This window comes from Pseudomonas sp. E141 (assembly GCF_052659885.1).
Genome location: NZ_CP084024.1, coordinates 2,057,430 through 2,114,652, shown reverse-complemented (window position 1 = coordinate 2,114,652; position 57,223 = coordinate 2,057,430). Strand labels below are relative to the sequence as shown.

Here is a 57,223-nt window from a genome sequence, read left to right as displayed (position 1 = left end):
GAGGATCATCTCGTGAATGCCGGCGTGACGAGCGGCAGCAATGATTTTGTCGGCATCCTGCTCGCCGAAGCGGGCGATGTTGTCGGCAACGCTGCCATCGAACAGCTCGATGTCCTGGGGCAAGTAACCCAGGTACGGGCCCAGGGCATCATGGGACCACTGGCTGATCTCGGCGTCATCCAGGCGCACCGAACCGCCGATGGCCGGCCATACCCCGACCAGCGCCCTGGCCAGCGTCGACTTGCCACTGGCGCTGGGACCGACTACGGCAAGCACTTCGCCCTTGGCCAGGCTGAAATTGATCCCGCGCACAATCGGTTGCGAGGCGCCGGGCGGGCCGACATACAGTTGCTCCAGGCGCACCGCGCCGGTGGGCGGCGGCAAGGGCATGCGCAGGCGCTCGCGGGGGTGCTGGGTAAGTAGCTGGCTCAGACGCTGATAGCTCTGGCGTCCGGCGTTGAATTGTTTCCAGGAGCCGATGGCAATTTCCACCGGTGCCAGGGCGCGGCCCAGCAGCAGCGACATGGCGATCATCATGCCCGCCGACATCTGCCCCTCGAGCACCAGCAACGCCCCCAGGCCCAGAGCCAGCGACTGTCCCGATATGCGCACGAAACGGGTTGCAGAAGTGATACGGGCACCACGATCACTGGCGTGGGCCTGCGCGGCAATGATGCGTTGTTGCAGCAGGCTCCAGCGCTGGCGCAACGGCCCGAGCATGCCCAGCGCCTGAATGACCTCGGCATTGTGGAGCGTGCTGTTGACGTAGACAGACGACTGCACCCCCAGGCGATTGGCTTCCCCCAACCGGGCGCGAGTCGCCAGCTCACCCCACAACGCCAGGCCGATCAGCACCAGGGCGAGCACCAGGGTCAGCACCCCGAACCAAGGGTGAAAAATAAACGCCACCAGCAGGAAGATCGGCAACCACGGCGCGTCCAGCAAAGCGATCAGACCCTGGCCGGTGATCAACTGGCGCAACGTCGCCAAATCAGTGAGCACCTGGGCCGGGTTGGCGTTGTGCTCGCGCAGGCTGCGGGCGAAGGCGGCGTCGAAAATTCGCTCACCCAAGGCGTCGTCCAGCCCCGCACTCATGCGAATCATCACCTCGCCGCGAACCCACTCGATCAGGGCACTGAACAGAAACAGCGCCAGGGCGATCAAGGTCAGCATGAACAGGGTGGTTTCGTTGCGGCTGGTCAGGACCCGGTCGTACACCTGCATCATGTACAGCGATGGCACCAGCACCAACAGATTGATCACGCCGCTGAACAGCGCCAGCGACCAGAACACCCGGCGGTAACTTAATAAGGCAGCATCAATGTCATGACGCGGATCGAGTAGAAAGCGCATAGAGAAGCAACCCGCAAAGGAATAGTCGGTTCCGGCGCAATCCATCGCGAGTTATTTGCCCGAAGGCGTCAAAAAAAAGTGCGTCATGTCGCTGACGTGCAGCTATCTGGGTCGATCCTCGCCGCTACAGACGCCAAGTACTGACAACGTAACCACGGGTTAGTGCCAGCGTGGGGGCCGGTGTTTTCACCTCAATACGGGCAAGATGGGGCATTCAAGACAGACGGCGTGTGATCTTGAACCGGCACCGAAGGGGGGGATGCGCTGGCGCAGGTCAATGACCTTGCGCGGTACCCAAAGACTCGGCCATCCGAACGAGGTCGGCGAAAGACTTGGCTTGCATTTTTTTCATGGCATGGGCGCGGTGGATTTTCACGGTGATTTCGCTGAGGTTCATCTGCCCGGCAATCTGCTTGTTCATCAGGCCCTTGGCGGCCAGGGCCATCACCTCTTTTTCGCGGGTGGTCAACGTTGCATAGCGACTGTGCAGGTCCGCAAACTGCTGTTCGATCTCGCGCCGCCGAACGTCGGCCTCAAGCGCGGCAGTTACAGCGTCCAGCAGATCCTGTTCGCGAAAGGGTTTGGCCAGGAAATCCACGGCGCCGGCCTTCATGGCCTTGACCGACATTTCGATGTCACCGTGACCGGTAATGAAAATGATGGGGATACTGGCGTTGGAGGCGGCCAACTGGCTCTGGAAATCCAGGCCACTGCTGCCTTGGAGCCGGACATCCAGCACCAGGCAACTGGGGCCCGCTGTCCTGGGTTGACGCAGAAACTCCGTCGTGGAGGCGAACGTCTCGACACGGATGCCGACGGAGCGCAAAAGATTACTTAACGCCTCACGCATGGAGGCATCGTCATCCACCACAAACACAACAGAACCCTGGCTGCCCGGCTCATCTGACGAGGGATTGCCATTCATGCACGATCCTCTTGGGAGGGGACGAAAAAAGTGTAGCACAGCGTTTTTGCTTGCAGAGTTCGCCCCGGCGGGTGCGCTCGGAGAGCAATAAACTATGCAATAAAGTGTGGTTTCAATGCATCAATCAACGCCAATACATCTCGGGGTCGACGCAAGTAAGCACTGACTTGGGCGCTGTAACTTTCTCCACTGATGCACCAACTGCAAAAGTGTTCGCAGTTATTGGAGAACACCCGATAGCGGTTTTCACCGAGTCTTGAACGCGCCCGATCAACGATCTCACGGCTGGAATAGTTGCATTGCTCTTGAAACCGCCAGACCGGCTTGCCCAGAGCGAAGTGTTCCAGATCAGTCACTTCGATAGGACCCGATCTAAACGAGCTGCTGAAACCCGAGTAATGAGCCACCTCTCCGCCGCCCAGATAAATTCCATGGTGGATATAGAATCGGCGCGGACTGATCAAATGCGCACCGACGGGTATGCTGTCTGCGGACCTCTCGATATCGACCAGCTTCAACGGGACATCTACCATGCGCCCAGGCAGATTGCTGCCGTAACGGGCTGCGGAACACAGATGACGTTCAGGCAGCGGCACACTCAAGCGGTAGAAAACGCTCGTCGTTAACAGTGCCATGCCAATCAGTACTAACGAGCGTAGCGAGGACAACTTATCAACGGTGTTGAGCGTTAAATGATTCATGTTGAATACTCCGCAACCCTTGACCGGTACTCTATCGCGGGGCTGGCGGCGCTTCATTTGTACATGCGATTGGTTTAAGTGACCTCTTTATATACGGTCTTTAAACCTAAGTATGAATAACCTGTTAGGCAGGCCGTTGTCAGCCCAATGTTGGCGCTGACAAAGCTGGGTATGGCCTTCATTGCTGAGCGATGGGCAGCGTGAATTGCACAGTGGCGCCCCGAGGCTGGTTTGCGTGCGCCCGCAGGCAACCGCCGTGGGCCTCGATGATCGAACGACAGATTGACAATCCCAACCCCAGACCGGTGGGCTTGGTGGTATAGAACGAAGTGAAAACCAGATCGGTACTCTGCGAGGCGAAACCTGGCCCTGAATCGCTCACACTCACGACCACGTTTCCACCATCGCCCGGCGCCGCGCGGATCAGCAACTGCCGTTCACCTTCGCCGACAGCACTCATCGCCTCCAACGCATTCATGATCAGGTTGAGCAACACCTGCTGCAGCTCGACACGGTCGCCTTCGATAAAAGGCATACCGTCCATCAATTGCGTCTGTATTGAAGCACCGCTCTTGATGATCTGACTGCGGGTAAATTCGATCATCTCGCTGATCGCAGCGTTAATATCCACCAACCCCTTCTGCGGCGGCGCCTTGCGGATATGCCCGCGAATGCGGCCAAGCACATCCGCCGCTCGATTGGCATCGACGATCAGGCGACCAAGGACCTGCCGGACCTCCTCGATCTCCGGTGGTTGGGCGTTCAACCAGCGCAGCGCGGCATCAGCGTTGAGAATGGCCGCAGCGATCGGCTGATTGACTTCGTGGGCGATCGAGGCAACCAACTGCCCCATAGTCGCGACGCGGTTCGCGTGGGCCAGTTCGGTTTGCACCTCGCGATAGCGACGCTCGCTCTCACGGATTTTTTCCTCCGCCAGCTTGCGCTCGGTCAGGTCCAGCACGAAGGCGACCCCTTCCCTGCTGCTGGCTTCGAACGTCACCAGCCCGACGATGACCGGCACGCGGCTGCCATCCTTCCTGAAATATTCCTTCTCATAGGGACTGGCTTGCCCGGTCAGCAGCGCCTGGGCCAACGAGCGCTCGCTGAGTTCGAGAAACTCCGGTACGGTCAGGTCTCTCCAGCGCAGACGGCCCGAGGTGAGGTCCTCTCGCGCATAGCCCACCATGCGCAGGAACGCATCATTGGCCTCAATGATGTCGCCCTCGGCATTCCAGAACAGAATCCCGATGATATTGGCGTCCACCAGGCGCCGGATCTTCGCTTCGCGTTCGGCGACCTCGCGGTAAAGCCGGGCATTTTCCAACGAGATTGCCGCCCGGGAAGCCACCAGTTTCAACACGGCGATCCGGGTCGGGCTGAACACGCGGGCGGCAAGGTTGTTTTCCAGGTAGAGCGCGCCGACGAGCTTGGCCTGATTCATCAAGGGCAGACAGAGAATAGAACGAGCTTGTTGCTGACGGATGTAAGGATCTTCGGCAAACGTCCCGGCAACCAGCGCATCATCAAGAAAAACGGTCTCTTGGGTGCGCAGGACGTGATAAAGGATCGACTCTGGCAACAGCGTCGCGCTCACCGCAACGTCGTGCAATTGTGTGGTGTCGCCGCCGGTGGTGACCTGCGCCGCTACCCGGTACTCACCGCCATCCGGGAGAATCAGCAGCCCACGCTCGGCACCAGCCTGTTCAATCGCCGTGAACATGATCCTGTCGATCAGCTTCTCCAGGACGATTTCTCCCGACACGGCTTGGGAAACCTTGAGAACCGTGGCCAGATCAAGGTGGTCGACGAGAGTCGTCATCGTCGTCGGCCCAAGCGCAGGTTCTTCAGTGCTCAACGACGGGTACTTGCTCTCCAGATGTCGCACCTTGCCCTCGGCCCCCCAGCGCAGGTAACCGTAACGGGCGTCCTGCAGATAGACGCGAGCGATCTTGGCAAAGCCGCGCGCCGCGTAGAAGCGCGACGCCAGTTCATTGGCCAGCGCCTCGATATGCACGAAACCGCTCTGCTGCGCGGCGTCGATGGCCTGCTCGTAGAGTAGCTCGGCGTCGATCACGCGCCCTTCGACCCGGGCAATTTCGGCGCCGACCAGCGCGGCGCGACTCGCGAAGTTCTCCGGGCACTGCTGCGCCCAGGTCTGGAGCTGGCGGTGATCGGCGGCCATCGCGACCAGATACTGCCTCTGCTCATCCATTGGGGCGCTGTCACAGCAGGCGGCCCGCGCCAGGGCGCCATAGAAATGATATTCGGCTTCCTCGAAGAACGCCTGGCAAACCCAGAGCAAACGCTGCGCTTTGGTGGCCGCCTCAAGGGCCGATACAGGATCGTCGGCCAGATAGCGGGCCTGCAGTTTTCGGACCCAGTACAGACACTCAGCCAATACCAGATCCGGGTTGCTGGACAAGTGGGCTTCGGTGTCGATTTCGTTTGACGGGCCGCCATCCAGGCGGCCGAAGCCGCGGGTCAACCCTCGCAGCATCCGGATCAACGCCAGTTGCGTGAGGATGAAATCGGTCACCAGCCCGAAGCGCACCTTCCTGGCATAGGCCAGGCCGCGTTCGGCCTCGTCCTGTACACCGGCCAGCGGCTCACCGGCGAAGAGCAGATCAGCGGTGAGGTTGTTGCCCGCGTAGGCGCCATAGGGCAGATCACCGATCCGGTTCGCCGCCACAAACGAGCGGCGCAACAGGTCTCGGCACTGCTCCACAGGCTTCATCCAGCGCACGGCAAAGCAGGAAAAGCACAAGTACGTGCTGGCCTCGAATCGCGTCAGACCGCGCTTTTCGACGAGTTCGCAGCCCAGCTGACCAAACCGCAAACCCACTTGGTAATCACCGAAACGTCTACCAGCGACCCTGAACAAATTGGCATAGAGCACACAGGACGCATCGCAGTTGCCATGCTCAAGACTCAGGTTGACCGCCTTGCAGATCAACAGGTCCGCCAGGTTCGCTTCGCTCTGCAAGGCTGGCGCGAAGAGCTTGCCCAGCGCGTCGAGGGTCGCCAGGGCGGTCGCGTCTTCCATCAGAGGCAAATCGATAAGCTCCTCAATGGTCCGTTCTCCCAGCAAAGTCCCGATTCGATCATACTCGTGGCGCACGTCATCGTCGCTCGGATGGGCCGACCATACGATCCCCACATGTCGCAGGTAGTCGAGACAGACAGCGACCGCACCGTCACTGCGATCCAGAAGCAGGTAGACGTCCATTAGCAGACAAGCGACGCTGGCGCGTTCGATCACCGTCACAGCACGCTTGGCCAGCGCACTCAGGCGCTCGTCCGCGACACTCAGTTGCCCGGAGAGAAACTCGCACTCGGCCCTGTTGAGTTCCAGGGCGAAGATCAACTCATGGCGAGCCCCCCAGGCATCGTCGCCCAGCATCTGCGCCCCGGCGGTGAGGTAGTTGAGCGCTGAAGCAAAGGCTGTCGACGCCTTGGCCCGTTGACCGGCCATCAGGTTGAACGCCGCCAGTTGCTCTCGCTCGTCCTGGTCAGTGAGCAACGCAGCGCCGCGATTAAGCTGGCCGACGATCTCGAAAATCGCTTCCTCGCGCTCCTGAGCGGACGTTTGCGCCACCAGCAGCCGACCGATACGCAAGTGAGCAGCGGCGCGCAAGTCGGCGGGGATCAGTGTGTAAGCGGCCTCGTGAATACGATCGTGAACAAACCCATAACCACCGTCGCGCCGCTCGACCAGTTCCTGGCGAGTCGCCTCCCAAAAAAGCGCGCGGACCTGAGCCTTGGGCACGCCCAGAGCGGTGGACAGCGCCTTGAACCCGGCGACGCTGCCCAGGCAGGCAAGCTGCTGCAACGCATCTTGCGTTTCGCTCGGCAAGCGAACCAGTTTGCCAACCATCAAGTCCACAATGTTGTCCGTGTAGCCCTTGGCATGAATACGATCGGGGTCCCACCACCACTGCCGAGTTTCATGATCGAAAGTCAGCAGTTGCTCATCGGCCAATGCTTGCAGAAACTGGATCACAAAGAACGGGTTGCCGGCGGTTTTATCCAGAACCAACTGCGCCAAGGGCTCGATGCGTTCAGGTTCGTCATGAAGCGCATCGCCGATCAGTTGCTCGACATGAACTTTGCCCAGCGGCGCCAGCGAGATCTCACCGATCTTGCCACCTGCGCGGCGAATGGCCTCGAGTTTGGCAGTCAACGGATGCGAGGCGTCCACCTCGTTGCTGCGGTATGCCCCTACCAGCATCAAATGCCGCACGTCCGAACTGGTCAACAGATCCGCCAGCAGATCGAGCGTGGCAGCGTCGAGCCATTGCAGATCGTCGAGAAACAGCGCCAGCGGATGCTCCTGGCAGGCAAATACACCAATAAAATGCCGGAACACCAGAAGAAAACGGCGTTGCTCCTGTTGAGGATCAAGCGGCGGCACCGGCGGTGGCTCACCGATGATCAGCTTGAGCTCGGGAATGAGATCGGTCATCAGCCGCGCATTGGCAGCCAGCGCTTGCAGCAAAGCGTCACGCCAGCTCGCCAGTTCCGTGTCGTTCTTGCCCAACAGCGTGCGCACCAGGCTCTGAAAAGCCTGCACCAGCGTTGAATAGGGAACGTCACGCCGATACTGATCGAACTTGCCACTGGCAAAAAGCCCTCGTGGCGGCACCAGCACCTTGTGCAGCTCATTGACCACCGAGGACTTGCCAATACCGGAGTAACCCGTGACCAGCACCAGCTCCGGTGCACTGCTTTCAACGACCCGGGAGAACGCCGCAACCAGGGTAGCGACCTCACGCTCACGCCCGTAGAGCTTTTCCGGAATCAGCAGCCGCTCGGATGCCCCCTGCTCGCCCAGGACGAAGACATTGATCTGGCACAACTGCTGCCAGTCTGCCAGGCACCGTCGCAGATCATGCTCGACACTGGCGGCCGTCTGGTAACGTTCCTCGGCGGTCTTGGCGAGCAGCTTCATGACGATCCGAGAAAGCATTTGGGGAACAGAGGCGACCCGTTCGCGGGGTGACAAGGGCTTTTTGGCGATATGGCAGTGTACCCACTCCATCGGATCGGCTGCCGTGAACGGCAACGAGGCGGTCAACATCTGGTACAGCGTGACGCCGAAAGAATAGAGATCACAGCGCGAATCGATCGAGCGATTCATCCTGCCGGTCTGCTCCGGTGCCATATAGGCGAGCGTACCGGCCAGGGTCTCGGGCGCCTGCCGCTCCCGCGGCAGCCGCGAGGCAAGACCAAAGCCGGTAAGCCGGGCTTGCCCGTCGGTGCAGTTCACCAGGATATGGCTGGGCTTGATGTCCTTATGGACGAGGCCGCACTGGTGGAGCTTGCCCAGCGCCGAGGCGATGCTCACGGCGAGGGGTAAAAAGATTGCCGTGTCCATGGGGACGTTGAGCAACTGCACAAGCGGTTCGCCCCCTGGATCCTCGAGCACCAACTGCATTCGGGTGCCGTCGCGCACCATTTCCAGAGGCCGCACCGACCAGCTACTGTTCAGTTCATCCTTGAGACTAAACTCATGAGCCAGACGGTCAATACAGCCGGGAGGCGGTTGTTCGGCGGCAGGCCGCGCTATCAGGACGTTGCGATCGCCCTCTACGCCCAGTCGTGATTCGCGACAGAAAATTCGCTCGCCATCGTCCCATAATACTTGCATGTGGTTATCCATCGGCACGGATCAATCAGTTGTGTTATAGGCCGCACGCTGCCGTTGGGCTGTCGTCCTGTGTCATATCGCAAGTGCCGATGTCGTCGCGTGGGGCGGCTTCCGTGGCTTGGCTGGAGGACCGTTGATGAGGCTGTACCGGGATCCAGAACGGGTCGTGTTGTCAAAGCCTAGATTAGCGCCTCATCAAAGCCCTTCAAGTGATTTCATTGAGCGACAGCGGATTAATCGGCAATGCGCGCAGACCGGCGGTGGCGAATCTGCACCCGGCGATGGGCGCCAGTCTACGCAGGCAACCAGCCGAGGTCAGTTGTACCCGGGTACAGTGCAAGTATCCCCTGGGTTACGCGCCGCCGACCGTGAGTGAACGAATCAGGCCAACGTCGAGCCTTTAGTCTTAACACGCTATACGTAGGTATACTTTTGCGCCCTTCGAGACCGCGTATCGTGTAATGACGACAGGCGCTGTCACGAGCGACCCACTATGCACGACACCCCAAAACGCAATACCGCGACGATAGCCGTCGTGGATGATGACGAATCCGTTCGGACAGCTCTGGAAGGCTTGTTGCGCTCCAGCGGCTATCAAGTCCAAACCTATCGCAACGCCCTGGCGTTCCTCGACGCCAACACCCTCGCAGAGACGCACTGCCTGATTTCCGATATCCAGATGCCGGGAATGAGCGGTGTGCAGTTGCACGAAAAACTGAACGCGATGGGTTTTCAGATCCCCACCATATTCATTACCGCTTACCCGCACCTGGGTGCCGACACACCGGGACTGGTTGCCTGCCTGCCCAAACCCTGTGAAGCCGGCCGATTGTTAGGCTGCATCGAAACTGCTGTGCTGCAACGGCACTGATCCCAGTAAGCCCCTCGCCTCACCATACCTTCGTATATCTCCCCGCCACTGAGGTATGGCTTTGCTGAACCCATGTAGAAGTGCGCCTGCACGCCCGCGTCAATAACATGAATTCACAGCGAGCATGTCGCTGCCGAAGATTTATCGACGCCATGGCGCACGCTCGCCGGGCAACGCTGCAACCTTTCAGGAACAGGCAATGTCGGCTTTCAGAGAGTCACCCCCACGCATCCTGAAGTTCACGAGCGCAATCGCAACGCTTGGCGTGTTGTCCCTGGCCGGTTGTACGGCAGGCCCCGACTTCATGAAACCGGAAAGCGGGCTGAGGGCCGTAGAGCTGGCACCGCGGCCAGAACACGCGATTGTCGCCCCCATGTCCGATGCGGCAGTGCCCTCCCAATGGTGGTTGCTGTTCAACGACACGTTACTCGCCCAACTGCAATCGCGTGCCCAAGCGGGCAATCTTGATTTACAGATAGCCGGCGAACGCATTGAACAAAGCCGAGCGCAACTGGGCATCGCCTCTTCGCGCCTGTTACCCAGCGTGGATGCCAACGCCAGCTACGCCCGTGAGAGGCTCAGCGAACATGGCAAGTTCGCCGCGCTGGGTGCGCCTGTGGGCCCCGGCAATTTCTGGCAACTAGGCTTCGATGCCAGTTGGGAAATCGACCTTTGGGGCCGAGCGCAACGCGGGCGCGAGGGCGCTGCGGCGACCCTGCAAGCCACCATCCATGATCGCGAAGCCGCACAGGTAGCCTTGTCCGCCGAAGTGGCCAGAACTTATTTGCAATTGCGCGGAACCCAGGCGCAACTGGACATCGCCCAGCAAAACCTGACGATTGCCGAGCGCACGCTGGGGCTTGCCGAAAGCCGTGAGCGCAATGGTGTTGCCACGCGCTTCGAAACCTCGTCCGCTCGCGCGCAATTGGCGACAATCAAGGCCACGGTTCCCGAACTGACCCAACACCGCAATGCACAGATGAACGCACTGGCGTTGCTGCTGGGAGAGCAGCCCCGCGCACTGGATGTACAACTGCGTCAAGCCATGCCCTTGCCGTCGCTTCCAACCCACGTTCCGGTTGGCGTCTCTTCCGAATTGGCTCACCGACGCCCCGACATCCAGCGCGCCGAAGCGCAGCTGCATGCCGCTACCGCAGCCATCGGTGTCGCCAAGGCTGACTTTTACCCGCGTATCGGGCTCAAAGGTCGAATCGGCGTGGAAGCCTTCGAAAGCGGTGATCTCTCCAGTTGGGACTCCCGTGTTTTTTCCATCGGCCCGACGGTCTACTTGCCGATCTTCCAGGGCGGACGATTGACGCAACGCCTGGCCTTGAACGAATCACGGCAAAGAACGGCGGCGATCACCTATCGGCATACCGTATTGCGAGCCTGGCACGAGGTGGACAATGCCCTGGATGCCTGGGCTGCCCAACAGCGCCAGCACGAGGATTTGCTGGTTTCCTATGAACAGAACCGGCAGGCATTACGTGCCGCCGAACGAGGCTATGAACAAGGTGCAGCCGACTATCTGAGCGTGCTGACCGCGCAACTCAACCTGCTTGCCAGTCAGACCCGCCTCAATGCCAGCGCAACCGACGCCACGCTCACCGTGGTCAATCTCTACAAGTCGCTGGGGGGTGGTTGGGAGGCGGCGAGACTGCAGAGCACGCCGCAAGCGAGCATCGATGAGTCGCCCGCGTCTTCATCGGATGACCCGCTGGTCCGTGTCTCGCCTCGCTCAGCTCGCTCAAGGGCCGCCCCATGAACAGCGCCACATTGTTGCCAGCAACCGTCACGGCCAGCATAGCCCCCCAGGCCACGCCTTCAAAACGTCCGCTGGTGGGTCTGCTGGGGATTTTCATCGCCGCGATGATGGCTGGGTTGAATATCCGGGTCGGCGCATTGGCGTTGGCTGACATCAGGGGGGCCATGGGCCTGGGCTTCGACGACGGCTCGTGGTTAACCACGGCGTACAGTGCCGGGGAGTTGATTGCCATGCCCTTTTCAGCCTGGTTCGCCATTACCCTTTCAGTACGACGCCTGGAACTGTGGATGCTCGGCATCTGTGCACTGCTGGCGGCAATCCTGCCCTTGATCCATAACCTGGACCTGCTGCTGGCCTTGCGTTTTGTGCAAGGCATTGCCAGCGGCACGACGATTCCGTTGCTGATGATGGCGGCCCTGAAATTCCTGCCACCGCCCATCCGCCTATATGGTTTGGCGCTGTATGCGATGACCGCGACCTTCGCGCCCAATCTGTCCATCTGGTTGACCGGACACTGGACCGATGGTCTGAATGATTGGCGGTGGGTGTATTGGCAAATCATTCCCCTGGCGCTCATCGCGGGATGCCTGATCGCCTGGGGCCTGCCGAAGGAATCCATCCAGCAGCACCGTTTTCCACAGGCCAACTGGTTCGGCATGGCTTGCGGTGTACCGGCGCTCGGCCTGATTGCCATCGCCCTGGATCAAGGTGTACGGCTGGACTGGTTTCATTCGCCGTTGATCATCTCATCGCTAGTGGCTGGCCTGGCCCTGTTGGCTATCTACCTGGTGAGCGAGTGGTATCACCCTTCACCGTTCATCAAGTTGCAAATCCTGGGACGCCGCAACCTGGGACTGGGCTGCACGCTGTTCGTTTCCCTGCTGGTAGTGTTGATGTCCAGTTCACTGTTACCGGCAAGCTATCTCACCCCGCTTCAGCAGTATCGACCGTTGCAGATGGCGTCCATCGGCCTGATCGTCGCGCTGCCACAACTGATCCTTGGGCAGTTGGTGGCGCTGCTGCTGTACCAGAAGTGGGTTGATGCCCGCGTGGTATTCGCGTTGGGGCTGCTGCTGATCGCGCTGGCGTGTCTGTGCGGCGCGCAGTTGACCAGCGAATGGAATCGCGACCAGTTCGTCCTGGCGCAAACACTGCAAGCCCTTGGGCAACCGATGGCGGTGGTGTCGATGCTGTTCCTGATCACCAGCGTGGTACAGCCCTCCGAAGGACCTTATGTGTCCGGCACCATCAATACGCTACGCGCCTTCGGCTCGCTGATCGGCGCGGCGGCGGTCACCCAACTGATCACCGTGCGCAGTCGTTTCCATGGGGAAATGTTGCTGGACCAAACCGCCCTGGTCAGCAACATCTCTGCGGTTGCGCCTGAGCCGGCACAGCTGATGGGCATCATCAGCCAGCAGGCGCTGGTGCTGTCGATCGCCGACGCCTATCGCGTACTGGGTTTGCTCGCGCTGTTGCTGATTCCTCTCGTGCTGCGGCTGACCTGCATCCCCCCGCCTGTCACGCAAGTAGCCCCGTCACCTTCCTCCTCACACGGGTAACCCACCATGGCCTTACCAAAGAAAGCCCAGATCATCAGTGCCGTGTTGCTCGTCGGGGCAATCGGCGGCGTGCTGTATTTCAATCGTCCCGAATCCAGTGCATCGATCCAGTCCACGGACGATGCGTACGTCCACGCGGACTTCACCACGGTCGCGCCACAGGTATCGGGCACGGTTGAGACGGTGCTGGTCGAAGACAATCAGCCGGTCAACAAAGGCGACCTGCTGGCAACCCTCGATGACCGTGATTTCGTTGCCGCCGTGAACGCCGCCAAAGCCCAGCTCGCCAGCGCCCGTGCCGGAGTCGCCAGCTTGCAAGCACACCTGATCCAACAGGACACCGTCATACGCCAGGCACAGGCAGCGGTCGCCGCGGACAAGGCTGCGCTCAAGTTGGCCAAGGTCAATCATGCCCGTTATCGCAACCTGGCCACCGACGGCTCGGGAACCGTGCAAGCGCAGCAACAGGCCGAAGCGCAATTGAGCGTGCAACTGGCCAGTCGGGATAAAAGCCAGGCGGGTCTTCGGGCGGCTCGCCAGCAGGTAGACGTTCTCAAGGCCGACCTGGAAAAAGCCAAGGCAACCCTCGCCCACGCGCAGGCTGCGCTGGACCTCGCGAGACTGAAGCTGTCCTATACCCGAATCACCGCACCGATCAGCGGCACGATCGGGCAAAAATCGGTGCGCATCGGGGCTTTCGTCAACGCGGGAAAACCTTTGCTGGCAATCGTTCCGCTGGAGGCCGTGTACATCAGCGCGAACTTTCGCGAGACACAACTGGCCCGCGTCAAGACAGGTCAAACCGTGGAAATCGAGGTGGATGCGTTACCGGGCGAGGCGCTGCAAGGCACCGTACAAAGCCTGGGACCGGCCAGCGGCGTCAGCTACTCGACCGTGGCACCGCACAATGCCACGGGCAACTTCACCAAGATCGTCCAACGCTTGCCGGTGCGCATCCGCATCGATCCCGACCAGAGCGCTGCGGCAAAACTGCGGGTAGGCATGTCGGTCACACCGAGTATTCGTATCGGTGAATGATAGCTGGGACTGCCGGGTGCGAAGCGGCCGGAATTTTTGCTCGGATGACTTGCGGCAGAGGGATCTGATCCGGATGGGGTATGCACGGCCAGAATCGCCTCCCCCCTCAGTGGCTAGTCGTAAAACGGCTCAACCAAAGTCCGACTGCCAAGAAAAAAGCTGTCCGCCACCAGACGCAACGGCTGCAGGTCCAGGTCGCTGGCCTGGTCAGCAATCAACTGCTGGAAATGCCGATACACCGCCGCGTATTCACCTTCCTGGGAAACGGTCTGGCGAACGCCGTCGATGCTCAGCACTGCCCCACCGTTGTCCAGGCGCAGGAGGCCTTCGGTGCAGCGAATCTCGATGCTCCAGAGTTCGTCGTGACCGTGGTCGAAATCGAACTCCGCACGGACATCCAGGTGTTGCGCGTCGGACATCTTGATGCTGGCGGCAATCGGCGATTGGCAGTTACTCGGCACGCGCAGTTCTGCGGACTCAACGAACAGCGGCAGCGCCAGCAGATGGGTCACGATTGAAAACGCGTTGATGCCGGGATCGAATACACCCAGGCCTCCAGGCTGCCAGATCCAGGCCTGGCCGGGGTGCCACTTGCGTACGTCTTCCTTCCAGTCGATCTTGACGCTTTGCAGGGTGCGGCTGGCGAGCCAGTCACGGGCCGCCTCGATGCCGGGCGCGTAGCGTGAATGCCAGGCGAACAGACCACTGAGACCTTGCTCGCGTACCTGATCCACCAACGCCATCGCTTCACCCAGCGTGGCGCAGGGCGGCTTTTCTACCAGCACGTGTTTGCCCGCGGCCAACGCTTGTTGCACCAATGCGAATCGACCTTGTGGCGGTGTGCAAAACGCAATCGCATCGACCTGCGGGCCGTTTTCAAGCAGCTCGCCCAGGGACCGGAAATTCTCCACACCGGCGCAGGGCTGCCCTTGGGTGGCGACAGACACCAACTGGAACGCAGGGTTGGCGAGGATAGCGGGAACGTGTTGATCCTGGGCAATCTTGCCGTAGCCCACCAGACCGAGACGAATCGGTTGCATCGATGACTCCTGATTATTTTTGTACTTTTGATGGGCCAGCAAACTAGCGGTAAATCGCGTGGCCGACAATGGCTCGCCACACATGCGCTTGATTGTCGTGAGCGCTACAGCACACGCTTCACGCCTGCCGCGGTTCGCAGGGCGCGCTCATGACGTTGGCAATCCTGCCCAAGAACGGCTCCAGGCGTTCACCTGGCGCGTCGTGCTCCACCACCAGGGCGGTAACTTCTTCACACGACGCCACCTGATAGTGGGCAATGCTGGAGAGTTTTTCATTGGTCACGGCCACCACCACCTGACCGCTCGCCGCGACGACCGCGCGCTTGAACTCCGCGTCATCCAGGCCGAACGCTGTGATGCCATTGTCCGGGTCGATGGCGCAAGCGCCGAGAAAACACAGGTCAACATTGAACTGCCGCAGTTGCTGCACAGCCGCCAGCCCGATCACTCCGCCCGACGCCGTGTTCACGCGTCCGCCCAACAGGATCACCTCGGCGCAAGGCAGCTTCATCAGTTGCACGGCAATCAACGGCGAATTGGTGCTCAGCGTCAACTTAAGGCGTGGATCGATGGCGCCGGCAATCGCCAGGTTGGTCGAGCCGGCATCGATGAACACATGCTGGCCCGCCCTCAGCAACGAGGCCGCCGCCAGGCCGAGACTGTCCTTGCGCTCGACGTTCTGCCGTACTCGAACGGCCATCGGCCGTTCCACGGCCGGCAACAGGATCGCGCCGCCATAGACGCGCTTGCATAACCCCGCCGCCGCCAATACGCCAAGATCGCGCCGTATCGAGTGCTCGGAGACATTGAATTCGCTGGCCAGATCGGCCGCAATCACCCGACCATACAGGGCCAGACGCTCGCTGATCCGTTGCTGGCGTTCACCGGGGAACACTTCGTGAGTTGAAGTCATGGCATCTATAACCTTCATAAACGAGCACTAATTATCACCAACGAGCAAATATGCCGATTGCAGAGCCTCTCGTCAAACCTCAACGCCGGGGCAGCGGACCCAAGTGAATCTGCCCCCTCTTCCCCACAGGCAAAAAAACCCCGCCACCGAATGCGGTGCGGGGTAAAAAAATGGTTGGTTGCGGCCAACCAAAGGAGCACGGTGAAAAACCTGTATGGGCCGGCCTCAGATGCAGTCCTGTGCGGCACGTTCAAAACTCGAAGGCAGGAAGCTGGAAGCCAACAGACGCCGCTCGTAGATGAATACCTTGCCACCGTTCCCGGCCTTGTAGGCTTCCAGCACGTTGTCCGCCGACACCTTGCTTGGCACCACGATCCGGTAGCTGCGTTGGGACTGGGAGACGGTCGGGCTCATCGCGTGGTCCTGCAATTTCGGCACGACACAGTCGGCGTACTGGGCCGGCGTCTTGCTGGTCTGCAAGGTCAGGGTCGGGTCGTTCGGCGCGCTGGCACAACCGGCGAGCAACAAGGAGGCAAACGCCATGGAAGACGCAAATAAAAGGCGCATTGGTCTGGTCCTGAAAATAAAAGGTTGGTTCATCAGGCAACGGATCTGCGTTACGGGTTGCCGCCACTGCCAAGTGCATCTGGTGTGTGGCGGTCAGATGAGTGAAACCTCATCGCCCAACTGCTTGAGTTACCTGTTCGATGGGGGGGATTTTCCAGGCATTGCCGACAAAACAGAACTTGTGTTTCGTAATGATCACTATTGCTTCCAGCAATAGTTGCGGGCGGTGAAGACCGGTTCAGTGGCCTGTGCCGCCCCCCTGCTGATATTCGCGGGGCGTACAGCCAAACTCTCGACGAAACACCGTGTGCAGGTACTGCGCCGATTTGAAGCCGCAGTTCTGGGCGATGTCGGCAATCGCCGAGTCGGTGTTTTCCAAGCCCTGGGCGGCGGCGGCCAGTTTGAAGCGCAGGATCTCGTCGTGCACGCTGCAGCCCCGCGCCTTGCGAAAGTGCGCTTCCAGGGAGGAACGCGACACGCCCACATAGGCCGCCACTTGAGCGGTCTTGATGCCCTGGCAGGCATATTGGCGAATGAACAGCAGCGCTTGCATGACGTAAGGGTTGCCTAACGGTTGGTGCAGACTCGAGGCCTGGACGTTGATCGCATCCGGGGGTATCAGCACCTGCGTACCCGTGGACGGCATGCCGTGCAGCATCTGATGGAGCAGGCGCGCGGCGGTCCGACCCATGGTTTCGGTGCCCTGGATCACCGAACTCAGCGGCACCCGCGTCAGGGTGCGGGTCAGGGGGTCGTTGTCGATGCCGATCAGTGCCACCTGCTCCGGCACGGCGATTCCGGCGGTCAGGCAGGCCTGCAGCAGTTGCCGGGCACGGGCGTCACTGACGGCGATGATACCAATGGGTTTGGGCAGGCTTTGCAGCCAGGCGATCTGTTGTTCGACGGCGCTGTCCCAGAGCGGCGCGCTGGTGCCCATGCCGCGATAGACCTCGGCGTGCAGACCATCGCGTTGCAGCAGCCGGCGAAAGGCGTTTTCCCGTTCCTGGGCCCAGCGATTGGCTTGTGCTTGCGGCAGGCTGAAGCAGGCAAAGCGCGTCAACCCGGCCTCGATCAGGTGCTCGTACGCCAGCTTCATCAAGGCCTCATTGTCGGTGGCGACATAGGGAATGCCCTTCGGATAAGCGCGCTCATCCTGGTAAGAGCCGCCCACCGCCACCACCGGCAAGCCGATCCCGGTCAGCGCTTCGCCGATCAGCGGGTCATCGAAGTCGGCAATGATCCCGTCGCCCTGCCAGCGTTCGATGCCTTTCAACCGACAGAGAAAATCTTCCTCAAGGAACAGGTCCCAGGACGCGCGGGTGCTGCTCAGGTAGTTGCCGATGCCGCTGATGATGCCTCGGTCGTAGATCTTGCTGCCGTTGAACAACAACGCAATGCGGTGAACGGGCGGGACGGTTTTCATGGTTTTTACCCTGGGCCGATGACCACAGACTAGGCGGGTGACCGTCGGATCTCAATACTCAAAATCGCACTGTGCCTTGGTGATTTTCATAATCAGCGGCCACCGGGCCGGCGTTAGTATCGATACACCGCCAAGAACAATAAGGAAATCGCCCATGTCGTACTTTCCCGCCATCGACAAGGTTCGCTACGAAGGCCCCGCCAGCGACTCGCCTCTTGCTTTTCGCCACTACGACGCCGACAAACTCGTGCTCGGCAAGCCCATGCGCGAGCACCTGCGCATGGCGGTGTGCTACTGGCATACCTTTGTCTGGCCGGGATCCGATGTGTTCGGCGCCGGCACCTTCCAACGCCCGTGGCAGCATGCCGGCGACCCGATGGAACTGGCCATCGGCAAGGCCGAAGCGGCCTTCGAGTTCTTCTCCAAACTGGGCATCGACTACTACTGCTTTCATGACACCGATGTCGCCCCGGAAGGCCACTCGCTGAAGGAGTATCGCAACCACTTCGCGCAGATGGTCGACCACCTGGAGCGTCACCAGGAACAAACCGGGATCAAGCTGCTGTGGGGCACCGCCAACTGCTTCAGCAACCCGCGCTTTGCCGCAGGCGCCGCCAGCAACCCGGACCCGCAAGTGTTCGCCTGCGCCGCCGCCCAAGTGTTCAGCGCGATGAACGCCACCCTGCGTCTCAAGGGGGCCAACTACGTGTTGTGGGGCGGTCGTGAAGGTTACGAGACCCTGCTCAATACCGATCTGAAACGTGAGCGCGAGCAACTGGGCCGCTTCATGGGCATGGTGGTCGAGCACAAGCACAAGATCGGTTTCAAGGGCGATCTGCTGATCGAACCCAAGCCGCAGGAACCGACCAAGCACCAATACGATTACGACAGCGCCACGGTGTTCGGCTTCCTGCAACAGTTCGGCCTGGAAAAGGAGATCAAGGTCAACATCGAGGCCAACCACGCGACCCTGGCCGGGCACAGTTTCCATCATGAGATCGCCACAGCCGTCTCCCTGGGGATCTTCGGCAGCATCGACGCCAACCGTGGCGATCCGCAGAACGGCTGGGACACTGACCAGTTCCCCAACAGCGTCGAAGAGATGACCCTGGCCACCTATGAAATCCTCAAGGCCGGCGGGTTCAGCAATGGCGGCTTCAACTTCGACTCCAAGGTCCGTCGTCAGAGCCTGGACGAGATTGACCTGTTCCACGGCCACGTCGCGGCCATGGACGTCCTCGCCCAGGCCCTGGAACGTGCAGCGGCGATGGTGCAGAACGACCGCCTCCAGCAGTTCAAGGACCAACGCTACGCCGGCTGGCAGCAACCGTTCGGTCAGGCGGTGCTGGCGGGTGAGTTCAGCCTCGCTTCACTGGCCGAACACGCCTTCGACAACGAGCTCAATCCACAGGCTGTGAGTGGTCGGCAAGAGATGCTCGAAAACGTGGTCAACCGGTTCATCTACCCCTGACACCAGGCCCCGTTCGCTGCGCAGAGGTTGTTACATTCTCGCGACAAATCTCTGCTCGCGGCACGCCGGGAGTCTCTACAGTTCTACCCGCATCACGTTCATCGTCAGGCAGTGTCTTTCGAACAACAATAAAAGGACGCACCACCATGAAAAAACTGAAACTCACGCTGCTCGCCGGCGCCCTCGCCCTGCTCTCGCTTCCGGTCATGGCCGACGCCACCAACCCGAAAATCGGTTTCTCCATCGATGATCTGCGCCTGGAACGCTGGTCGCGGGACCGTGACTATTTCGTCGCGGCGGCGGAAAAAATGGACGCCAAAGTCTTCGTCCAGTCGGCCGATGCCAACGAGCAGAAACAGATTTCCCAGATCGAAAACCTCATCTCCCGTGGCGTCGATGTGATCGTCATCGTGCCGTTCAACGCCACCGTGTTGACCAATGCCGTGGCCGAAGCAAAGAAAGCCGGGATCAAGGTGGTGTCCTATGACCGACTGATCCTCAATGCCGACATCGACGCCTACATTTCCTTCGATAACGAAAAAGTCGGCGAGATGCAGGCCAGCGGCGTGTTGAAAGCCGCGCCCAAGGGCAACTACTTCTTGCTCGGCGGCGCGCCCACGGACAACAACGCCAAGGTCCTGCGCGAAGGCCAGATGAAAGTGCTGCAACCGGCCATCGACAAGGGCGATATCAAGATTGTCGGGCAACAGTGGGTCAAGGAATGGAACCCCACCGAAGCCTTGAGCATCGTTGAAAACGCCCTGACCCGGAACGACAACAAGATCGATGGCATCGTCGCCTCCAACGACGCCACCGCAGGTGGTGCCATCCAGGCACTGGCCGCGCAGAAAATGGCCGGCAAGGTGCCGATCTCGGGCCAGGACGCCGACCTGGCAGCGGTCAAGCGAGTGATCGACGGCACCCAGACCATGACCGTCTACAAGCCGCTGAAACTGATCGCCACCGAAGCGGCCAAGCTCTCGGTGCAACTGGCGCGTAACGAGAAACCCACCTACACCTCGCAATACGACAATGGCAGCAAGAAAGTCGACACCATCCTGCTCACCCCGACCCCGTTGACCAAGGACAACATCGACCTGCTGGAAAAAGATGGGTTCTATACCAAGGCGCAGATCGCTGGGCAGTGATCCTGGGACAACCCTGGGTTGGATGAGACCTGTGGGAGCGAGCCTGCTCGCGATAGCGGTGTTCAGTTTGCATCGATGTTGTATGTGCTGCCGCCATCGCGAGCAGGCTCGCTCCCACAGGGGCTTTGCTTGGCTAGCTGCATCTGAGATGCCTGGCCCCAGGGCTGTCACCACCTCTGCCTATGTGTGAGCCCTTTTCATATGAGCCCTCGCCATGTCCGACTACCTGCTGCAAATGAACGGCATCGTCAAAAGCTTCGGCGGTGTCAAAGCCCTCAATGGCATCGACATCAAGGTCAGGCCGGGTGAATGCGTCGGCCTGTGCGGTGAGAACGGCGCCGGTAAATCCACGCTGATGAAAGTCCTGTCGGCGGTCTACCCGTACGGCACCTGGGACGGTGAAATTGTCTGGGACGGACAGCCGCTCAAGGCGCAGTCCATCAGCGAAACCGAAGCCGCCGGGATCGTCATCATTCATCAGGAACTGACCCTGGTCCCCGACCTGTCGGTGGCCGAAAACATCTTCATGGGCCATGAGCTGACGCTGCCCGGCGGACGCATGAACTACCCGGCAATGATCCACCGTGCCGAAGCCCTGATGCGTGAACTCAAGGTGCCGGACATGAACGTCTCGCTGCCGGTTTCACAATACGGCGGGGGTTACCAGCAGTTGGTGGAAATCGCCAAGGCGCTGAACAAACAGGCGCGCCTGCTGATTCTCGATGAACCCTCCTCGGCCCTGACCCGCTCGGAAATCGAGGTGCTGCTGGACATCATCCGCGAACTCAAGGCCAAGGGCGTCGCCTGCGTGTACATCTCCCACAAGCTCGATGAAGTGGCCGCCGTGTGCGACACCATTTCGGTGATCCGCGACGGCAAACACATCGCCACCACCGCCATGACCGACATGGACATCCCGAAGATCATCACCCAGATGGTCGGACGAGAAATGAGCAACCTCTACCCCACCGAACCCCATGACATCGGCGAGGTGATTTTCGAGGCGCGCCATATCACCTGCTACGACGTCGACAACCCCAAACGCAAACGGGTCGACGACATTTCGTTCGTCCTCAAGCGCGGGGAAATCCTCGGCATCGCCGGGCTGGTCGGCGCCGGTCGCACGGAACTGGTGTCGGCGCTGTTCGGCGCCTACCCCGGCCGCCATGAAGGCGAAGTCTGGCTCGACGGCCAACCGATCGACACGCGCACGCCCCTCAAGTCAATCCGCGCAGGCCTGTGCATGGTGCCTGAAGACCGCAAGCGCCAAGGCATCATTCCCGACCTGGGGGTGGGCCAGAACATCACCCTGGCGGTGCTGGACAACTACTCGAAAATGACCCGCATCGACACCGAAGCGGAGTTGGGCAGCATCGACCGGGAAATCTCGCGCATGCACCTCAAGACCGCGAGCCCGTTCCTGCCGATCACCAGCCTCTCCGGCGGCAACCAGCAAAAAGCCGTGCTAGCCAAAATGCTGCTGACCCAACCGCGCGTGCTGATTCTCGATGAGCCGACCCGGGGCGTGGATGTCGGCGCCAAGTACGAGATCTACAAGCTGATGGGCGCGCTGGCCGCCGAAGGCGTGTCGATCATCATGGTGTCCTCGGAGCTGGCCGAAGTGCTGGGGGTGTCCGACCGCGTGCTGGTGATCGGCGAAGGCCAATTGCGCGGTGATTTCATCAACCACGAACTCACCCAGGAACAGGTGCTCGCCGCCGCCCTCAGCCACCCCGAAGACCATAACAATAATGATCGGAAGTCCGCGTAGATGAATCAGGTCAAGCAACTCTTCAGCCGCTACAAAATGCTCGCGCTGGTGATCGCCGTGGCGGTGATCTGGCTGTTTTTCAGTTGGCAGACCGAGGGCGGGTTCCTGACCCCGCGCAACCTCTCCAACCTGCTGCGGCAGATGTCCATCACCGGGATTCTGGCCTGCGGCATGGTGCTGGTGATCATCAGCGGCGAGATCGATCTGTCGGTGGGTTCACTGCTTGGATTGCTCGGTGGCCTGGCGGCGATTCTCGACGTGATCTATCACATCCCGCTGCTGGCGAACCTGAGCCTGGTCGCCTTGTGCGGCCTGATGATTGGCCTGGGTAACGGCTACATGACCGCCTACCTGCGCATCCCGTCGTTCATTGTCGGCCTGGGCGGCATGCTCGCCTTTCGCGGCATTCTGCTGGGGATTACCGACGGCACCACCATCGCCCCGGTGTCACCGGAGCTGGTCTACATCGGCCAGGGTTATTTGCCGCACTCCGTCGGCACGGGCCTGGGCGTGCTGCTGTTTGCCTTGACCCTGTTTCTGACCTGGAAACAGCGGCGCAATCGCGCCCTGCATGGCCTGGCGGCCCACTCCCTGGTGCGTGACGTATTGCGCGTGGTGCTGATCGGCGCGGTACTGACCGGGTTCGTCTATACCCTCAACAGCTACGACGGTATTCCGGTTCCCGTATTGCTTCTGCTGATTCTGCTCGGCGTGTTCAGCTACGTCACCAGCCAGACCGTGTTTGGGCGACGGGTCTACTCGGTGGGCAGCAACATGGAAGCCACACGCCTGTCCGGCATCAACGTGCAGGCGGTGAAGCTGTGGATCTTCGGCATCATGGGCGTGATGTGCGCCCTGGCGGGCGTGGTCAACACCGCGCGCCTGGCCGCGGGCTCACCCTCGGCCGGCAGCATGGGTGAACTCGACGCCATCGCCGCCTGCTTCATCGGCGGCACCTCCATGCGCGGCGGCTCCGGCACCGTCTACGGCGCCCTGCTCGGCGCGCTGGTGATCACCAGCCTGGACAACGGCATGTCCATGCTCGACGTCGACAGTTACTGGCAGATGATCGTCAAGGGCAGCATTCTGGTGCTGGCGGTGTGGGTGGATGTGAGTACACGCACGGGGCGGCGTTGACCTGTATGCGTCACTTGCTGGCGGAAGCCATCAGCACGCCAAAGCCCAGGAAAGTGACGCCCGACAGCTTGCCGACAAGCCTGGCGCCCTTGTTTGTGGAGAGCCAGCCTCTTGCGGCCTGGGCCATCAGGGCATACCCGCAATGCACCACTACAACCAGTAAACTGTAAGACGACACCAGCAAGAAGAACTGACTGTAGTAGTCACCCGCCGGCTTGATGAATTGGGGAAATACAGCCAGGAAAAAGAAACCCGCCTTGGGGTTGAGCAACTGGATTGACAACGCTTCGATAAAACGCCGCCAAGGACGTGGCGACGTGGCGTTGAGTTCGGGAATAAAACGCTGGGTACGCCACATCTTGATGCCCAGGTACAACAAGTACAGCGCGCCGATGTATTTGAGCACCGTGAAGGCTGTCGCCGAGGCAGTCAGGATCAACCCCAGGCTACTGGCGCAAATGCCCGCCACGATAAAAGCGCCGGAGGCGATCCCGACGATACCCGGCAGCGAACCGCTCCAGCCATGGCGCAAGGCATTGGAAATCGTCAACACCACGCCCGGACCTGGGCTGAGCACGGTCAGGGTCGCCAGAATCAGAAAAACCCCGTAACTGGCCATTAATCACTCCACGTTGAAAGGCGCATTGAACCGGCCTGCAGATTGGCGTGGCGATGCGACGCTGACAAACGCTTTAATTGCACCGCTGATGTGACTAAATTAGACGCATGATTGCCGACCTCCCCCCGTTGAATGCCGTCCGTGCCTTCGCCGCTGCCGCTCGCCACCAGAGTTTCAGTCGCGCAGCCGAAGAACTGCACGTCAGTCACAGTGCCGTCAGCCGGCACATCAAGCTGCTTGAAGAACGCCTGGGCGTGCTGCTGTTCGAGCGTCGAACCCGGCAGTCTGTGCTCACGCCGGCGGGCCAGAGCTTTTACGAACAGGTCAACGTGGCACTGACACAGATTGCCAACGCCGCCACAACCCTGAGCCGCAGTGCTGCCCTGCGCAAGGTCACCATTAACGTGCGTCCATCCTTTGCGGTGCGCTGGCTGATTCCGCGGTTGCCTGAGTTCATGGCGCTCCATCCGGACATCAAGCCCCAAGTGCTCACCCGCACGCAGCCGCCGGATCAATCGGGAGAAACGTTTGATGTGGTCATCCGCCGCGGACATTCCGGCTGGCCGGCCACCGTCCAACCCCAGGTATTGCTGGAGGATGACCTGCTGCTGGTCGCCGCTCCGTCGCTGCTGCAAGGCGTGTCGCTGAACAACGTCCACGATCTGGCCCGGCACACGCTGTTGTCAGGAAGAACCCGCAGCAGCGACTGGCAGACGTGGGCAAAGCACGTCGGCATCAAACGATTTGGCAACCCGCCAACCCTGCAGTTCGATCACATGCATCTGGTGCTGCAAGCCGCCGTCGATGGCCTGGGCGTGGCCTTGTGTCCGGCGTCGCTGCTGGGTAAAGACTTGTTGACCGGGCGCCTGGCCTGTCCACTGCCATCCTTGCGCCTGCCGTTGACCCGCTACTATTACGGCGTCTCCCCGCAGGCCATGGCCGAAACGCAGATTTTCGTCGATTGGATGCTCTCTCATATCCGGCAGGATGCGACGGCTCTGACGCCAGAAACGGATACCTGCCCTTGATGCTGCCGGACCGATTTTCGGCCGAAGGGCTCAGCCCCAAGGAGACCCAGTGATTGATTCAACGGACGAACTGGCGATACGCCAAATCTCAGCGCTCCCCCAGGAAATCCAGGTGCTCGAAGCCCAGGCAATAACAGAAGGCTTCAGGTTTCTTACGCGCTTGGTTGAAGAATGGAAGAACGGTTACAACCGATTCAATCAACCCGGTGAAGGCCTTTTTGGCGCCTTCCGTAATGGGCAACTGATCGGCATCGGCGGTCTTTCTTATGATCCTTACGCCGGAGCGGAAATCGGCCGGCTGCGCAGGGTATACATCATGCCCGCCGCCAGAGGCCAGCACGCAGGGAAGGCACTGGTACAGCACCTTCTGGCCTATGCGGCGCTGAATTTCCAAGTCGTGCGCCTGTCCACGGATACACCGCAGGGTGCCGAATTTTACCTGCGCTGCGGATTCCAGCAGGTCGAGGATGATACGGCGACCCATGTCATGTCATTTGTAGATGCCAGGTAACGCGCACCTTCTGGTGCTGGCGGTAAGGGTGAATGTGAGTACGCGGACTGGGCGGCGTTGACCGGGCACGGACCAAAGGCGATGCAGACTCGACCATCCATAGGCTTGATGCCATATTGATCCGATTCTAATCGGGAGCGTCCGAACCATGTCTGCCATGTCTTCAATCTGGTTGTTTATCATCCCTTCCGCCATCGCCGCTGCGATTCCTGGCCCGGCGCAGGGTGCGCTTATTGGTCAGGTCGTCTCGCGTGGGGGCAGGAGTTGCCTGCCGTTCGTGGCCGGCATGGTGGGCGGCAATGCCTTGTGGCTGTTGTTGGCGACCACTGGCCTGTCGGCGCTGGCGCTGAGATACGAGCACGTTTTTATCGCCGTGAAATGGGCCGGCGTGGCTTATCTGCTATTCATCGCCTGGAAATTGTGGTCGGCGAGTGGCCATGCTATCGAAGCCCCAGCCGAACGCTCAGCCAGTCGCGGGTTACTTGCCGGTGCGCTGCTGACTCTCAGCAATCCGAAGGCGGTTATCTTCTTTGGCGCGGTGCTGCCCCATGCTTTCGACCTGGCGTCGCTTACTCTAGGGCAAGCATTGATGATTACCGCCCTGGGCATCGCGATCGACCTGATCATTCAGTTGGGCTATGTGTTCACTGGCATCAGGATCAAGGGCGCCATTCAATCGCCCAGCGCCATGCGGCGTTTGAATCGAACATCGGCGGGCCTGATCACCGGTTGTGCCAGTTGGATGGCGGTTTCCAGATAACGGCCAGATATGTGTCGCGAGGGAATGTAGAGTGCTTTCTGGGAACGCTGTGTCGGCGACCTGGCCTTCCGAAAATCTCGTAGGAATTTACCTCTGTGGCGAGGGGATTTAGCGAAACGTCGCACCGCCCCGCTGGGCTGCGAAGCGGCCCCAAACCAGCCACCTTATTTCGCCAGGTATACCGCAGGCACCGGTTTTGCGACTGCTGCGCAGCCGAGCGGGAGCAAGCTCCCTCGCCACAGGGGGGAGCGTGCGTCCTACAGGTCGGTTGTGGGTGCCGGGATCGACTTCTATAGTTTGGCTCGTCGCTGGCTTTGGCCGGTGATGGGGTTTCGCAGCCCGAGTGAACAATCTAGATACCGTCAAATGAAATTCAGGCAAACTTGCCCGCTTTCATTTTATGGCGGTTGCGCGCGGGAGACTTTCGGGTCTGCCGAGTTTTGGATTGGTTCCTCGGTCTGCGAACCCTCGCGCAACTGCCACCCATTTGATTCGCAGCAAAAAGGTGGCGATTCTTTCTATCAAATGAGTGCAACCTTATGACAACGAATCAACCATCCAGCCGCTTCACCCCTTTCACCCAAACCGCCACCACCCACCCCGTCCTGCTGATCGACACCCACGCTCCACTGCCCGAACTCCATGCCTGCGCCAGCGAACGCCTGCACGCCACGCTCGATTACCTGACACTGGTGGCCTGCTCCAGCCTGCGCGATTCAGCGACGAGCGACATCAACACCCTCACCAACGTCGCCCGGATTCTGGTACAGGACGTGGCGGATGTGTTTGGCGTGATCGAACAGCGCGGGCTCGAAGGCTAAACGAACAGTTGTGGCGACGGGACCTTGCTTGCGCAAGGTGTTTCCTGTCTTATCGAAGATCGGCTCGGATTGGGCCGTTCCTACTTCAACAAGGAGTGACTGCATGGAAGTCCACACTCAGCTACAACCCTGCGATTGCGCGAATATGGAAGACATCCGCCGCGAGATCGATGCCCTTGACCAGGCCGTTATCAAACTGCTGGGCCAACGCTTTCAGTACGTACTGGCAGCGTCGAAGTTCAAGACCTCAGCCACGGCGGTGCGTGCGCCGGAGCGCTTCCAGGCCATGCTGGCGACCCGGCGTCAATGGGCCGAGGCCGAGGGCCTTAGCCCGGATGCGATCGAGAAAATGTACAGCGACCTGGTGAATCACTTCATCGCCCAGGAGATGGAACACTGGACGGCTCTTCGATCCGGGACCTGATCGACACGACAAGCGCCCTGCGCTCAGGCCCAGGCAACCGTCAACAGGCCGGCGCCAAGCACGACACATAACGGTGAATAGACCCAGGTGTCGAGCTTGGCGAACGTCGAGCCCTTGACCTCTTTGAAGAAACCCACCAGGTTCGATTCGCCAATGGCGCGGGCGAACATCAGCAAGGCGATCGCGCTGATCAGCCATTGCAACGCTCGATGGGTGACGGGCGGTGCCAGCAAACCGACCCGCAGGCACACCAGAACTGCAATCAGCAGCAACGCGAGGGCCACCAGCAGCGTCAGCCATCCCGATGGGTTGAACGCCGGACGCAGCGACTCTCCTTGCCTCACCGGAACCTGAGGCACGACCGCCAGGGCCGCCCATCGCCCGCCCAGGGCCCAATACAAATGAATCAAGCTGATGGTCGCAAATACTGCGACCAGCGACCGAGCCACTAAAAGCGTCATTCGCCAGCCTCCTTGAAAGGTTGAACAATCATCCTAGCTCGAATTCGGCATTTCGCCGCACGGGCGCAGACTGCCGGTTTTCGGCGAATGACGCATTGCTCAAGATCAAGAGTTCAACCTGGCGCGCTACAGACCGGCGGCGACTTTGTCGGCAACCTCCTTGGGCACCCAGGCCTGCCAGACCTGTGGATGGGCCTTGAGGAACGCCTCGGCGGCTTCACGCGGCGGTGTGTGCTTTTCGCTCATGTCGGCCAGGGCCTTGTTCAACGGCTCGATCGGCAGGTCGACTTTACTGAAGAACTCGGCAATGTCCGGGTGTTGCTTCTGAAACGGCGCGGATACGCCAATCGACAGCTTCGAGGCCAGGGAGCGGGTTGGCTTGGGGTTGGGGTTGTCGGCATCGGTCAGGGTTTTCCAGGCCTCGGCATCGAACGCAGGCTCTTGCAACTGCACCAACTTGAAACGTCCCAGCAGCGGTGTAGGCGACCAGTAGTAAAACAGGATCGGCTTGCCCCGGCGGATCGACGAGCTGATCTCCGCATCCAGCGCCGCCCCCGAACCACTTCGGAAATTCACATAGCTGTCGGACAACCCATAGGCCTTGAGCTTCTGCTTGTTGACCACTTCGGAGGTCCAGCCGATGGGGCTGTTGAGGAAGCGACCCTTGCTGGGGCTTTCCGGGTCTTTGAAGACATGCTTGTAGCGCGCCAGGTCTTCGACGCTGCGCAAATCCGGCGCCAGAGGCTTGATGCCCCGGGCCGGGTCGCCCTTGATCACATACTCCGGGACCCACCAGCCTTCGGTCGCACCCTTGACGGTATCGCCCAAGGCGATCACCTTGCCTTCGGCCTCGGCCTTGACCCACACCGGGCTGCGACCGGCCCATTCTTCCCCGATCACCTGGATGTCGTTGTTGGCCAGCGCCGTTTCCAGGGTAATGGTGGTGCCCGGCAATGTGTCGGTCGGCAGCCCATAACCCTTTTCGACGATGACCCGCAGGATATCGGTGATCAGACTGCCGCTTTCCCAATTCAGGTCGGCAAAATGGATCGGCGCCTGCGCGGCCGATGCCGGAAGTGACGAAACCAACACCGCACAGGTGGCCCAGGCAGCCAGCCACTGTCTAACTCGTTTCATGCGTTGCACCTCGTACCAGACACAGCGATAGCTCAACGGTCCTGCGTAACCGGACGCAAGCCTCTGATTAGTTCAGTCAACTCACTGTAGCCGAGGTTCCACGCAGACCTTGCGAAAACCGTTAGCAGGGCGCAAAACCCGAACGCTGTGTCAGCCCGCCTATCACATCCATCGGGCAGACGAGGTGCACATCACTCGCTGGCCTTGAAGGTGACGAGTTCACCTTTGCGCCACTTGGCGGCTTTGGCGGTCACGGCCTTGAGGGTCTTGGTCAGGCCCTCGTGCAACTGCTCGTTGGCGGCGAAAACAGTCAGCACGCTGTGCCCTTCCTTGAACAGGATCGCGTGGCCACCGGGGGTGGCCACGAAGGCGTAATCCCCAAGGCCATAGACCGTCAGCTTGATATCGCGAAAGCGGATTTCAAACTTGCCACCTTCACGGCTGGGCAATACCGCTGCACGAAAATGATCACCGACTTTGAGTTCAAGCCTGGGTTTGTCATCGACCACCAGGGCCGATTCAGTATCGATTTCGGCAACATAAATACCTTCGGCGGTTTGCTCGGTGATGTAGACGAAGCGCGACTGGAACTGCTTGACCAGCTTTGCCCGCAGATCACCAAGTACGAATAACGCATGCATGTCGAGATTACTTACTGCCAAGGAAACATCCCCATCTTTGTAAACGGCCCGCCCTCTGAAAAGGACGGACCACGAGAACCCGTGCCGACTGTGTGTGTCGCAGTGGACCTGTAACTGAAAATTCGAAGTGAACGGCGTGCCCTGCCCCGGGGCGAGAGAAGACTAAAGGATTGCCACTCTCGCCGTCTTTCCCGCGGGGTCGTCAGAGGCTGAAGGAAAACGCCACTCTGAGCATCGGAAAAGGTGGGACTACTAACTTTAGGGAAATTTCTCACTTAGAAAAGCATTTTTCTGACATCGAGGGCAAAAAAAATTGCTTTAGATAGGCACAGCCATCCACACGGTGCTGCCGATTCTAGAGCAGCCGCAGGCGTGGAGACTACTCAAAACACTCGGTAATTCGTCGGTAAACCATAGAAAAGGAATTCACATGGCCACTTTCACAACCCTGACCCAACCCCTCACCCCTTGCATCGCTGACAAGCCTGACGGGTTTGACCAAGTCCATTACCTGCCGGTTTCTTTGTTTCAACCGCGTTATCGGGTGGTTCTGGCCGGCAAGTGCTTTTTCCATATTGAAGAAACCTCGACTGGCCGTGTAAGAGGTTTCCGTACCGATCATAACGAGGCCTGTTACCTGGCCAGGCGTCTGGAACGAAGCGTTTGACCTGAGATACCACACGCCCATCACTTAACTCAGCCACGACAGGCAACTGCTGCCATACTGCCTGCCCAGCGAAGACCGTCCCCCATTGACGATCGCGCACCCATACTATGACTTGTGAAGGAAAGGCGCGACGTGACGGAATTTGATATTGGCGAGTTTTTCATCCGGGGTGAGGCCAGAGAGGTCGAAGGCGAATTCCAGGCTGTCATCGTGATGCGCGCCAAGCCCCCCTTGACCACCACCCGTTATCATCAGGTGGAAAAGGATCGCTGGTTCAAAACCCCCGAACTCGCCGCCGAGGCTGCGCGGGCAGCGGCAAAAGCCCTGAAACTCGCGGTGGATGAAGGCGCGTTGAAAGCCTGAACCCGATCGAACTCCTGACGGGCGTTTGCCTCAGATAAAGGGAAGCAACCGAGGCGCCATGACGGCGCCCGCCCAAAGGAGAACCCCATGGAACAGCCCTCGCACGAACTGAGTACCTTGTTCGATCAACTCGGCCTGCCTTCGGATGACAAAGCCATTGATGACTTCATCATGGCCCATCCGCTGGAGCCGGAGATCAAACTGGTGGAGGCCGACTTCTGGTCGGAGCAACAGAAGGATCTACTGCGCGAATGGCTGCTCGCTGACGGCGAGGAGGCAGTGCTGGTGGATCAATTGAATGTCCGCTTGCACGACGGTAAATAACCCTCAACCCTTTAACCCCTGTGACAAGGGAGCTTGCTTCCGCTCGGCTGCGCAGCAGCCGTGCCCAGCCCCCCCAGCGCGGGCCAGCCTAGCGCGGCTTCTCGGGCTTATAACCCAGCCGCAAACCACCCCAATGACGCCCCTTGAGCATGATCGGCACGGAAAGGTCATGCATCAGCTCACCCGTGTCTCGAGTGTAGGTCTGCAACAGCACAGGCTGCTGGTGGCTACCGCAACGAATCCCGGTGCGGTCGGAGAATTTGCGTTTAGTGCGATTGTTCACCGTGTCCACTTGCGGATCACCGGTCAGGGGTTGGCTGAAGACCTTGTTGTGGGTCGGTACATAACCTTCCTGGGTACAGGCAATGGCAAATACCAGGCCTTCGTGCCGGGCGAGCAAAGGTTCCTGGATAGCTGGCAGGACCTGATCGGTGTAGCGGTCGAAACGGGTCTGGAACTTGGCGGGCTGGGTATTGGGGATGGGCTGGTAGCTGCGGTCGAACAGGTCCTCCAGGCTGACACGGCCCTGGTCAATGTCCGCCTCGAACTGGGCCGCGATCTGGCTCGCCCCTTCGCGCGCCAGGTCGTAGACCCGTTGGTGATAATCGTCCAGGCCAACCTCGGCCAGGCGTTCGCTGATGGTTTCGGCCTGGCCCTCCATTTGCACTGCCGCTTGGGCCAGGCGCTGGGTCTGCTGGTCGCTGATGGACAGGTCACTGCGCATCTGTTCGATGGCGTGAAACAGGCTGTCGAGTTGTTCGCGATTGGTGTCAGTGCCTTGGGCGATGGCACTGACCTGGGTTTCAACGCCGGCCGCCAGCCGGGCTATGTTTTCCAGGTGCTGACCGGTGTGCTCGACCTGCTGCACGCCACTGTCCAGGTCGCTGGCCAGTTGCCGGATCTGCTCCACCACCTGGGCGGTGCGCTGCTGGATATCCGCAACCATGACCCCGACCTCGCCGGTTGCCGCGGCCGTACGCCCGGCCAGTCCACGGACCTCGTCCGCCACCACCGCGAAGCCGCGACCGTGCTCACCGGCCCGTGCAGCTTCGATGGCCGCGTTGAGCGCCAGGAGGTTGGTCTGGCTGGCGATCGACTGAATCACCAGACTGACCCGCTGGATTTCATCGCTGCGCACGCTCAGCGCCTCGATCAACTCGCGGCTGTCGTTCGCGCGCTGGCTGAGCTGATGCATCCGGCTGATGGACTCCACCAGTTCGCTGCGCCCGGCAACGCTACTGCGATGGGCCTCACTGGCGGCACTCAGGGCCTGCTGGCTGAGTTGCGAGGTGGCCTGTTCAGTGGTGATCATCGATTCGGCATTACCGACGATCTGCGCCGCCGCGTCGAGCTGCGACTGGACCTTGCCAGCCAGTTGCTTGACCGAATAGGCGACGCCGGCCGCCGACAACGCGTTATGGCTGGTGGTGTAGGACAGATCACGGGTCAGCTCGGCCAACTTGTCCGCGGCTACCGGCTCAGGCGCGGCGGCCAGGCGCGAGCGCAGGCGCGGCAGCCAGACGATGAGCATCGCCAGGGGCAGGCCCAGATACAACGACCAGCCGCCCAACGTCATGCCGCACAGCAGCAATGTCAGCGCCAGACTCTGCAAGGTCGGCGTCAACCAGCGCGCCATGCTGTTGGTTACAGGCACCTGCACCTGCGCCGCATTCGCCACGGAACCGTCTGTCGCCATGTTGATCACCCACATTTCTCGTTGTTATACCTGCATTAAACGCCACTACGGAGCCATTATCCATGGTCCATTAGTCGCGTTCTTGCGGGGGGTCAACGGAAGTAGACGAACAGGCGCAGACAAAAGCAAAAGATCGCAGCTTCCCGAAGAAAGCTGCGATCTTTTCTGAAACGCGGATCAGGCCTGACGCTGGTGCTTGTCGATCTGCTCGTGACGTTCCTGCGCTTCGATGCAGTACTTGGTGGTCGGGCTGATCAGCAGGCGCTTGAGGCCGATCGGCTCGCCGCTGTCATCACACCAGCCGAAGCTGTCGTCGTTGATACGGTCCAGGGCCTGCTCCAGCTGAGGCAGCATGCGCTGGTCGCGATCGATGGCGTTGACCAACCAGGTCCGCTCTTCTTCTACGGAAGCAGCGTCCGCCGGGTCAGCCGGGGTATCCAGGCTCTCAATGGCGATTCGGTTCTGTTCGATGCGCTCGTGGGTTTCCACTTTCATGTTCTGCAACAGCTTGGTGAAGAAAGCCAGCTGCTCGGCATTCATGTAGTCATCCGCCGGCATGGCCAGCAACTTTTCCTTTGTCATTGATTTCTCTATAAAAAAACGTGCATTAAGGCGAATTATGAAGCGTCCCGCAGCGCGCTGCCACGCTCATCGGGAAGGCGCCGTCTATTCCAAGCGCCACCCGGCACTCAATTTACGAGGGGCGGCAGTCTAAGGCCGAGTCGAAGCCTCAGCAACTGAAAACATAGGGAAAATGTCCGACAACCCTTCTAAATGTTCTCTGACAAGCTTTTGGCAGTCATCGGACTGCGTTTATAACAAGAAATTCGATTCAATAGCTGTATCAAGAAGACAAATGGCAACGCCACGCGGGTCAGGCGTGGCGCTTTGTCGCAGCGTAGGGACCTTCAGCGTTTGAGTTTGCGCTTATTGCGGTACTGGTCGATGACCACCGCCACCACAATGATCAAGCCCTTGATGATGTCCTGAATGTAGGCATCCACGCCGACGAACGTGAAGCCACTGGCCATGACCCCGAGGATCAGCGCGCCGATCACCGTTCCGGTGATGCGCCCCACCCCACCGGCCAGGCTAGTGCCGCCGATCACGGCCGCAGCAATCGCGTCCAGCTCATAGGACATGCCCATGCCGGCCTGCCCGGTGGCGGCCCGCGCCGAGGCCACCACCCCGGCCAGCCCCGCTAGCAGCCCGGCGATGCTGTAGACGATCACCAGATGGCGTTTGACGTTAATGCCCGAGGTGCGTGCCGCCTGCATGTTGCCGCCGATGGCGTAGGTGTACTTACCGTACTTGGTGTAGCGCAGGGCAATATGGAAGATCACCGCCACCACCAGGAAAATGATCACCGGCATGGCGCCATGGCCGATGGCGGTATAGGAATCGGACAACATGCTCACCGGCTGGCCTTCGGTGTAGTAACGCGCCAGACCGCGGGCCGAGACCATCATGCCGAGGGTGGCAATAAAGGGCGGGATACCCGTGATGGCGATGATGCTGCCGTTGATCGCTCCGGCCAACAGCCCAACGCCCAACCCCGCCACCACCGGTATCCACACCGGCAAGTCAGTCAGGGAGGGAAACACCGCCCGGGTGAAATCCGAGGTTTGGGCCAGGCTGGCAGCGATCATGGCTGACAACGCCAGCACCGAGCCGGACGACAGGTCGATACCGGTGGTGATGATCACCTGGGTCACACCGATGGCCAGCAGACCGATGATCGACACTTGCAGGATCATCAGCACCAGGCGCTGGGAGTTCATCAGGAAACTCTGGTCGCGCATGATCCAACCAAACACTTCGAACACCAGGCCGATGCCGATCAGCACCAAGAAGATACTCAGTTCCGTCGGCAGCCGCCGACGCGTCCTGGCCGGTGCGGCCGCGGGTTTGTTTTCCAGTATCGCGTTCATAGCATTCACCTTTTTCTCTGTGGCGAGCTTGCGCCCTCAATTATCAGGACAGGCCAGAAGCCAACTGCATCACCCGCTCCTGGGTCGCCTCGCTACGGTCCAGCGTGCCCATCAGGTCACCTTCATGCATCACCATCACCCGGTCGCTCATGCCCAGTACTTCCGGCAGCTCCGAAGAAATCATGATCACCGCCATGCCTTCGCTGGCGAGGTAGGAAATGAGCCGGTAGATCTCGGCCTTGGCGCCAACGTCGATGCCACGGGTCGGCTCGTCGAGGATCAGGATGCGTGGGTTGGTCATCAGCCATCGGGCCAGCAGGGCCTTCTGTTGGTTGCCGCCGGACAAGGTGTCGATGCACTGTTCCAGGGACGGAGTCTTGACCCGCAACTTCTTGCACATGTCTTCGCACAACGCGCGCAAGGCTTTCTGCTGGATGAAGCCGTTGCCGACGTAATGGGGCAACACGGCCATTTCCATGTTTTCCAGCACCGACAGGCACGGGAACAGGCCACTGAGCTTGCGATCCTCGGTCAACAGCGCGAACCCCTTCTCGATGGCCATGTGCGGGTCGCTGATGCGCACCGGTTGCCCGTCGAGCAGGATCTCGCCGCCTGTGCTGGGCGTCACGCCGAAGATCGCCTCGGCCACGTTGGTCCGGCCCGAGCCCATCAGCCCGGCAATGCCCAGGATTTCTCCGGCATGCAAGTCGAAGGACACATTCTTGAAAATGCCCTCCAGGCTCAAATCACGCACCGACAGCACCAGATCGCCGATGGGTTTGTCCCGTTCCGGGAACAACTGGCTCAGTTCGCGCCCGACCATCATTGATATCAGGCTGTCGCCGTCCATGCTGTCGGCCCGTTGCAGGCCGATGTAGGCGCCGTCGCGAAACACCGCGACTTCATCGGCGATGGCGAACACTTCGTTCATTTTATGGGTGATGTAGATGATGCCCTTACCCTGAGACTTGAGGTCGGCGATGATCGAAAACAGATGGGCGACCTCCGTCTCGGTGATGGCCGAGGTCGGCTCGTCCATGATCAGAATGTCAGAGTCGTAGGACACCGCCTTGGCGATCTCGACCATCTGCCGCTCGGCAATGCTCAGGTTGCCCACCTGCTCTTCAGGATCGAGGTTGATACGCAGGCGCTCCAGCAACTTGGCGGTGCAGCGGTGCATTTCCCCGTGATCGACCATATGCAGGCCGTTGAGCTGCTCGCGGCCGATCCAGATGTTTTCAGCGATGCTCATGTGGGGCATCAGGTTCAGTTCCTGGTGGATCATCGCGATGCCGGCCTGCAGGGCTGCCAGAGGTGTGTCGAACTTCACCGGCTTGCCCCGCAGGCGCAGTTCACCGGCGTCCGGCTGGTAGATGCCGGCCACGATTTTCATCAGGGTGGATTTGCCCGCACCGTTCTCGCCCATCAAAGCCAGCACGGAACCGGGGCGCACCCGCAATTGCACATCCGACAGGGCCACCACGCCGGGAAAGCCTTTGCTGACGTTGACGACTTCCAGCAGATACGGTTCATCAGGCATTACGTCCGGCCGGAAAGTCATCGCCGGGGCGCTCGAAGCAGTCGCTGAAGCGAACATGATCAGGTACTCCCTCGGCAAGGTCAGTGGGCGACCTCGCCTGTTTATTGTTGTGGTAGCAGTACGTTAAACGTCACTTGAACTGATCGACGTTTTCCGGCGTGATCAGGCGATACGGCACCCATACGGCCTGCTCGACCGGCTGTTTCTTGACCATTTTCACCGCCGTGTCGATCGAACCGTCGGCCTGGCCCTTGGCGTCCTGGAACACCGAGACCGCCATCTCGCCTTTCTTCACGGCGTTCAGGCCGTCCGGCGTGCCATCGACCCCGGCGATCAGTACGCTGCCTTTCTCCTTGCCGACACCCTTGAGTGCCATGGCCGCGCCGATGGCCATTTCGTCATTGTTGGAGACCACGGCATTGAACTCGCGGCCCTGAGTCAGCCAGTCGTTCACCAGTGTCATGCCTTTATCCCGCGACCAGATACCGGTCTGCTCTTGTTCGATCTTGATGTCGGGGTACTTGGCCAGCACTTCCTTGACACCCTTGGTGCGGTTGGTGGTGGAGTTGTTCGCCAGGTCACCCAGCAGAATCACGATGTTGCCCTTGCCCGACATTTTGTCGGCCAGGTATTGCATTTGCATCCGGCCGGCTTCCAGATCGTCGGACGCCACGGTCACCACGCCTGCGGGCAGTTTCAGGTCGTCGGGACGGCGATTGACGTACACCAACGGGATCCCGGCGGCGACCGCGGCCTTGGTAATGCGCTGGGTGGCGGCAGTGTCCACCGGGTTGACGATGATTGCGTCGACCTTCTGGCTGATAAAGCTTTCCACCTGGCTCAGTTGCTTGACCACATCACTGCGTGCGTCTTCGAACTGCAAGGTGACGCCATCCGGCAGGGACTTGGCTTTGCTGTCCATCGACTCACGCAGGTACGTCAGCCAGGTGTCATCGAACTGGGACATGCTGACGCCGATCTTCAGGTCCGCCAGGGCGGCGCCGCTGGTGAGCATCAACGACAGGGCCAGCGAGGCGATACGGGTCTTGGTCTTCATGAACGGTCTTTCTCCACTTTTTTGTTGGTTTTATGGATAAGGCGTGATGGATCTCAGGAACGGGGCAAACGCACGATGGGCGCACCGGGCATGCAACACACCACGGTGCCGTTGCGCTGAATGCACAGGGATTCGAACAGGGGAAGGATTGCGCACAGGCGCAGCGAGCTTGGCAGGTGAAACGCAGAACGGCTGAAGGTTTTCATCGACGGTACCTGGCTGTGTTTCTTGTTTTTGTTTTGTCCGTCATTTGCTCAAGGCTGACTTGGCAAAAGACGAACAGGGGTGTCGGTAACCTGGAATCGACTTTATTGGAAAATATTTTCCATATCAACTCATTTTAGAATTTTATTCGTTTTTTATTCCATGACCGACAGACGTGGCCAAAACCACCACTTCGCCCTGCTCGGCGCTCAGCCTTGCAGCGTCGAGGATGCGGGTGGTGGCCAGGGCATCACGGGCCTCCACCGGCAAAGGACCAACGCCTTGCAACGCGGTTTGCAGGCGCTGGTAGAACGCCATCCAGCAGCCGCGCTCCGACGCCACACGCTCGCGCTCGCTGCCTTGCTCGAACCAGCCCCAGCGCCGATGCTCTTCGCTCCCCCAGCGCTCACCCTCGGTCGCCGGGCTCAACCCGGCCAGCGCCTGGGCCTCCTGGCCGTCCAGGCCCTCGACGGTGTAGCAGCCTCCGGTGCCGCTGACCCGAAAGCGCGGGCGCGGTGCGTTTTGCAGGCAACTGCCGCTCAGGTGGGAAAGCACGCCGCTGGCATGGGTCAGGGAGATAAAAAAGCCGTTGTCGAACACCTGCCCGGGTTGCCGGTAATCCAACTCGGCGTAAACCCTGGTCACCGGGCCGAACAGTTGCAGCGCCTGGTCCACCAGATGGCTACCCAGGTCCCGCAGAAACCCGCCGCCGCTACCTTTGCCGACCGATGTTGGCGAATAACGCTCGACGTTGGACTCAAAGCGAATGACCTGCCCCAGCGCACCGGACTCCAGCAGTTTGCGCAAAGTCAGGTAGTCCGAATCCCAGCGGCGGTTCTGATACACGGTCAGCGGCACGTTGTGCTGCTCGGCGGCCAGCACCATCGCCTCGGCCTGTGCGGCATCAAGGGCGAAAGGTTTGTCGCTGACCACTGCAATACCCAGTTCAATGGCCTGCATGACCACGGCCGGGCGACCGTCCAGCGGCGTGGACACCACCACCGCATCGACGCCTGCGGCCACCAACTGTTCGAGGGTATCGAAGGCTTGGGCGTGGGGGTGCTCGTTCGCCAGTTGCTGGCGCCGCTCAGCGGACCGCGTCACCACGCCGACAAACGTAGCCCCGGGCAGACTGCTGATCAGCGGCGCATGGAAAAACCGTCCGCCCTTGCCGTAGCCCACTAGTCCGATTCGCATGAAAGCTCCTGGTTAATCACTGAATGAATGCAACCCCTGTGGGAGCTGAGCTTGCTCGCGATGGCGGTGGATCAGCTTGCATTGATGCTGAGTGTGCCGCCGTCATCGCGAGCAAGCTCGGCTCCCACAGGCGCTCTTGGCTGCTCACAGACTCGGCGTCCGCCACCGAATCCTTGTGGGAGTACCTTCAGGTCAATCCGCTCCCACAGGAGATTGTGGTTAGCCGTAGAAACGCGGGCGTTCGGGCAGTTCGACCTTGACGATCTGCCCACTCTGCTGCGCTTGAACACAGGCATCCGCCGCCACTGCCGCGGCGAACCCGTCCCAGGCCGACGGCCCGCCCACCTGTCCGGCGCGCACGCCGTCGATGAAAGCCTGCAATTCGACGTCGTAGGCCGCGATGAAACGATCCTTCCAATCCATCAGGATCGCATTAGACAGCTTGGCGCCACTGCGCAGTTGCACCTGGGACGGCTCCGGGAGTTTGGCGATGCCCGTCTCCCCCACCACTTCGCACTGGATGTCGTACCCATATTGGCAATTGACGAAAACCTCCACATCGATGCGCGTGCCCTTGGCGGTTTCCAGTAACACGATCTGCGGATCGCGCAGGTGCGCCAGCGCCTTGCTGGTCTTGCGCGGGAATACCACCTGCACCGAAACGTAGTCATCGGCCAGCAGCCAGCGCAGCACATCCAGCTCATGGATCAGTGTGTCGGTGATCGCCATGTCGGTCTTGTAGTTCTCCCCCACGCTCGGATTGCGATGCGCGCAGTGCAGCATCAGCGGTTCGCCGATCTGACCGCTGTCGATCACCGCCTTGAGCGCTCGATAGCCTTCATCGTAAGGGCGCATGAAACCGACCTGAACCAGCCGCTTGCCATGGGCGACTTCGGCTTCGACGATCTTGCGACAGCCTTCGGCCGTGACCGCCAGGGGCTTTTCACAGAACACCGGTTTACCCGCCGCGATTGCCGCCAGCACGAACTCTTCGTGGCTCGGCCCCCAGGAAGTGACCAGGACCGCCTCAACGTCCGGCGCATTGATCAAGGCATGGCCGTCGGGATACACCTCGGCGGTCAGTTTCAAGTCGGCCAGCACCTTCGCCGCCTGGGCGAGGTTGATGTCGGTCACCGCCACCACCTGGCTGTTGAGCAAGGTCTGGCTGCAACGACGGATATGGTCCTGGCCGATGGCCCCGGTGCCGATGACGCCCAGCTTCAAAGACATGAAAAACTCCTTTCGTAGGGTTGGGGCTGTTAATACTGGCGAGCCTCGGCCAGTCGTTCATTGAGGGTTTTGGCGGCCGCATCGGTGCGCGCGCTGGTGGAGACTTGCGCCACGCCGACCCGCCACCAGGACAGGTAGCTGTGGATCATGGTCTTGGGCAAGACCTTGATATCGATGAGGGTCGAGACCGTTTGCAGCCGCGCATCGGCCAGGGCCGCGTGGAGTTCGTCGAGGGTCTTGACCTTGTAGGTCTTGCAGCCGTAGGCCGCCGCGCTCATGGCGAAGTCCACCGGCACGAAGCCGCCATCGAGCTTGCCGGTGTCCGGGTTGCGGAAGCGGAACTCGGTGCCGAAGCTGTCCATGCCGTTGCCCATCTGTAAATTGTTGATGCAACCGAACGTCATGTTGTCCAGCAGCACCACATTGATCTTGCGACGCTCCTGGATGGAGGTCGCCAGTTCCGAATGCAGCATCATGTAGGAGCCATCACCCACCAGGGCATAGACCTCTTTGTCGGGCTCGGCCAGCTTCACGCCCAGCGCCGCGTTTACCTCATAGCCCATGCACGAATAGCCGTATTCGACGTGATAGGTGTTGACCCCCTTGCTGCGCCAGCTGCGCTGCAAGTCGCCGGGCAGGCTGCCGGCGGCGGCAACGATGATCGCCTCATCGGCCAGGGTTTGGTTGAGGGTGCCCAGCACGCGGCTCTGGGTCAGGCAGGAACCGGTGAGTTCGATGAATTCACGAAACACCGCCGGGTCCAGGTGATCGTTGATCTCTGGGACGAAGTCCTGGGTCTGGAAGTCAGCCTGATAGATCCGGTCCACTTCGGCATCCAGTTGGGCTTTGGCATCGGCGATCTGCCCGCCCCATTCGGCACGATAGTCACCCATCGCGGCGGACAAAGCCTCCAGGCCCGAGCGCGCGTCGGCCAGCAGTTGCACACCGTCAAGCTTCAAGGCATCGCAAGGGCTGATGTTGAGGTTGAGAAACTGCACATCCGGATGCTGGAACAGCCATTTGGACCCGGTGGTGAAATCGCTGTAGCGGGTGCCGATACCAATGATCAGGTCCGCTTCCTTGGCCAGCAGGTTCGCCGCCAGGCAACCGGTTTCACCGACGCCTCCGACGTTCAGTGGATGACTGGACACCACCGCGCTCTTGCCAGCCTGGGTCTCGGCAAAGGGGATTTCGAAGCGCTCGGCAAAAGCCTGCAACGCTGCGTTGGCTCCGGCGTATTTCACCCCGCCGCCGCAGATGATCAGCGGCTTGCGCTTGCCCTTGAGCAGCGCCTGGGCATCGCCGAGCATGGCTTCGGTGGCCGGGCGACGGTCGATGCGGTGAACGCGCTTTTGCAGAAAGTAATCGGGGTAATCGTAGGCTTCGGCCTGCACGTCCTGGGGCAACGCCAGGGTCACCGCGCCGGTTTCGGCCGGGTCGGTGAGCACGCGCATGGCGTGGATCGCGGCGCTCATCAGTTGCTCGGGGCGGTTGATGCGATCCCAGTATTTGCTCACGGCCTTGAACGCATCGTTGGTGCTGATGCTCAGATCATGGAACTGCTCGATCTGCTGCAGCACCGGGTCCGGTTGGCGGCTGGCGTAGACATCGCCGGGCAACAGCAGCAACGGAATGCGATTGGCCGTCGCGGTGGCGGCGGCGGTCAGCATGTTCGCTGCGCCGGGGCCGACCGACGAAGTACAGGCGTAGATTTTGCGGCGCAGATGCTGCTTGGCGAAACCGATGGCAGCGTGGGCCATGCCCTGCTCGTTGCGCCCCTGATGGACCACCAGGTCACCGCTGTCCTGCTCCAGCGCCTGCCCCAGGCCCAGCACATTGCCGTGGCCAAAAATCGTAAAGACCCCGGCGACGAATTTGCTCTGGACGCCATCGACTTCGACGTACTGGTTATCGAGGAATTTCACCAGGGCCTGGGCCATGGTCAGTCGTGTTGTGGTCATGCTTGCACCTTGTCTGGAATGCAAATTTGGCGGCTGGCTCAGTCCACTGTGGGAGCGAGCTTGCTCGCGATAACAGTATTTCAGGCGACTTATCTGTTGAATGTGCTGCCGCCATCGCGAGCAAGCTCGCTCCCACAGGGGGGCTTCGTCATTATTGAAAGTCGGGTCAGGCCTGGGAGCTTTGCAGGTGATTCATGCTCGCCCCCAATGCCTGGCGGATGTCGGCCAGTTCATGAATGCTCTGGGCAAAGGGTTCGAAGGACAGGTAGCCCTCGTAACCACCGGCCCGCAACGCCTCGATCTGCGCGGCATTGCCGAGGATATCGGCCTCGCCCACCAGCACGCGGTGGCCGTCGCGGATGGTCGTCAAGGGTGCCTGGGCATCCTCGACACCGGAGATGTGCACCAGCCCGGTCAGCTCGGGGAAAAATTCCTGCTCACCGGCCAGGTGATGATGAAAGGTGTCATGCACCAGACGGAACACATCCAGCCCGCCAATGGCCTTGATCGCTTCCACTGCCGTGCGCTTGCGTCGCAGCGAACACTCTTCAAACCCCAACGGTTCGATGAAACCGTAGATGCCGAAAGCCCGCAGGATCGGCGCCAGCTCACTGAGGGCCGTGCGCAGCCCCGCCGCGCGTTCGGCCTCGCCGCGCGGGTCGTCGCGCTCGTTGAGCGGGCACATCACCAGCCCCTCGGCGCCGCATTCGCGAGCATAGTCGGCCAGCCGCACGGCTTGGGCGCGGCGCTCCTCGTTCCATACGTCGAAGGGATACAGCGCGTTGATGGACAACACCTTGATGCCCCGCGCCTCGCACAACTCACGCACGCGGGCCGGCGGCATGCCGTCTTCGATCTCGACGCCCTTCAGATCGTTGCGAATCTCGATGGCATCGGTTTTCAGCGCCAGCGCCAGGTCAATGAAATCGGGCAGTGACAGGCGCGGAGCAACCATTCGGTTCAAGGCAAAACGCAGGGGCTTGTTCATTGTTGTTATCCCTCCGGCATTCATAAACGGTTATTGGGCAGTCGGCATGCTGAACTCGGGGCCCTTGGCGATGCTGTCGGGCCAGCGCTGCATCACGCTTTTGTAGCGGCTGTAGAAGCGCAAACCTTCTTCACCGTAGGCATGGTGATCGCCAAACAGCGAGCGCTTCCAGCCGCCAAAGGAATGCCAGGCCATCGGCACCGGAATCGGCACGTTGATGCCCACCATGCCGACCTTGATGCTGCGGGCAAACGCCCTGGCAATGCCGCCGTCACGGGTGAAGCAGGACACGCCGTTGCCGAACTCGTGTGCATTGATCAAGGCCACGGCGCTGGCGAAATCCGCCACGCGAACGATGCCCAGCACCGGACCGAAGATCTCTTGCTGGTAGATGCTCATCTGGGCGCTGACCTGATCGAACAGCGTCGCGCCGACAAAGAACCCCTGCTCGGCCCCCGGCACCTTGAAACCACGGCCGTCGACGATCAGGCGCGCGCCCTCGGCGACCCCGGCGTCGATGAAGCCTTCGACCTTGGCCTTGTGCTCGGCGGTCACCAGCGGCCCCATGTCGGTGCCGGGTTGCTGGCCGTTGCCGATCTTCAACTGATCGATGCGCGGCAACAGTTTGGCAATCAATTCATCGCCCACGTCCCCCACCGCCACGGCAATGGAAATCGCCATGCAGCGTTCACCGGCCGAGCCGTAGGCCGCGCCGATCAATGCGTCCGCCGCCTGGTCGAGGTCGGCGTCGGGCATGACGATCATGTGATTTTTCGCCCCGCCAAGCGCCTGCACGCGCTTGCCGTTCGCCGTGCCCTGCTGGTGGATGTACTCGGCAATCGGCGTGGAGCCGACGAAAGAAATCGCCTCGATCTGCGGGTGCTGCAACAGCGCATCTACCGCCACTTTGTCGCCCTGGACCACGTTGAACACACCGTCCGGCAACCCGGCCTCCGTCAACAGCCGAGCCATCAGCAAACTGGCGGACGGGTCACGCTCCGAAGGCTTGAGGATGAAACAGTTACCGGCGACCAGTGCCAGGGGAATCATCCACAGCGGCACCATCACCGGAAAATTGAACGGCGTGACTCCGGCACACACACCCAAGGGCTGGCGCAGGTTCCAGTTGTCGATGCCGCCGCCGATGTTGTCACTGAAATCGGTCTTGAGCAGGTTCGGCGCGCCGCAGGCGTACTCGACGATCTCGATGCCGCGGGTGACTTCGCCATGGGCGTCGGACAGCACCTTGCCGTGCTCGCGACTGATGATCTGCGCCAGTTCGTCGTGATGGCGGTCGAGCAATTCCTTGAACTTGAACATCACCCGCGAACGGCGCAATGACGATTGCTCGGACCAGCCCGGGAATGCCGCCAGCGCCGAGGTCACCGCGGCCTCGACGGTGCCCGGTTCGGCCAGCGCCACCCGGGCCTGTATCGCGCCGGTGGCCGGGTTGAAGACGTTGCTGAACCGCACCGTGTCGCTGTCCTGCACTCGACCGTTGATGTAATGGCCTACTACCGGGGCATCGCTCATTGTTCTTGTTCTCCGTGCAAAGGGTGGAAATCAGAGATCAAGCAGCCAACTGTGCTGCGGATCGTTATGGAACTGCCAGACCCGCTTCGGGCCGGCCATGACGTTCAGGTAATACGACTCGTACCCGTAGGGCACGCTGACCGGGTGGTAACCCTTGGGCACCACCACCAGGTCGCTGTTTTCCACGGCCATGGCCTGGTCGATCCTGCGGTCGTCGGTATAGACCCGCTGGAACACGAAGCCCTGGGACGGATTGACCTGGTGGTAATAGGTTTCTTCCAGAAAGCTTTGGTGCGGCAGGTCGTCGGTGTCGTGCTTGTGGGGTGGGTAGCTCGACGAATGCCCCGACGGCGTGCGCACTTCCACCACCAGCAGCGAGTGGGCCGGCTCACTGTCGGGCAGGATGTCGCAGACATAGCGGGTGTTGGCGCCCTTGCCGCGCACGCTGCGCTTCATGCTGTCCGGGCGGATCAGCCGTGGACCGTAACTGTTTTGCGCAGAACCCGGCGCAGCACACACGGCAATCTGTACATCGCTCAGGGCGGTGACCTGGGCCTGGCTGCCGGGCGGCAGATACGCGGCGTAGGGCGATTTATCCTCAAATACCGACTGGCGATCACCGAGGTTGTCCCAATCGAAGGCACCCTGCCCCGGTGCTTCACCCTTGAGACTGATGCGCCCGCTGAGCAAGACCAGGCACAGTTCCTTGTCGGCGGCAGCCACCGGGAGCTTTTCACCAAGGCTCAAGCGGTAGGCGGCAAACCCGACATACTCCAGTTCGCCGGCGGGTAGCTGGACCATGGTCTGGCCGCTTGGCTGGCTTTTGATCAACAGGCTCATGACGCAGTCCTCTCTTGCAGCAAGGCGCGCAGGGTGTCGTAGCCTTTCTTGGCGTAGGCATAACTCGGTGCCACGGCCGGATCCTGTTCGGCTTCGACCACCAGCCAGCCGTGATAGTCGGCGGCCAGCAGCACGTCCAGCAACGCGGCAAAGTCGATGTCACCATCACCCGGTACGGTGAAGGTGCCGTTGACGATGCAGTCGGGGAAACTCCAGAGGTTGTTGCGCGCCAGTTGCACCACAGGCTTGCGCACGTCCTTGAAATGCACATGGCAAATGCGCTCGATGTGCTTGCGTAACACCTGCAAGGGTTCGCCGCCGCCCATGTAACAGTGGCCCGAGTCAAACAGCAGGCCAACCTCACTGCCGGTCAGGGCCATCAGTTTGTCGATGTCCGAAGGCGATTCGACATAGGCGCCCATATGATGGTGATACGCCAGGCGCACACCTCGGGACAGGGTGAAGCGCGCCAGTTCGGTGAGTTTTTCGGCATAGTCTTGCCAGGCTTCGTCCGTGTGAAAACGCGGTCGCTCGATCAGTGGGATGCGCTGGCCTTGAATGGAATCGGCCACCTCGCCGTACACCAGCACCGTCGCACCGTTTTGCGCGAGCAACTCGACATGGCTGGCAATGGCATCGATTTCTTCGGCCGCCGAGCGCCGGGCCAGACGGCTGGAATACCAGCCGGAGACCAGCGCCAGGTCATAGGGCCGCAGCACATCGCCAACGCCCTTGGCATCCTTGGGAAACTTGCCGTTGAGCTCGAAACCTTCGTAACCGATTTCCTTGCCTTCGCTCAGCGCCGTACTCAACGGCGTCTCGCCACCCAGCGATGGCAGATCGTCGTTGCTCCAGGAAATCGGGTTGATGCCAATTCGAATTGCGGGCATGGCTGCACCTTTTATTGTTTTTACATTGCCATTGAAGGCGACACTGAACCTTGTGGGAACGAGCTTGCTCGCGATAGCGGTTTGACAGTCGTGTCAATGTTGCATGTTTCACCGTCATCGCGAGCAAGCTCGCTCCCACATTGAACTGCATTCCAAATAGAGACTGCGGTGCCTGTCACACCCGCGCAGCACGCCACGCCTCGATCAACTCCACAAACCTACCCTGCACCTGCCGGATCAACGTTTCATCGTCGACTTCCCCGGCCAGCCAGGCACGACTCGGTTCCTGGAAGATCGTCCGTCCGACGGCAAATCCACGGCAGGTTGTGCTCTGGCTGGCCTGGCGGAAACCCTCGGCCAGCACGGCGGCCGGGGCGTTGAGGCCCAGCAGTACCACACCTCGGCAATAGGGATCACGCTGTTGAATCAGCTCATCAAGTTGCTTCCATTCGTCAGCCGTCTGGGCTTCGATTTTCCACCAGGCCGGAAAGATGCCCAGGTTGTAGAGGCGTTTGAGGGCGCGATACAGCACGTCCGGGTGCGGCGACGGATGATCCTTGGGTGGAATGACTTCCAGCAGCAGCTCATGGCCGCTGACCTGGGACGCCTGATACAGCGCCATGAGTTGCGCCTCCTGTTCCAGGCGCAGCAGCGGTTCGTCGTCGGGGTGAAATTGCACCAGGCACTTGATGATCTGTTCCTGTGGCCAGGCGATCAGGTTGCTGCCGATAGAGCGCCCATGTTCGAACGCCAGCGGCCGTGAACCCTGCACCTCCACTGGTCGGGCAACCCACCAGTCACGTCCAGTGGCGGCGTTCAGCGAGTCCTGGCCGAAACGTTGGTCGGCCAGCAGACCGACATCGGCCTCGATGCCCTGACGTTTCAGGTCGGCTTCGACCCGTTCCACGGCCTGGATGAACAGTTGCTTGAGTTCGCTGATAGCGCCCAGCTCACGCCCGCCTTTATGGGCCAGTTCCACCAGTTGCCAGCGATGATCGAAGGCAAAGATGAACAGTTGCTTCCACTGTTTGCGCGGCACGCTGACCTGATGCAGACGTTGCAATGCCACGTCTCGATCCGGCCGGGTAATCGGCACCGGGCTATTGAACAGATAGTCGAGTTCAGCCCGGGTCGGCATCGCTGGGGCACAGGCATGGCGCGACACCACCAGGCCACCGCAGGCATTGGCCAGCTGGCAGCAGCGTTCATCACTGGCGTCCTCCAGCCAACCGGCGAGAAAGCCCGACATGAACGCATCACCTGCACCTAATACATTCAGGACTTCGACACGAACCCCGGGATAAATGGCGCCGTCTTCAAGTCGGTTAGGGATGGCGCCGTGGATCACCGTGCAACCTTGCGGGCCGAGCTTGACCACCAAGGTCGCCGCCGTCAGCGAGCGCACGGTACGCAACGCGCTCAGCAGATCTTCGCTGCCGCCGGCGATCAGGAATTCTTCTTCGGTGCCGACGATCAGGTCGAAACGCGGCAGGATGCTTTGCACATGCTGGCTGACTTTCTGGTCGGCGACGAAACGGGTTTCCCCATCGGCCTTGCCCGCCAGGCCCCAGAGCACCGGGCGATAATCGATGTCCAAGACGCGTTTGACGTTGTGTCTCTCGGCGTAATCCAACGCCTGGGTGCTGGCCTTGTAGACACTTTCGGTAGAGAAATGCGTGCCGGTGATCAGCAGCGCCTTGCTGGAGGCAATGAACGTTTCATTGATGTCCACGGCGCGCAGCGCCATGTCGGCGCAGTTTTCCCGGTAGAACACCAGGGGAAAGGTTTCCCGGTCCTTGATACCCAGCAGGACCATGGCCGTCAGGCGTTCAGGGTCGACCTTGATGCCGCTGACGTCGCAGCCTTCGCGGGCCAGGGACTCCACCAGGAAACGGCCCATATGATCGTCCCCTACCCGGCTCAGCATCGCCGACCTGAGCCCTAACCGCGCGGTGCCGAAGGCGATGTTGGCCGAAGAGCCACCCAGGTATTTGGCGAAGCTTGCGACATCTTCCAGGCGCGCTCCGACTTGCTGCGCGTAGAGGTCGACGCCCAGGCGTCCCAGGCAGATCACATCCAATTGACGCCCACTGGCAAAACGAGTCTGGCCCATGCTGGCTCCTGTTATTTTTATCAGCCCGCGCTTGCCACCGAAACCGGCGCCAACGCTCTTGGTGGATGCAGACTAAAACGAGCAGCGGCCAATAATCAATAATTATTCTATAAATTTTTTACGTGGAATATTTTTTCCAATACGCTATCACTGAAGCGCGCCAGACGCGGTGCATCGTTTCAGCAGGTGTCGCAACGTTGTCTGCTCATGATTTTCCCCGCGCCTACGCTGTAGACTGCGATCAGCCAACCTATTGTCGAGGGCAGGCCCTTTTCCCGGGCCGCCCTATAAGAACAAGCCAGAAGGATTTTCTATGACCCGCCCCGATCTGCCGGCGCCGTCCGAGAGCGCGTCCGAACCCGCCCTTTCAAGCCCACCGATCAATGCCGAGCGCCTGCTGCAACTGATTACCGACGAGTATGAAAGCCTGCCGCGACAGCTCAAACGCATCGCCAGCTACATGAGCCAGCAAAGCGACCGGATCATGGTCGATCGCATCAGCGACATTGCGCGCGAATGCGAAGTGCATCCCTCGGCCATCGTGCGGTTTTCCCAGCGCTTCGGCTTCAGCGGGTTCAGCGAAATGCAGGCCTTGTTTCGCGAGGCCTATACCCACAAGACCACGCCGGTGCAGAACTACCAGCAGCGCATCCGCAGCATGATCGCCAACAAGTCGCAGAAAGCCAGCGGCGGCGACCTGGCGCGCGAATGCGTCAACGCCACCCTCTCGGGCATCGAGCGTCTGGGCCTGGAGCTGGACGATCAAGCCTTCGACAAAGCCGTAGACCTGGTGGTCAACGCCGACAACATCTATGTGGTCGGCGTGCGACGCTCGTTCGCGGTGGCCGATTACCTGGTCTATAACCTGCAACACACCAACAAGCGCATCCATCTGGTGTCCGGCCTGGGGGGCAGTTATCGCGAGCAAATGCGCAGCGTGCGGGCCAACGACCTGGTGATCGCGATCAGCTTTACGCCCTACGGCAAGGAAACCCAGCACTGCCTGCGCATTGCCCAGCATCATCAGGCCAAGACGCTGATCATCACCGACAGCAACCTGTCGCCCCTGGCCAAACGGGCCAATGCGGTACTGTTGGTGAACGAAGGCAGCTCTTTCGCCTTCCGCTCGTTGAGTGCCACGTTGTGCCTGTGCCAGGCGTTGTTCATCGCCGTGGCTTACCGACTGGAACTCAAGGTCGATGAAATCCATGAACAGGTCGGGTTCGAGGATTAACCCCGCAAGATTCTTCTGAAGGAGACGTCATGAAACTGATCGGCATGCTGGACTCGCCCTACGTGCGACGCGTCGCCATTTCCGCCAAGTGCCTGGGGGTTGCCCTGGAACACGAGTCCGTTTCGGTGTTCAGGCATTTCGAACAGTTCCAGCGCATCAACCCGGTGGTCAAGGCACCGACCCTGGTGCTCAACGATGGCAACGTGCTGATGGATTCCACGTTGATCATCGACTACCTCGAAGCCTTGGCCGCGCCGGGCAAAAGCCTGATGCCGGTCGACAGTGGGCAACGGCTGCGCGCATTGCGCGTGATTGGCCTGGCCCTGGCGGCGTGCGAGAAGTCGGTGCAGATCTACTACGAACGCAACCTTCGGCCGACAGAAATCCAACACGCCCCCTGGGTCGAACGCGTGGAAGGCCAACTGGCGGCGGCCTATGACATGCTCGAACAGGAACTGGTGAAACAGCCCCTGACCACCGATGGCACCCTCGATCAGGCGGGCATCACCGTGGCAGTGGCCTGGAGCTTCACCAACCTGGTGGTGCCGGATCAGGTGCAGGGCAAGTCATTTCCGTCGATCAGCGCGTTTACCGCCTATGCCGAAGGGTTGGAGGCGTTTGTCAGCACGCCGATGGTATAGCGGACGAGCGCGGCTTGTGTGGGAGCGGGCTTGCTCGCGAAGACGGCGGCAGACTCAACATCATCGTCTCAGATAGACCGCTATCGCGAGCAGGCTCGCTCCCACAGTTGGTTCCTGAGTGACCACCGGATGAGGGTCACCCCCAGATCTATGTGGGAGCGAGCCTGCTCGCGATAGCGGTGGGTCAATCAACATCAATGGCACTGATCCGACGCCATCGCGAGCAGGCTCGCTCCCACAGTTTGGGGCCGGGGGACTGCAAAATTTGTGTTCGGCACAAAGAGTTGCTTCAAGTCAGCTCCATTTCCTTTGGCTTTACCACCGGCGCCACCTCGAAGCGATCCGCCAGGAACGGCGTGATGTCCAGCGGCAAGGGCTCGTTGTTCACCAGTTTGTCCAGCAACACTCCGGTGATGGCCGAGGTCAGGATGCCGGTGCGAAAGTGCCCACAGGCATTTAGGTACCCCTCCACGCCGCGCATCGGGCCCAGGATGGGCAACTCATCAGGTGAGCCGGGGCGCAAACCGGCCCAGGTGCGTTTCAGGTTGATGTCGGCCAACTGCGGTATGCACCGCATCGCGCCCTGCACCAGCCCCTCGATTTCCGGGTAGGTGGTGGTCACGTCGAAACCCTTGTCCTCGGTGGTACTGCCGATGAGGATTTCGCCGTTGTCCTTTTGCGCGACATAGCAGTCGCTGGTGGTCAGGCACCCGTTGAGGATCTTCGGCATGCGCTCGGTCAGCAGGATTTGCCCCTTGACCGGCTTGACCGGGATCCGCACACCGGTGGCTTGCTCGCTCAGGTCCGCCGCCCAGGCACCGGCGGCATTGATCAGCGTCCGGCAGTTGAACGTCCCGGCTTCGGCGGTTCTCACCCCTGTCACCCGCGCCCCGTCTCGAAGCACCTGCGCCACGTTGGTGTTGAAGAACATATCGACGCCGTTCTGCCGGGCGCCCTCGGTGTAGGCATCGGCCAGCCGGAACGGGCTGACCTGATGGTCGCACAGAAACTCCAGCGCGCCGCGGGCCTCATGGCTGACATTCGGCTCGGCCTCGCGCAGGGCGGCCTGGTTGAGCCAGCGTACCTGATCGGCCAGGTGGGGAATGCAGGCGACGATGTGCTCGGCATACAAACGGTCTTCATCGTCGTAGATCACGAACTTGAGCCCGGTCTCCTCGAACTTGAAGTCCATGCCGTGGTTGTCCATCAGCTCGCGGTGCAGTCGGGGATACATCGCGTTGGACTGCAAGGCGAAATCGAAGAACGACTGGGGCAGGATGTGCGGCGTGCTGGCATCAACCGCCACGGCGGCACCCTGGGCCTGGCGCTTGCGGTTGGCCGACATCATCCGAAAGAAAATCACCCCGCAGCCCAGGCCCACGGATTCACCGATGGCCCACAGGCCGCCGGCCGAAGCGCGGGTGGCGTTGCCGGGGCGCTTGGCGTCGATCAAGGCGATCTTCAAATGCTTGCGTTTGGACAGTTGATAGGCACAGGACGCACCGATCACGCCCCCGCCGACGATAACGACATCATAGTGCTTGAGGTCTGAATGCTCAGTCATGCCGGAGGGCCTCCGTGCCGACGCTCTGAAAGGCTGAAAAGGGAATCGGGTCGATGGGGAAACGCGGCCGCAGCCAGCCAACGTCGGCACGCCCGGTGGCCTGGCGCAGGCGATCACTGCAATAGCCCACGCACATCCGTCCCTGACAGTCACCCATGCTCACGCGGGTGCGCATTTTCAGGCTGGCCATGTCTTGCACACCCTGCTCCAGGGCGCGGTCGATGTCGGCGCGGGTCGCGTGTTCGCAGCGACAAATGACCGTGTCGGCGGTCGGCAACGCGGTTTGTCCGGCGCCGCGTTGCGTGTAGCGGTCCACGGCGGCGCGAAAGCGAATGATCCGCTCCAGTTGCGCCCTATACCGGTCGCGGTACTCCAGGGCAGTGGACGAGTCCAGCAGGTCGGCCTGCATCAGGATCGACAGTGCGGCGATGCGCCCGCTCAACATGGCGGCTTCACCACCGCGAATCCCGCCCACGTCGCCGGCCAGGTGAATGTGCGCCTCGCTGCTTTGTTGCCAGGCATCGGACACCGCCCGCAAATAACCGTCATCGCTGAAACCATGCTCCAGGCCCATCTGCTGGCTCAATTGGGTGCGCGGGATGAAACCATAGCCGACCGCCAGCGTCTGGGCCGGGACCTGTTCGGCTCGTTCGAGGTCGGGCTCCCAGGTACTGGAATACGGTGCAACGGTGACGATGTCCAGCTCGCCCTCGCCGTTGGCCTGTACCACTCCCCAGCCATAACGCACGGGGATGCGATGCAGTTTGAGATAAGCCAGCATGCTCAGGCCGTCGAGGAACAATTGTGGTTTGTTCAGCAATGCCAGGCTTTCCCTGGCGATCTTGCCGAAGGCACAAGCCTCATAGACGCCCGCCACGGCCACGCCCGAAGCGTGAAGTTGACAGGCCACCAGCGGCAGCAACGGGCCTGTACCGGCGATTACCACTGGCCCCGGCGGTTTGACCGCTCCGCTCTTGATCTGCAATTGCAGGCCACCGAGCAGCATCACCCCCGGCAGTGTCCAGCCAGGGAACGGCACGCTGCGCTCATGACAACCGGCCGCCAGCACTAGGTGGGAATAGCTGACCTCGCGCAGTTGTTCATCGGCGTTCAGCAGCATCAGCGCCTTGAACCCTTCGGCGCCGATGACGCGGTGGATGAGTCGCACATCGATCAGCCCGGCGTAGCGCTGGAACTCACCGTGGAGTTTGTTCAGGGCTTCGCTGTAGCGCGGCCCGAGGTAATCCAGGCTCACTCCGTCGCGCAGCGGCCCGCGGTAGACCACGCCACCCAGGCGCGGCGCTTCTTCGAGCAGGGTGCAACGCACCCCGTGAGTGGCCAACTCGATGGCCGCGGCCATACCCGCCGGCCCGCCGCCGACAATCACCGGATGGAGGTTCATGGTGCCTCCCTTTCGGCGATGCGATTGGCCCGGGTTTCGATTTGCATGCCGGGACGCACTTGGGTCTGGCAGGCGCGGCGCTTGTGGCGGCCGTCGATCTTGACCAGGCAACATTGGCACACGCCCATGCCACAGTATGCGCCACTGAGTTGGTCGTGATCGTTGCGTGCTACCTGGCGCTGGCCCAGGGCCTGAATGACGCTGAGGACGGTTTCACCTTGGGCCGCGCTGACGGACTGCCCGTCCAGGTGCACCGTCATGTCGGCCTGCTGCAGCGGCTGGATATCAAATTTTCGGCGTAGAAGGTCTTGAGGTTGCATCATGTTGCTCTTCCTTGAAGGTTCAGTGAGGTCTCGGCTCCTTGCGGCACACCATCACCGGTTCGTGTCAGTGCCCATCAGCGACAGCGCGCCAAAGCAGGGCAACGGACGCAGCATGATGGTGCGCACTAAATTTATGTTAGGGATTATTTGTGACCAAGTGTTGATCCAGGCCAGTGAATACCGCTGTCGGCGTCCATGAACATTTTTTCAGAAAGCCGACAGCTATTTTTTGGCAGAATGCTGCGCAATGGCTTCAATTTCTCACCCGGTACCGCCCATGAACCGCATTTTGACCATCGAAGACGACGCCGTGACCGCCCGTGAAATCGTCGCCGAACTGACCCGCAATGGCCTGGATGTCGACTGGGTCGACAACGGCCGCGAGGGCCTGGAACGGGCGGTGAGCGGCGATTACGACCTGATCACCCTGGACCGCATGCTGCCCGAACTCGACGGGCTGGTGATCGTGACGACGTTGCGCACCATGGGCGTGGCCACGCCGATCCTGATGATCAGCGCCCTCTCCGATGTGGACGAGCGGGTGCGCGGCCTGCGGGCCGGTGGCGACGATTATCTGACCAAGCCGTTCGCCACCGACGAAATGGCCGCCCGGGTCGAAGTGCTGCTGCGGCGCAACAACGGTGCCCGCGAGCCGGAAACCGCACTGCGGGTGGCCGACCTGGAACTCAACCTGATCAGCCGCGAAGCCAGCCGCAACGGGCAACTGCTCAGCCTGCTGCCCACCGAATACAAGCTGCTGGAGTTCCTGATGCGCAACAGCGGCCAGATCCTCTCGCGCATGATGATTTTCGAAGAGGTCTGGGGCTATCACTTCGATCCCGGCACCAACCTGATCGACGTCCATATCGGCCGCCTGCGCAAGAAAATCGACCCGCCGGGCCTGGAACCGCTGATTCGCACGGTACGAGGTTCCGGCTATGTCATTGCTGAACCCCGCTAAGGGCTGGCGCTCCTCCAGCAGTCGCCTGCTGGCGCTGTACAGTTCGCTGTTCGTGCTCTGGAGCGCGGTCCTGATGGGGGTGATGTATTACGAAGTCTTCGGTTACCTCGACAGCCTTGCCAAGCACTCCCTGATGCAGCGTCAGCACCTGTTCGCACGTATTCATGGCGATCAGTTGGAAGATGCTCTCATGGCCAGCCTGACCCTGGATGAACGCGGCGTCGACGCCTACGGCCTGTTCGATCCGCAATTGCGCCACTTGAGCGGACCGATCCGGCACGTCCCCCCCGATCTGCCGCTGGACGGCAATATTCATATGCTCGGCGGCTGCGTCGATTCCAGGGATCCAGGTATTCCTTCCGACAGTTGCGACGCGGTGGCGACCAGGACCCAGGACGGCCGCTGGTTGGTCCTGGCGCGGGACAACGGCTCGCTGTTCGCTGTCACGCGCATCATTCTGCACGCGTTGTTCTGGGGCGTGTCCCTGACCATTTTGCCGGGCATTGCCGGCTGGCATCTGTTGCGTCGGCGACCGTTGCAACGCATCCGCAAACTGCAGGCCAGTGCCGAGGCCATCGTGGCCGGTGACCTGACCCATCGCCTGCCGCTGTCAAGCCGTCGCGATGAGCTGGACATGCTGGCGGCGATCGTCAACGCCATGCTCGATCGTATCGAACGCTTGATGAACGAGGTCAAGGGCGTGTGCGACAACATCGCCCATGACCTGCGCACCCCGCTGACTCGCCTGCGCGCCCAGCTTTATCGCATCCAGCAGCAAGCCCCGGACGGCTCGTCCGAGGCGTTGCAGATGGATCAGGTGATTGCCGAGACTGACACCCTGATGGCGAGGTTTCGGGGCTTGTTGCGGATTTCCGAGCTGGAAGACCAGCAACGACGCTCAGGGTTCGTGCGCCTCGATCCGTTGCAGTTGTTGCAGGAACTGCACGATTTTTATCTGCCGCTGGCCGAGGAGCGGGAACTGACCTTCACCCTCCAAGTACCCGATGCCCTGCCCTTGCTCAACGGCGACCGGGCATTGCTGTTCGAGGCGGTGTCCAACCTGCTGAGCAACTCGATCAAATTCACCCCGCCGAGCGGTGAGGTGATCCTGCGTGGCGTTGATCAGGGCGACAGCAGCCGCATCGAAGTACTCGACTCCGGGCCCGGAATCCCCGAGGCGGAGCGCAAGGCTGTGTTTCGCCGCTTCTACCGCGCCGAGGGCAGCAGCCAGCAGAGCGGCTTCGGCCTGGGACTGTCGATCGTCGCGGCGATTGTCAACTTGCACGGGTTCACGCTGGAAGTGGGCAGCAGCGAGCAAGGCGGCGCTCGGTTGGCGCTCGATTGCCGGGCGACGCTGCTGTAGGTAGCGGCTACCAAGTTCAGCGGAAATGTTCAGCGGATCACTCAGGCGGGGTCACTTCGATACAGCGGGGTATTTTCAAGCTCATACCGCAACTCATCGATCAGCTTTGCCAGGCTTTCTTCCGAGCGGACGCTGTCGACGCTCATGCCACTCACCACCAGATCCACCTCCCCGCTTTCGCGGTGATACAGACGTACGGTAAGGGTTCCGTCGCCGTTGAGGCTGCATTCGCAGGCCAGTGGCTTGAAGCTTTCTTCGAGTCGGGCGCGCAGGGGGGCCAGTAGGGTCATCCGTTGCTCCTCAGCGCTGTAGCCGTGAGCGACCGGCGGGCAACTGCGGGCTCATAGGCCCGGCAAGCGTCCTGGCGATTGCACGATTGATTCGTTCACTGCTCATTGTGGCGTGTTCCTTGACTGTTTCGTGGGGGACGCGGCATTGCGCAGAGAATGCCGCACCCTCACAGCCTAAGGAGCCAACGGCGCGGGCAAAACCCGAATTTGCACCAGCACGCCCGGTGCATTTGCACTGGCCATTATGGTGCCTTCATTCGCCACTCGTTGGCGAACAGGCCGCGTTCGCGCGCCCAGACGATTGCCTCGCTGCGGCTGTGAACATCGAGTTTGGAGTACAGCGTCGCCACGTGATTGCGCACGGTATTGGGGGCCAGCTTCAAGCGCGCGGCGATTTCCTTGTCGGCCAGGCCCTGGCAGATCAGCCCCAGCACATCACGCTCCCGGGCTGTGAGCTCGGTAAATGAAGTGCTGGGCAACTGGGCGTTGATGCTCTTCACATTGGCCAGTTTTTCGATCAGGGTCCGACTGAACCAGGAGGCATCTTTCATCACCTCTTCGATGGCCGCCACCAGCTCCAACTCCGAGCGTTTGCGTTCGGTGATGTTCATCAACACCAGCAAATAACACGGCTTATCCTGAATGACGACAGTATCGGCTGCCATCTCGCAGTCGATCTGTTCCCCACCTTTTTTGTGAACCTTGACGTCGACACTGGACACGGTTGCGGTTTTTTCCAGCGTGGCAAACAGTGCGGCGCAGGCATCCGCGTCGAGAAAGCCGATTTCCTCCACGGTTTTGCCCAGCAGCTCTTCACTGGCATAACCGGTGGTCTGAAGAAAGGCTTCGTTGATCTCGAGCAGTTGCTGTTCGGCGCTGCACACCAGGGTTGGCACGGGCGTGAGACGGAAAGATTTGGCAAAGCGCTCCTCGCTCTGGCGCAACGCCGTTTCGGCCTTGCGGCGCGGCTCCATGTCCATGAAGGAAAACAGCATGCAGTCTTCGTCATGCAGGTCATCCAGCGGCTGGCCCGCGACAATCACTTGCTTGCTGCCGCCCCCTGGCAGTTTCAACTCAGCCTGCATTTGCGGAATGGTCGCGCCCTGCCCCAGGCGCTCAATGGCCAAGTCACGTTTCTCGGCGGCCTCGAGCACGTCCAGCTCATACACCGAACGCC

At 60.8% G+C, this 57,223-nt stretch carries 51 protein-coding genes (2 of these 51 only partly in view); 20 read left to right on the top strand and 31 right to left on the bottom strand.

Annotated features, from left to right (window positions below):
• The 4 genes from GKKCFE_RS09610 to GKKCFE_RS09595 form a co-directional block, all read right to left on the bottom strand.
• Positions 1-1,353 carry the 5' portion of a type I secretion system permease/ATPase gene (locus GKKCFE_RS09610; protein WP_076385254.1) on the bottom strand. 369 nt of this gene lie to the left of the window's left edge, so only the first 1,353 of its 1,722 coding nucleotides appear in the window; the start codon lies at positions 1,351-1,353; its stop codon lies beyond the left edge, outside the window.
• Between the two features lie 274 nt (positions 1,354-1,627).
• Positions 1,628-2,278 (bottom strand): response regulator transcription factor, encoded by a 651-nt coding sequence (locus GKKCFE_RS09605; protein WP_139050501.1) that lies wholly within the window; start codon positions 2,276-2,278, stop codon positions 1,628-1,630.
• A gap of 92 nt (positions 2,279-2,370) precedes the next feature.
• Entirely contained in the window at positions 2,371-2,979 is a 609-nt protein-coding gene (locus tag GKKCFE_RS09600) for a lecithin retinol acyltransferase family protein (protein ID WP_139050502.1), read from the bottom strand.
• Positions 2,980-3,157: 178 nt separating this feature from the next.
• Entirely contained in the window at positions 3,158-8,626 is a 5,469-nt protein-coding gene (locus GKKCFE_RS09595) for a trifunctional serine/threonine-protein kinase/ATP-binding protein/sensor histidine kinase (RefSeq protein WP_139050503.1), read from the bottom strand.
• Positions 8,627-9,119: 493 nt separating this feature from the next.
• Between GKKCFE_RS09595 and GKKCFE_RS09590 the strand changes: the two genes are divergently transcribed.
• The 4 genes from GKKCFE_RS09590 to GKKCFE_RS09575 all read left to right on the top strand — a co-directional run bounded on the left by GKKCFE_RS09590 (position 9,120) and on the right by GKKCFE_RS09575 (position 13,862).
• On the top strand, positions 9,120-9,497 hold the full coding sequence (locus tag GKKCFE_RS09590; protein WP_107321664.1) for a response regulator transcription factor: 378 nt from the start codon (positions 9,120-9,122) through the stop codon (positions 9,495-9,497).
• 199 nt (positions 9,498-9,696) lie between these two features.
• A complete protein-coding gene (locus GKKCFE_RS09585) occupies positions 9,697-11,262 on the top strand; it encodes an efflux transporter outer membrane subunit (RefSeq protein ID WP_445577781.1) in 1,566 nt (521 codons plus the stop codon).
• Complete coding sequence (locus tag GKKCFE_RS09580) at positions 11,259-12,824, top strand: MFS transporter (RefSeq protein ID WP_445577780.1); 1,566 nt, start codon at positions 11,259-11,261, stop codon at positions 12,822-12,824. Before GKKCFE_RS09585 ends, GKKCFE_RS09580 begins: the two co-directional genes overlap by 4 nt.
• Before the next feature lie 6 nt (positions 12,825-12,830).
• A complete protein-coding gene (locus GKKCFE_RS09575; RefSeq protein WP_139050506.1) occupies positions 12,831-13,862 on the top strand; it encodes an HlyD family secretion protein in 1,032 nt (343 codons plus the stop codon).
• A gap of 113 nt (positions 13,863-13,975) precedes the next feature.
• On the opposite strand, the gene GKKCFE_RS09570 is transcribed toward GKKCFE_RS09575, so the two are convergent.
• The 4 genes from GKKCFE_RS09570 to GKKCFE_RS09555 all read right to left on the bottom strand — a co-directional run bounded on the left by GKKCFE_RS09570 (position 13,976) and on the right by GKKCFE_RS09555 (position 17,805).
• Positions 13,976-14,902, bottom strand: coding sequence for a Gfo/Idh/MocA family protein (locus GKKCFE_RS09570; RefSeq protein WP_445577779.1), 927 nt, complete (start codon positions 14,900-14,902; stop codon positions 13,976-13,978).
• Positions 14,903-15,020: 118 nt separating this feature from the next.
• A complete protein-coding gene (locus tag GKKCFE_RS09565; RefSeq protein WP_076385256.1) occupies positions 15,021-15,815 on the bottom strand; it encodes a DeoR/GlpR family DNA-binding transcription regulator in 795 nt (264 codons plus the stop codon).
• Between the two features lie 225 nt (positions 15,816-16,040).
• Positions 16,041-16,382 (bottom strand): lipoprotein, encoded by a 342-nt coding sequence (locus GKKCFE_RS09560; RefSeq protein WP_047228920.1) that lies wholly within the window; start codon positions 16,380-16,382, stop codon positions 16,041-16,043.
• A gap of 238 nt (positions 16,383-16,620) precedes the next feature.
• Complete coding sequence (locus GKKCFE_RS09555) at positions 16,621-17,805, bottom strand: XylR family transcriptional regulator (RefSeq protein ID WP_047228919.1); 1,185 nt, start codon at positions 17,803-17,805, stop codon at positions 16,621-16,623.
• A 154-nt stretch (positions 17,806-17,959) separates the two neighbouring features.
• Here GKKCFE_RS09555 and xylA point away from each other — a divergent pair, with 154 nt between their 5' ends.
• The 4 genes from xylA (at position 17,960) to GKKCFE_RS09535 (ending at position 23,332) form a co-directional block, all read left to right on the top strand.
• Complete coding sequence (gene xylA / locus GKKCFE_RS09550; RefSeq protein ID WP_445577778.1) at positions 17,960-19,276, top strand: xylose isomerase; 1,317 nt, start codon at positions 17,960-17,962, stop codon at positions 19,274-19,276.
• Between the two features lie 146 nt (positions 19,277-19,422).
• Positions 19,423-20,424, top strand: a complete 1,002-nt coding sequence (xylF, locus tag GKKCFE_RS09545) for a D-xylose ABC transporter substrate-binding protein (protein WP_047228917.1) — start codon at positions 19,423-19,425, stop codon at positions 20,422-20,424.
• A 214-nt stretch (positions 20,425-20,638) separates the two neighbouring features.
• Positions 20,639-22,195 carry a D-xylose ABC transporter ATP-binding protein gene (xylG, locus tag GKKCFE_RS09540; protein ID WP_445577777.1) on the top strand — a complete coding sequence of 519 codons (1,557 nt, stop codon included), beginning with the start codon at positions 20,639-20,641 and terminating at the stop codon, positions 22,193-22,195.
• Positions 22,196-23,332, top strand: a complete 1,137-nt coding sequence (locus tag GKKCFE_RS09535) for a sugar ABC transporter permease (protein ID WP_188251647.1) — start codon at positions 22,196-22,198, stop codon at positions 23,330-23,332.
• Between the two features lie 10 nt (positions 23,333-23,342).
• Here the strand turns inward: GKKCFE_RS09535 and GKKCFE_RS09530 are convergent, their stop codons facing one another.
• The gene (locus GKKCFE_RS09530) at positions 23,343-23,951 is read right to left on the bottom strand and encodes a LysE family translocator (protein ID WP_445577776.1); all 609 of its coding nucleotides are present in this window, start codon (positions 23,949-23,951) and stop codon (positions 23,343-23,345) included.
• 107 nt (positions 23,952-24,058) lie between these two features.
• Here GKKCFE_RS09530 and gcvA point away from each other — a divergent pair, with 107 nt between their 5' ends.
• The 5 genes from gcvA to GKKCFE_RS09505 all read left to right on the top strand — a co-directional run bounded on the left by gcvA (position 24,059) and on the right by GKKCFE_RS09505 (position 27,495).
• Entirely contained in the window at positions 24,059-24,979 is a 921-nt protein-coding gene (gene gcvA / locus GKKCFE_RS09525; protein ID WP_047228913.1) for a transcriptional regulator GcvA, read from the top strand.
• A gap of 49 nt (positions 24,980-25,028) precedes the next feature.
• The gene (locus GKKCFE_RS09520) at positions 25,029-25,490 is read left to right on the top strand and encodes a GNAT family N-acetyltransferase (protein WP_047228912.1); all 462 of its coding nucleotides are present in this window, start codon (positions 25,029-25,031) and stop codon (positions 25,488-25,490) included.
• 148 nt (positions 25,491-25,638) lie between these two features.
• Positions 25,639-26,250 carry a LysE family translocator gene (locus tag GKKCFE_RS09515; RefSeq protein ID WP_445577775.1) on the top strand — a complete coding sequence of 204 codons (612 nt, stop codon included), beginning with the start codon at positions 25,639-25,641 and terminating at the stop codon, positions 26,248-26,250.
• Positions 26,251-26,789: 539 nt separating this feature from the next.
• Positions 26,790-27,071 carry a fructose-bisphosphate aldolase gene (locus GKKCFE_RS09510; RefSeq protein WP_310662896.1) on the top strand — a complete coding sequence of 94 codons (282 nt, stop codon included), beginning with the start codon at positions 26,790-26,792 and terminating at the stop codon, positions 27,069-27,071.
• Between the two features lie 103 nt (positions 27,072-27,174).
• A complete protein-coding gene (locus GKKCFE_RS09505; RefSeq protein ID WP_139050512.1) occupies positions 27,175-27,495 on the top strand; it encodes an isochorismate lyase in 321 nt (106 codons plus the stop codon).
• A 23-nt stretch (positions 27,496-27,518) separates the two neighbouring features.
• Here GKKCFE_RS09505 and GKKCFE_RS09500 read toward each other — a convergent pair whose 3' ends face one another.
• The 3 genes from GKKCFE_RS09500 to GKKCFE_RS09490 form a co-directional block, all read right to left on the bottom strand.
• A complete protein-coding gene (locus GKKCFE_RS09500) occupies positions 27,519-27,956 on the bottom strand; it encodes a DUF3995 domain-containing protein (RefSeq protein WP_047230212.1) in 438 nt (145 codons plus the stop codon).
• A gap of 126 nt (positions 27,957-28,082) precedes the next feature.
• On the bottom strand, positions 28,083-29,093 hold the full coding sequence (locus GKKCFE_RS09495) for an ABC transporter substrate-binding protein (RefSeq protein WP_047230211.1): 1,011 nt from the start codon (positions 29,091-29,093) through the stop codon (positions 28,083-28,085).
• Between the two features lie 191 nt (positions 29,094-29,284).
• Positions 29,285-29,734 (bottom strand): hypothetical protein, encoded by a 450-nt coding sequence (locus tag GKKCFE_RS09490; RefSeq protein ID WP_047230210.1) that lies wholly within the window; start codon positions 29,732-29,734, stop codon positions 29,285-29,287.
• 430 nt (positions 29,735-30,164) lie between these two features.
• Between GKKCFE_RS09490 and GKKCFE_RS09485 the strand changes: the two genes are divergently transcribed.
• The 3 genes from GKKCFE_RS09485 to GKKCFE_RS09475 all read left to right on the top strand — a co-directional run bounded on the left by GKKCFE_RS09485 (position 30,165) and on the right by GKKCFE_RS09475 (position 31,088).
• The gene (locus GKKCFE_RS09485) at positions 30,165-30,401 is read left to right on the top strand and encodes a hypothetical protein (protein WP_139050514.1); all 237 of its coding nucleotides are present in this window, start codon (positions 30,165-30,167) and stop codon (positions 30,399-30,401) included.
• Between the two features lie 132 nt (positions 30,402-30,533).
• The gene (locus tag GKKCFE_RS09480; RefSeq protein ID WP_047230209.1) at positions 30,534-30,764 is read left to right on the top strand and encodes a hypothetical protein; all 231 of its coding nucleotides are present in this window, start codon (positions 30,534-30,536) and stop codon (positions 30,762-30,764) included.
• Between the two features lie 87 nt (positions 30,765-30,851).
• The gene (locus GKKCFE_RS09475) at positions 30,852-31,088 is read left to right on the top strand and encodes a DUF2789 family protein (protein WP_047230208.1); all 237 of its coding nucleotides are present in this window, start codon (positions 30,852-30,854) and stop codon (positions 31,086-31,088) included.
• A gap of 88 nt (positions 31,089-31,176) precedes the next feature.
• Here GKKCFE_RS09475 and GKKCFE_RS09470 read toward each other — a convergent pair whose 3' ends face one another.
• The 14 genes from GKKCFE_RS09470 to GKKCFE_RS09405 form a co-directional block, all read right to left on the bottom strand.
• Positions 31,177-32,400: a methyl-accepting chemotaxis protein gene (locus tag GKKCFE_RS09470; RefSeq protein ID WP_370695191.1), complete on the bottom strand. Its 1,224-nt coding sequence runs from the start codon at positions 32,398-32,400 to the stop codon at positions 31,177-31,179.
• Positions 32,401-32,961: 561 nt separating this feature from the next.
• Positions 32,962-33,366, bottom strand: coding sequence for a TraR/DksA family transcriptional regulator (locus GKKCFE_RS09465; RefSeq protein WP_003202859.1), 405 nt, complete (start codon positions 33,364-33,366; stop codon positions 32,962-32,964).
• 326 nt (positions 33,367-33,692) lie between these two features.
• Positions 33,693-34,715 (bottom strand): ABC transporter permease, encoded by a 1,023-nt coding sequence (locus GKKCFE_RS09460; protein ID WP_047230207.1) that lies wholly within the window; start codon positions 34,713-34,715, stop codon positions 33,693-33,695.
• A gap of 43 nt (positions 34,716-34,758) precedes the next feature.
• Positions 34,759-36,312, bottom strand: a complete 1,554-nt coding sequence (locus GKKCFE_RS09455; protein ID WP_047230206.1) for a sugar ABC transporter ATP-binding protein — start codon at positions 36,310-36,312, stop codon at positions 34,759-34,761.
• 73 nt (positions 36,313-36,385) lie between these two features.
• Positions 36,386-37,312 carry a sugar ABC transporter substrate-binding protein gene (locus tag GKKCFE_RS09450; protein ID WP_139050516.1) on the bottom strand — a complete coding sequence of 309 codons (927 nt, stop codon included), beginning with the start codon at positions 37,310-37,312 and terminating at the stop codon, positions 36,386-36,388.
• Between the two features lie 53 nt (positions 37,313-37,365).
• Positions 37,366-37,518 carry a hypothetical protein gene (locus tag GKKCFE_RS09445; RefSeq protein ID WP_171061383.1) on the bottom strand — a complete coding sequence of 51 codons (153 nt, stop codon included), beginning with the start codon at positions 37,516-37,518 and terminating at the stop codon, positions 37,366-37,368.
• 142 nt (positions 37,519-37,660) lie between these two features.
• Positions 37,661-38,713 (bottom strand): Gfo/Idh/MocA family protein, encoded by a 1,053-nt coding sequence (locus GKKCFE_RS09440; protein WP_445577774.1) that lies wholly within the window; start codon positions 38,711-38,713, stop codon positions 37,661-37,663.
• A gap of 219 nt (positions 38,714-38,932) precedes the next feature.
• The gene (locus GKKCFE_RS09435; RefSeq protein ID WP_076385262.1) at positions 38,933-39,943 is read right to left on the bottom strand and encodes a Gfo/Idh/MocA family protein; all 1,011 of its coding nucleotides are present in this window, start codon (positions 39,941-39,943) and stop codon (positions 38,933-38,935) included.
• A 29-nt stretch (positions 39,944-39,972) separates the two neighbouring features.
• Positions 39,973-41,904, bottom strand: coding sequence for a 3D-(3,5/4)-trihydroxycyclohexane-1,2-dione acylhydrolase (decyclizing) (gene iolD, locus GKKCFE_RS09430; RefSeq protein WP_445577773.1), 1,932 nt, complete (start codon positions 41,902-41,904; stop codon positions 39,973-39,975).
• 166 nt (positions 41,905-42,070) lie between these two features.
• A complete protein-coding gene (locus tag GKKCFE_RS09425; protein ID WP_173407062.1) occupies positions 42,071-42,892 on the bottom strand; it encodes a TIM barrel protein in 822 nt (273 codons plus the stop codon).
• Between the two features lie 30 nt (positions 42,893-42,922).
• Positions 42,923-44,425 (bottom strand): CoA-acylating methylmalonate-semialdehyde dehydrogenase, encoded by a 1,503-nt coding sequence (locus GKKCFE_RS09420; RefSeq protein WP_310662890.1) that lies wholly within the window; start codon positions 44,423-44,425, stop codon positions 42,923-42,925.
• 30 nt (positions 44,426-44,455) lie between these two features.
• Positions 44,456-45,265, bottom strand: coding sequence for a 5-deoxy-glucuronate isomerase (iolB, locus tag GKKCFE_RS09415; protein ID WP_445577772.1), 810 nt, complete (start codon positions 45,263-45,265; stop codon positions 44,456-44,458).
• The gene (gene iolE / locus GKKCFE_RS09410; protein WP_047230198.1) at positions 45,262-46,155 is read right to left on the bottom strand and encodes a myo-inosose-2 dehydratase; all 894 of its coding nucleotides are present in this window, start codon (positions 46,153-46,155) and stop codon (positions 45,262-45,264) included. Before iolE ends, iolB begins: the two co-directional genes overlap by 4 nt.
• A gap of 175 nt (positions 46,156-46,330) precedes the next feature.
• Positions 46,331-48,268, bottom strand: a complete 1,938-nt coding sequence (locus GKKCFE_RS09405) for a bifunctional 5-dehydro-2-deoxygluconokinase/5-dehydro-2-deoxyphosphogluconate aldolase (RefSeq protein ID WP_188251651.1) — start codon at positions 48,266-48,268, stop codon at positions 46,331-46,333.
• Between the two features lie 313 nt (positions 48,269-48,581).
• Between GKKCFE_RS09405 and GKKCFE_RS09400 the strand changes: the two genes are divergently transcribed.
• Together GKKCFE_RS09400 and GKKCFE_RS09395 are read left to right on the top strand one after the other, a co-directional pair.
• Positions 48,582-49,502: a MurR/RpiR family transcriptional regulator gene (locus tag GKKCFE_RS09400; protein WP_047230196.1), complete on the top strand. Its 921-nt coding sequence runs from the start codon at positions 48,582-48,584 to the stop codon at positions 49,500-49,502.
• A gap of 29 nt (positions 49,503-49,531) precedes the next feature.
• On the top strand, positions 49,532-50,143 hold the full coding sequence (locus GKKCFE_RS09395) for a glutathione S-transferase (RefSeq protein WP_139050522.1): 612 nt from the start codon (positions 49,532-49,534) through the stop codon (positions 50,141-50,143).
• 289 nt (positions 50,144-50,432) lie between these two features.
• On the opposite strand, the gene hcnC is transcribed toward GKKCFE_RS09395, so the two are convergent.
• From hcnC to hcnA, 3 genes are read right to left on the bottom strand one after another with little or no spacing between them, the layout of a single operon-like run.
• A complete protein-coding gene (gene hcnC, locus GKKCFE_RS09390; RefSeq protein WP_316912956.1) occupies positions 50,433-51,707 on the bottom strand; it encodes a cyanide-forming glycine dehydrogenase subunit HcnC in 1,275 nt (424 codons plus the stop codon).
• A complete protein-coding gene (hcnB, locus tag GKKCFE_RS09385; protein ID WP_445577771.1) occupies positions 51,700-53,109 on the bottom strand; it encodes a cyanide-forming glycine dehydrogenase subunit HcnB in 1,410 nt (469 codons plus the stop codon). Before hcnB ends, hcnC begins: the two co-directional genes overlap by 8 nt.
• Positions 53,106-53,429, bottom strand: a complete 324-nt coding sequence (gene hcnA / locus GKKCFE_RS09380) for a cyanide-forming glycine dehydrogenase subunit HcnA (RefSeq protein ID WP_076386697.1) — start codon at positions 53,427-53,429, stop codon at positions 53,106-53,108. The genes hcnB and hcnA overlap by 4 nt, the downstream gene beginning before the upstream one ends.
• 280 nt (positions 53,430-53,709) lie before the next feature.
• Between hcnA and GKKCFE_RS09375 the strand changes: the two genes are divergently transcribed.
• Together GKKCFE_RS09375 and GKKCFE_RS09370 are read left to right on the top strand one after the other, a co-directional pair.
• Entirely contained in the window at positions 53,710-54,393 is a 684-nt protein-coding gene (locus GKKCFE_RS09375) for a response regulator transcription factor (RefSeq protein ID WP_047230191.1), read from the top strand.
• Positions 54,371-55,756 (top strand): sensor histidine kinase, encoded by a 1,386-nt coding sequence (locus GKKCFE_RS09370; protein ID WP_445577770.1) that lies wholly within the window; start codon positions 54,371-54,373, stop codon positions 55,754-55,756. The genes GKKCFE_RS09375 and GKKCFE_RS09370 overlap by 23 nt, the downstream gene beginning before the upstream one ends.
• 41 nt (positions 55,757-55,797) lie before the next feature.
• Here GKKCFE_RS09370 and GKKCFE_RS09365 read toward each other — a convergent pair whose 3' ends face one another.
• The gene (locus GKKCFE_RS09365; RefSeq protein ID WP_047230189.1) at positions 55,798-56,046 is read right to left on the bottom strand and encodes a DUF1652 domain-containing protein; all 249 of its coding nucleotides are present in this window, start codon (positions 56,044-56,046) and stop codon (positions 55,798-55,800) included.
• Positions 56,047-56,288: 242 nt separating this feature from the next.
• Positions 56,289-57,223, bottom strand: partial view of a helix-turn-helix transcriptional regulator gene (locus GKKCFE_RS09360; protein WP_339491524.1) — the 3' portion only. The gene runs 553 nt beyond the window's last position; only the last 935 of its 1,488 coding nucleotides appear in the window; its start codon lies off the right edge, out of view; its stop codon occupies positions 56,289-56,291.

Coding starts and splice junctions, on each gene's coding strand:
- GKKCFE_RS09605 (WP_139050501.1), bottom strand. CDS start 2,278: ATGAATGGCAATCCCTCGTCAGATGAGCCGGGCAGCCAGGGTTCTGTT.
- GKKCFE_RS09600 (WP_139050502.1), bottom strand. CDS start 2,979: ATGAATCATTTAACGCTCAACACCGTTGATAAGTTGTCCTCGCTACGC.
- GKKCFE_RS09595 (WP_139050503.1), bottom strand. CDS start 8,626: ATGCAAGTATTATGGGACGATGGCGAGCGAATTTTCTGTCGCGAATCA.
- GKKCFE_RS09590 (WP_107321664.1), top strand. CDS start 9,120: ATGCACGACACCCCAAAACGCAATACCGCGACGATAGCCGTCGTGGAT.
- GKKCFE_RS09585 (WP_445577781.1), top strand. CDS start 9,697: ATGTCGGCTTTCAGAGAGTCACCCCCACGCATCCTGAAGTTCACGAGC.
- GKKCFE_RS09580 (WP_445577780.1), top strand. CDS start 11,259: ATGAACAGCGCCACATTGTTGCCAGCAACCGTCACGGCCAGCATAGCC.
- GKKCFE_RS09575 (WP_139050506.1), top strand. CDS start 12,831: ATGGCCTTACCAAAGAAAGCCCAGATCATCAGTGCCGTGTTGCTCGTC.
- GKKCFE_RS09570 (WP_445577779.1), bottom strand. CDS start 14,902: ATGCAACCGATTCGTCTCGGTCTGGTGGGCTACGGCAAGATTGCCCAG.
- GKKCFE_RS09565 (WP_076385256.1), bottom strand. CDS start 15,815: ATGACTTCAACTCACGAAGTGTTCCCCGGTGAACGCCAGCAACGGATC.
- GKKCFE_RS09560 (WP_047228920.1), bottom strand. CDS start 16,382: ATGCGCCTTTTATTTGCGTCTTCCATGGCGTTTGCCTCCTTGTTGCTC.
- GKKCFE_RS09555 (WP_047228919.1), bottom strand. CDS start 17,805: ATGAAAACCGTCCCGCCCGTTCACCGCATTGCGTTGTTGTTCAACGGC.
- xylA (WP_445577778.1), top strand. CDS start 17,960: ATGTCGTACTTTCCCGCCATCGACAAGGTTCGCTACGAAGGCCCCGCC.
- xylF (WP_047228917.1), top strand. CDS start 19,423: ATGAAAAAACTGAAACTCACGCTGCTCGCCGGCGCCCTCGCCCTGCTC.
- xylG (WP_445577777.1), top strand. CDS start 20,639: ATGTCCGACTACCTGCTGCAAATGAACGGCATCGTCAAAAGCTTCGGC.
- GKKCFE_RS09535 (WP_188251647.1), top strand. CDS start 22,196: ATGAATCAGGTCAAGCAACTCTTCAGCCGCTACAAAATGCTCGCGCTG.
- GKKCFE_RS09530 (WP_445577776.1), bottom strand. CDS start 23,951: ATGGCCAGTTACGGGGTTTTTCTGATTCTGGCGACCCTGACCGTGCTC.
- gcvA (WP_047228913.1), top strand. CDS start 24,059: ATGATTGCCGACCTCCCCCCGTTGAATGCCGTCCGTGCCTTCGCCGCT.
- GKKCFE_RS09515 (WP_445577775.1), top strand. CDS start 25,639: ATGTCTGCCATGTCTTCAATCTGGTTGTTTATCATCCCTTCCGCCATC.
- GKKCFE_RS09510 (WP_310662896.1), top strand. CDS start 26,790: ATGACAACGAATCAACCATCCAGCCGCTTCACCCCTTTCACCCAAACC.
- GKKCFE_RS09505 (WP_139050512.1), top strand. CDS start 27,175: ATGGAAGTCCACACTCAGCTACAACCCTGCGATTGCGCGAATATGGAA.
- GKKCFE_RS09500 (WP_047230212.1), bottom strand. CDS start 27,956: ATGACGCTTTTAGTGGCTCGGTCGCTGGTCGCAGTATTTGCGACCATC.
- GKKCFE_RS09495 (WP_047230211.1), bottom strand. CDS start 29,093: ATGAAACGAGTTAGACAGTGGCTGGCTGCCTGGGCCACCTGTGCGGTG.
- GKKCFE_RS09490 (WP_047230210.1), bottom strand. CDS start 29,734: ATGCATGCGTTATTCGTACTTGGTGATCTGCGGGCAAAGCTGGTCAAG.
- GKKCFE_RS09485 (WP_139050514.1), top strand. CDS start 30,165: ATGGCCACTTTCACAACCCTGACCCAACCCCTCACCCCTTGCATCGCT.
- GKKCFE_RS09475 (WP_047230208.1), top strand. CDS start 30,852: ATGGAACAGCCCTCGCACGAACTGAGTACCTTGTTCGATCAACTCGGC.
- GKKCFE_RS09470 (WP_370695191.1), bottom strand. CDS start 32,400: ATGATCACCACTGAACAGGCCACCTCGCAACTCAGCCAGCAGGCCCTG.
- GKKCFE_RS09465 (WP_003202859.1), bottom strand. CDS start 33,366: ATGACAAAGGAAAAGTTGCTGGCCATGCCGGCGGATGACTACATGAAT.
- GKKCFE_RS09460 (WP_047230207.1), bottom strand. CDS start 34,715: ATGAACGCGATACTGGAAAACAAACCCGCGGCCGCACCGGCCAGGACG.
- GKKCFE_RS09455 (WP_047230206.1), bottom strand. CDS start 36,312: ATGTTCGCTTCAGCGACTGCTTCGAGCGCCCCGGCGATGACTTTCCGG.
- GKKCFE_RS09450 (WP_139050516.1), bottom strand. CDS start 37,312: ATGAAGACCAAGACCCGTATCGCCTCGCTGGCCCTGTCGTTGATGCTC.
- GKKCFE_RS09445 (WP_171061383.1), bottom strand. CDS start 37,518: ATGAAAACCTTCAGCCGTTCTGCGTTTCACCTGCCAAGCTCGCTGCGC.
- GKKCFE_RS09440 (WP_445577774.1), bottom strand. CDS start 38,713: ATGCGAATCGGACTAGTGGGCTACGGCAAGGGCGGACGGTTTTTCCAT.
- GKKCFE_RS09435 (WP_076385262.1), bottom strand. CDS start 39,943: ATGTCTTTGAAGCTGGGCGTCATCGGCACCGGGGCCATCGGCCAGGAC.
- iolD (WP_445577773.1), bottom strand. CDS start 41,904: ATGACCACAACACGACTGACCATGGCCCAGGCCCTGGTGAAATTCCTC.
- GKKCFE_RS09425 (WP_173407062.1), bottom strand. CDS start 42,892: ATGAACAAGCCCCTGCGTTTTGCCTTGAACCGAATGGTTGCTCCGCGC.
- GKKCFE_RS09420 (WP_310662890.1), bottom strand. CDS start 44,425: ATGAGCGATGCCCCGGTAGTAGGCCATTACATCAACGGTCGAGTGCAG.
- iolB (WP_445577772.1), bottom strand. CDS start 45,265: ATGAGCCTGTTGATCAAAAGCCAGCCAAGCGGCCAGACCATGGTCCAG.
- iolE (WP_047230198.1), bottom strand. CDS start 46,155: ATGCCCGCAATTCGAATTGGCATCAACCCGATTTCCTGGAGCAACGAC.
- GKKCFE_RS09405 (WP_188251651.1), bottom strand. CDS start 48,268: ATGGGCCAGACTCGTTTTGCCAGTGGGCGTCAATTGGATGTGATCTGC.
- GKKCFE_RS09400 (WP_047230196.1), top strand. CDS start 48,582: ATGACCCGCCCCGATCTGCCGGCGCCGTCCGAGAGCGCGTCCGAACCC.
- GKKCFE_RS09395 (WP_139050522.1), top strand. CDS start 49,532: ATGAAACTGATCGGCATGCTGGACTCGCCCTACGTGCGACGCGTCGCC.
- hcnC (WP_316912956.1), bottom strand. CDS start 51,707: ATGACTGAGCATTCAGACCTCAAGCACTATGATGTCGTTATCGTCGGC.
- hcnB (WP_445577771.1), bottom strand. CDS start 53,109: ATGAACCTCCATCCGGTGATTGTCGGCGGCGGGCCGGCGGGTATGGCC.
- hcnA (WP_076386697.1), bottom strand. CDS start 53,429: ATGCAACCTCAAGACCTTCTACGCCGAAAATTTGATATCCAGCCGCTG.
- GKKCFE_RS09375 (WP_047230191.1), top strand. CDS start 53,710: ATGAACCGCATTTTGACCATCGAAGACGACGCCGTGACCGCCCGTGAA.
- GKKCFE_RS09370 (WP_445577770.1), top strand. CDS start 54,371: ATGTCATTGCTGAACCCCGCTAAGGGCTGGCGCTCCTCCAGCAGTCGC.
- GKKCFE_RS09365 (WP_047230189.1), bottom strand. CDS start 56,046: ATGACCCTACTGGCCCCCCTGCGCGCCCGACTCGAAGAAAGCTTCAAG.